Source organism: Novosphingopyxis sp. YJ-S2-01, from assembly GCF_016093175.1.
Taxonomy (GTDB): Bacteria; Pseudomonadota; Alphaproteobacteria; order Sphingomonadales; family Sphingomonadaceae; genus Novosphingopyxis; species Novosphingopyxis iocasae.
The window spans coordinates 281,235-338,905 of sequence record NZ_JAEDAI010000001.1; the positions used below are offsets into that span (position 1 = coordinate 281,235).

Here is a 57,671-nt window from a genome sequence, read left to right on the forward strand (position 1 = left end):
TCTCTATCTGCCCGTCATCGGCGACACGGTGCGCTACGATTTTCTTGGTTATGACCCCGCCTGTGCTTCGCTTTCCCCAGGCACCGTCTTGCAGATGCATGCGCTGGAGGAACTGATGGCGGAAGAGCGCTTCCGCTGGTTCGATTTCACCAGTGGAGACGGCGCACATAAGCAGTTGTTTGCGACCGGATCGGTAGACTGCAGCACGCTAGTGATGCTGCGCGGCGAATGGCGCAACCGCCTGACGCTTACGGCTGGCGACGCGATCGATAGGGCGGTGGACCGCGCTGGCCATCTGGCCGATCGATGGGGCATCAAGGCAAGACTGAAGGGCGTTTTGCGCCGCTGACGATTTAGCCGAGCGGCGGGTAATCAATGCGCTCCTCGATCAGCAAGCGCGCGCCCACCTGCTCGGCTAGCCGCAGCGCGCGGCGCGGAGGGCTTGCCGGCAGCGGCGGCGCCCCCCGATGGCGGCCGCGCCGCGCGAGCCGTTCGAACCCACCGGACACCAGGCGATCGTCCCGGGCAATGGTACGGCAGAGAGAGCGATAGCGGCGTGCGACGAGCGGATGGCCGCGTGATGCGCCGCGGACGAACATTTCGAAGCTGTGGTTCACCACCGTATAAAAATGCGCGCCGCGGTCGGCCGCATGTAGCAGCGCCCGCTTCATCTCCAGAGAAGACAAGGCGCATAGCTGCGCATGCCGCAGGATGCCTGGGCGGTCCTCGATCACGCTGATGGGGAGCAGCTGCACGCCCTCATATTGTGTGACATGGTGGACGTGCGGATCGAGCCCGATGTTGCAATCGCCGTCCAGATGCGCGGCATTGAAGCTGCTGTCCCAGTCAATCCCGATGGCGGCGAGCGCGCGCAGCGTATCGTCGTTCGCACCGTAATTGCCCGCGCGGAAGGCGGTTGGAGGCGGCGCGCCTGCCGCGACCAGCAGATCGCGCGCCAGACCCAGCAAAATGATCTGATCCGACAGAGAGAAATCGCCGATATTACGTCCGCTACGCCCGCCGACCGGGCTATCCGCAACATGGTCCAGCCATTCGGTATGGATGTGAAGCTGCACCTCATGCCCGCGCTCCAGGATCGGGCCGACCATGTCCGCCACAATCTGCGGGCCGTAAACCAGAGCGGGCATCGGATCGACGAAGAACACCGTCTTCAGCCCCCACCTGTCGAGCTCGTCCAGTTGATAGCCGATGCCCCAGCGCCGCCCGCGCCAGCAGCGCCCCTCGATCGAGCGCAGATAATTCTGCCGCGCGCTCAATCCCTCCGCATGCAGCGAAGACGACAGTTCGGTATCCGTCGTAAGCAAGACTTGGGTCGGCATGGAACGGGCATAGCAAAGCACCGTTAAGCTACCGTAACCGCTTGGATCACCGCATTATTGCAATTGGTTCGCAGTATCTTATTTACTTTTCAGCCCCGGCATTTCGGTGGTTGATCCGGATTGTCCACAGGCGTAAGCCGCCCGACAACCTTTTCTCCCCGCCGCCCGTCCGGGCGCATGACATCCTCAAAGGAGACACCCATGGCCCGCAAGAAAATCGCGATGATCGGTTCCGGCATGATCGGCGGTACGCTCGCCCATCTCGCCGCAATGAAGGAGCTGGGCGACGTCGTCCTGTTCGACATCGCCGAGGGTATGCCGTCGGGCAAGGCGCTCGATCTCGCTCAGGCGGCGCCGGTCGAAGGCTATGATTCGAACCTGAAGGGCACCAGCGATTATGCCGATATCGCGGGCGCCGATGTCTGCATCGTCACCGCCGGCATCCCGCGCAAGCCGGGGATGAGCCGCGACGATCTGCTGGAAACCAATCTCAAGGTCATGAAGGCCGTTGGTGAGGGCATCAAGACCCACGCGCCGGACGCCTTTGTCATTTGCATCACCAACCCGCTCGACGCGATGGTCTGGGCGCTGCGCGAATTTTCGGGACTGGACCAGAAGAAGGTCGTCGGCATGGCCGGTGTCCTCGATTCGGCCCGCTTCCGCCATTTCCTCGCTGAGGAGTTCGACGTGAGCGTGGAAGACGTCACCGCCTTCGTGCTCGGCGGCCATGGCGACACCATGGTTCCGGTGGCGCAGTACAGCACCGTCGCCGGCATTCCGGTGCCCGACCTTATCAAGATGGGCTGGTCCACGCAGGAAAAGATCGACGCGATCATCGCCCGCACCCGTTCGGGTGGCGGCGAGATCGTGAAACTGCTCGGCAATGGCAGCGCATTCTATGCGCCCGCCACCAGCGCGATCATGATGGCCGAGAGCTATCTGAAGGACAAGAAGCGCGTCCTGCCCGCCGCGGCCCACCTTACCGGCCAATATGGCGTCGACGATCTCTATGTCGGCGTGCCGGTGGTGATCGGTGCCAACGGCGTCGAGCGCATCGTCGAGATCGAGTTGGACGAGGAAGCCAAGAAGGGTTTCCAGGTCAGCGTCGACGCGGTCAAGGAACTGAAGGACGTCTGCAAGGGCATGGATGGCGCCCTTGCTTAAGCGTTTCGCCCTCCCCGCGGTGGCAGCGACGGCTGCACTCGCAGTGCCAGCTTCTGCACAGCTGAAGCCGGCCAGCGAGGCACATATTGCCGCTGCGACCGCGCAGTGTCTCGCGGCGACCACGGCGGAGGGCATCGATACCGATATTATCGAAAGTGCTGGCTGGGAAGCCGCAACCGCCAGCAAAGATGGCAAGGCTATCGCGATGCCGCTCAGCATTTACGGCGCAAGCGGAAATGACGCGATGATCATGACGGGCCGTAAAGGCGAAGCTGCCAACAAGGTCTGCATAGTAATGGCGCGCATGGGCAAGCTGAAGGAATATGATGCCCTGGCCTCGGCCATGTCCGCTCGATACGGCAAGCCGCTTAAGGTCGAGGGCGGTAAACGGATCTGGTCCGCTGACGGCAAAATAATTCAAATGGATGCAACCGGGTCGCGCGAGAAGCCGTCCGTCCGCATCGCCACTATGGCAGTTTCGGGAGCTAAATAATGTCCATCCTCGTAGACAAGAATACCAAGGTCCTTACGCAGGGCATGACCGGATCGACCGGCACCTTTCACACCGAACAGGCGCTGGCTTACGGCACGCAGATGGTTGCCGGTGTCACGCCCGGTAAGGGCGGAACAGAGCATATCGGCCTGCCCGTTTTCGACAGCGTTGCCGAAGCGCGCGACAAGACCGGTGCGGACGCGAGCGTTATCTACGTGCCGCCGAAGTTCGCCGCCGCCTCCATCATCGAAGCGATCGAGGCGGAAATCCCGCTGATCGTGGCGATTACCGAAGGCATTCCGGTGCTCGACATGGTGAAGGTGAAGGGCAAGCTGGAAGGCTCCAAATCGCGCCTCATCGGCCCGAACTGCCCCGGCGTTCTGACGCCGAACGAATGCAAGATCGGCATCATGCCCGGCTCCATCTTCAAAAAGGGTTCGGTCGGCGTCGTTTCGCGTTCGGGCACGCTCACCTATGAAGCGGTGGCGCAGACCACCGCGGCTGGCCTCGGCCAGTCGACCGCGGTCGGCATCGGCGGCGATCCGGTGAACGGCACCAACTTCATCGACATGCTCGAGATGTTCCTGGCCGACGATGAAACCAAGTCGATCATCATGATCGGCGAAATCGGCGGCAGCGCGGAAGAAGAAGCCGCGCAGTTCCTCGCCGACGAGAAGAAAAAGGGCCGGTGGAAGCCGACTGTCGGCTTCATCGCAGGCCGCACGGCGCCTCCGGGCCGCCGCATGGGCCATGCCGGTGCGATCGTCTCCGGCGGCCAGGGCGGCGCGGAAGACAAGATCGCCGCGATGCAGGAAGCAGGCATCACCGTCTCCCCCTCGCCCAGCGAGCTGGGCACCACGCTGGCAGGACTGCTTGCCGACGCCTGAAACCAGGCGCGGCTTTAAGAGCGGGGGCAACCGTCTCTAATCCGGATGCGATTTTATCCGGGAACGAAGAAAGAGTGATCATGGGCGTAGAAGGCCAGACGTTCGAAACCGGACAGGAACCGCGCGAGGGGCCGAGCTGGCAGCGGTCGAACTGGCCGCTCGATGTTGCCGATGATCTGAACGCGGCGCTTGACCCCACCCGTATGGCGGTGGAGGTCAAGGCTGCTGCCGAAGCCAAGGGCAAAACCCTGTCCGGCGCCGAGATTGAGAAGGCAGCCGGCGATTCGATTCGCGCGATGATGTTGATCCGCACATACCGTGTGCGCGGTCACCTCGCCTCCAATCTCGATCCGCTGGGCCTGTCGCACCGCGATCTGCCGGGCGATCTCGATCCCGAATATCACGGCTTCTCGAAGGACGATCTGGACCGCGAGATTTATCTCGGCGGCAATCTCGGCTTCGAATATGGCACGATCCGTGAGCTCGTGGAGGTCCTTCGCGCCAACTACTGCGGGCCGGTGGGCCTTGAATATATGCACATCTCCGACATCGAGGAGCGCCGCTTTCTGCAGGAGCGCCTTGAAGGCAAGGAGAACGCGATCAGCTTCACCGCCGAGGGCAAGCGCGCGATCCTGAACAAGGTGATTCAGGGCGAGCAGTTCGAAAATTTTCTCGGCAAGAAATATGTCGGTACCAAGCGCTTCGGGCTGGACGGCGGCGAGGCGATGTTGCCGGCGCTGGAAGCGGTCATCAAATATGGCGGCCAGTACGGCATTCGCGAAATTGTGTACGGCATGGCCCATCGTGGCCGCCTCAACATCCTCGCCAATGTGATGGCCAAGCCCTACCGGGTCATCTTCCACGAATTCCATGGCGGCACGGCCAACCCGCAGGATGTGGGCGGCTCGGGCGATGTGAAATATCACCTCGGCACCAGCACGGACCGTGAATTTGACGGCATTACCGTGCACATGTCGCTGGTTCCCAACCCATCGCACCTGGAAGCGGTGGACCCTGTCGTGCTCGGCAAGGTACGCGCACAGCAGGTGATGCGGCAGGACGATGCGAAGCATGAGCAGGTGCTGCCCGTGCTCATTCACGGCGATGCGGCCTTTGCCGGTCAGGGCATTGTCTGGGAGACGCTCAGCTTCTCCGGCATCCGCGGTTACAACACCGGCGGCTGCATCCATTTCGTGATCAACAACCAGATCGGCTTCACCACCAGCCCGCAATTTGCGCGCTCCTCGCCCTATCCGAGCGATGTTGCCAAGGGCGTGCAGGCGCCGATCTTCCATGTGAACGGCGACGATCCGGAAGCGGTCACCTATGCCTGCAAGATGGCAATCGAGTTCCGCCAGCATTTCGGCCGCGATATCGTGATCGACATGTGGTGCTATCGCCGCTTCGGCCACAATGAAGGCGATGAGCCGAGCTTCACCCAGCCGCTGATGTACAAGGCGATCAAGTCCCACCCCAAGGTAAGCAAGATCTACGCCGAACGCCTGGCCGAAGAAGGCGTGATCGACGCCAATTGGGTGGATGAGACCACGCGCTCTTACACCGATCATCTGCAAGCCGAATTCGACGCCGCCGAGAGCTATAAGCCCAATCGGGCGGACTGGTTCGGTGGGCGCTGGTCCGGTCTTCATGTTCCGCCGGATAACGAGACCGCCCGCCGCGGTGTCGAGAGCGGGATCGAGCGCAAGCTGTTCGATTCGCTCGGCCGAAAACTGACTGAGGTTCCCGGCGATCTGAATATCCACAAGACGCTCGGCCGCATCCTCGATGCCAAAAAGGCGATGTTCGAGAGCGGCGAGAATTTCGACTGGGCGACCGGTGAAGCGCTGGCATTCGGTTCGCTGCTTTCGGAAGGCTATGGCGTGCGTCTGTCCGGTCAGGACTCCGGTCGCGGCACTTTCAGCCAGCGCCATGCCGTCTGGATCGACCAGGAAAATGAGAGCAAGTACACGCCGCTCAGCCAGGTTCCGCATGGACGGTTCGACGTGCTCGACAGCCCGCTGTCCGAATATGGCGTGCTCGGCTTCGAATATGGCTACGCCCTGGCGGACCCCAAGGCGCTGGTGATGTGGGAAGCGCAGTTCGGCGATTTCGCCAATGGCGCGCAGATCACGATCGATCAGTTCATCGCCAGCGGAGAGGCCAAATGGCTGCGTGCCAATGGCCTCGTGATGCTGCTGCCGCATGGATATGAGGGGCAGGGCCCCGAGCACAGCTCGGCACGGCCCGAACGCTTCCTGCAGCTGTGCGCGGAAGACAATATGCAGGTGTGCAACATCACCACGCCGGCCAATTACTTCCATGTGCTGCGCCGCCAGATGCTGCGCAATTTCCGCAAGCCGCTCATTATCATGACGCCGAAGTCGCTGCTGCGGCACAAGATGGCGGTGTCCAACCGCGAGGAGTTCCTGGGCGATCAGCACTTCATGCGGATCAAGTCCGACACCAGCCCGCCTGCCGATGAGAAGATCAAGCGCCTCGTGCTGTGCACCGGTAAGGTAGCCTTTGATCTGATCGAGGCGCGCGATGCAGCGGGTGACGATACCACCTCCATCGTGCGGATCGAGCAGCTTTATCCCTTCCCCGGCGAGCCGCTGACGGTGCGTCTCAAGCGCATGACCAATCTGGAAACGGTGGTCTGGGCTCAGGAAGAGCCGAAGAACCAGGGCTATTGGAAGTTCGTAGAGCCCTATCTGGAGCAGTGCCTGCAGGACAGCGACGTAGCGCCGCAGCGTGCGACTTATGCCGGCCGCGATGCCTCTGCTTCCCCCGCCACCGGCCTCGCCTCCCGCCACAAGGAACAGCAGCAGCGGCTGATTGCCGCAGCGCTGGGCCATGACGGCAAGGAAGATCTGGAACTGAACCCCAAGGACAAGCTGCGAAACTGATCCGCAGCCGATCCTCCCACTATCCGGCCAGCTTCGCGCTCGGCCAGCGCAAGGACGAAGAGAGACCATGTCCCAAGACGTCAAAGTACCCACCCTCGGCGAATCGATCACCGAAGCCACCATCGGCGAATGGCTGAAGCAGCCCGGCGACCGCGTGGAGATGGACGAGCCCATCGCCAGCCTGGAAACCGACAAGGTTGCCGTGGAAGTGCCCTCGCCCGTGGCTGGCACGATCGGCGAATTGCTGGCCGAGGTGGGTGACACGGTAGAAGTCGATGCGGTGATCGCGCGGATCGAGGACGGCGATGCGCCGGCCACCTCGCCCGCCCCGCAGAAGGACAGCGCTCCCAAGGCCAAGAAGGCCGATGATGAGGCCGTCGAAAAGTCCGAAGAACCCGATCCCGATTTCGCCGCGAAGGAAGAGGGCGCAGGCAATGGCGATTCGCCGCCGCTCTCTCCCTCCGTGCGAAAGCTGGTGCTGGAACACGGTGTTGATCCCACCAAGATTAAGGGCAGCGGCAAGGACGGTCGCCTGACGCGCGAAGACGTGTTGGAAGCCGCCAAGTCGGGTAAGGCCAAAAAGGCCGACGATGCGCCTGCCAGCGAAACGCCCGCCCCCTCCGGCAGCGGCGGACCGTCGCGCAAGGAAGAGCGCCAGCGCATGACGCGCCTGCGCCAGACCATCGCCAAGCGCCTGAAGTCCGCGCAGAACGAGAACGCGCTGCTCACCACGTTCAACGACGTGGACATGACCGCGGTCATGGAAACGCGCGCGAAGTACAAGGACCTGTTCGCCAAGAAACACGACGTGCGCCTCGGCTTCATGGGCTTCTTCATCAAGGCCGCCTGCCTTGCCGCGCGCGACGTTCCCTCGGTCAACGCCCGGATCGACGGCGATGAGATCGTCTATCACGATTATGTCGACGTCTCGGTCGCGGTGTCGGCGCCCAACGGCCTCGTGGTGCCGGTGATCCGCAATGCGGAAAGCCTGAGCTTTGCCGAGATCGAAAAGACCATCGGCGATTTCGGCCAGCGCGCCAAGGCGGGCAAGCTGACCATGGACGAGATGCAGGGCGGAACCTTCACCATCTCGAACGGCGGCGTCTTCGGTTCGCTGATGTCGACCCCGATCGTGAATCCGCCACAGGCCGCCGTGCTTGGCCTGCACCGGATCGAGGAACGCCCGGTCGTGATCAACGGCGAGATCGTCGCCCGTCCGATGATGTATCTGGCGCTCACCTATGACCACCGTCTGATCGACGGACGCGAGGCGGTGACCTATCTGGTGCGCATCAAGGAAGCGATTGAGGATCCGGCCCGGATGCTCATCGACCTGTAAGAACATATTCCCGTCCGGGGCGAGCTTGTCTGCGCCCGGACATAGAGCGGATGATATTGTGTAAATGCAGCCCTTCGACAGGCTCGGGGCGAACGGAGTGCTGAAATGAGCGATTCCAATTACGACTATGATGTCCTCGTGATCGGCGCGGGCCCAGGTGGTTATGTCGCGGCCATCCGCGCGGCGCAGCTGGGCCTGAAAACCGCCTGTGCGGAGAGCCGCGAGACGCTGGGCGGCACCTGTCTCAATGTCGGCTGCATTCCATCGAAGGCGATGCTGCACGCCTCCGAATATTTTGACGCGGCGGCCAACGGCACGTTCGCAAAGCTCGGCATCAAGGTGAAGCCGGAGCTGGACCTCGACACCATGCACGGCCAGCGCCGCGACGCGGTGAAGCAGCTGACCGGCGGCATCGAATATCTGTTCAAGAAGAACAAGGTGGACTGGAAGAAGGGCCGCGCCAGCTTCCAGGACGCGCACACCGTCAAGGTGGGCGAGGAAACCGTGACGGCAAAGAACGTCATCATCGCCACCGGTTCGTCCGTCACGCCGCTGCCCGGCGTCGAAGTCGATAATGATGGCGCCATCGTGGTGGATTCCACTGGCGCGCTGGAATTGCCCAAGGTGCCCGAGCACATGGTCGTCATCGGCGGCGGCGTGATCGGTCTGGAGCTCGGCAGCGTTTGGCGCCGGCTTGGCGCGAAGGTGACGGTCGTCGAATATCTGGACCAGATCCTGCCCGGTTTCGACGGCGACATCCGCAAGGAAGCCAACAAGATTTTCAAGAAGCAGGGTTTCGAATACAAGCTTTCTACCAAGGTGACCGGCGTCGAGGTCAATGGCGACAAGGCCACCGTCACCGTGGAACCGGCCAAGGGCGGCGACGCGGAAACGATCGAGGCCGATGCGGTGCTCGTATCGATCGGACGCCGACCCAACACCGACGGCCTGAACCTCGATGCCATTGGCCTCAAGACCAACGAGCGTGGCCAGATCGAGGTGAACGAAGAATTCCAGACCGCCGTCGACGGCGTCTGGGCGATCGGCGACTGTGTGCCGGGCCTGATGCTCGCCCACAAGGCCGAGGATGAGGGCATCGCCTGCGCCGATAATATCGCAGGGAACACCGGCATCGTGAACCACGCGATCATCCCGTCGGTCGTCTATACTTGGCCGGAAATCGCCGGCGTCGGCCTGACGGAAGAAGCGGCCAAGGAAGCCGGCCACGAAGTGAAGGTCGGCAAATTCCCGATGATGGCCAATTCGCGCGCCAAGACCAATCACGAGCCGGACGGTTCGGTAAAGGTGATCGCCGATGCCGAGACGGACCGCGTGCTCGGCATATGGTGCATCGCCTCGGTTGCCGGCACGATGATCGCGCAAGCTGCACAGGCGATGGAATTTGGTGCGACAAGCGAGGATATCGCGCTCACCTGCCACGCCCATCCGACGCATTCGGAGGCGATGAAGGAAGCCGCCATGGCCGTGCGAGAGAAGCCGATCCACATCTGAGCGCATTCTCCCCGGCCATCTTCGGCCTGACGAAGAAATTGACGGTTGAGCCCGGCCGCGCTGCCGCCTAGGCGGCGCGGATGGACGCAGGCGGCATATTACCCAATTTCGAGATCGGCCCGATGCTGTCGGCGCTGGACCTGCTCGGCATCGCGGTTTTCGCGGCGTCCGGTGCGTTGGCCGCAGCGCAGAAGGGCCAGACGCTCGTCACCTTCAGCTTCTTCGCGCTCGTCACCGGCGTTGGCGGAGGCACCGTGCGCGATCTTCTGATTGGCGCGCCAGTGTTCTGGATCGTCGACAATAATGTCCTTTATGCCATCGCCGTAGTGGTCGCGCTGATCTGGATTACGCCGCAGACATGGTGGCGGGCGAGTACGCTAGACTGGTTCGATGCGATCGGTCTGGCCGTCTATTCGGTCTACGGCGCCGCCAAGGCGATCGAATATGGCATAAATCCCATCCCCGCCGCGCTGATGGGTATCATTACTGCCTGCGTGGGCGGCGTTATCCGCGACGTTCTGGCGGGCGAACCGTCGATCATCCTTCGCCCCGAAATCTACGTTACAGCCGCCGCGCTCGCGTCCAGCCTGTTTGTCATACTCAAACTGCTCGGCATGGACACGCCGATCGCCGCGATCGTAGCGGCGCTGGCCGGCTTCATGCTGCGCGGCGCAGCGATCCATTTCGGATGGTCGCTCCCCGCCTATCGCGGCAACACCCCCGAAGTATAAGATCAACGCTGGCATGCCCGCCCGCGCGCCGTTAGGGAACAAAGCATGATCGCGAAACTCAGTGGACGGATCGACGCGGCGGGGGCCGACCATCTGGTGATCGACGTGGGCGGCGTGGGCTATCTCGTCCACGCCTCCGCACGCACCATCACCGCCATCGGCGCGGTAGGAGAGGCCGCCTCCGTCCACACCGAGATGCAGGTGAGCGAGAACGACATGCGCCTCATCGGCTTCACCAGCGCGGCGGAGCGAGACTGGTTTCGCCTGCTCGTGGGCGTACAGGGCGTAGGCTCCAAGGTGGCGCTCGCCATCCTGTCCGCGCTGGAACTGGACGAACTGAAGCGCGCCATCGGTTCGGACGATGCCGCGATGGTGGCGCGCGCCAACGGTGTTGGGCCAAAGCTTGCCAAGCGCATCGTCAACGAACTGCGCGATAAGGCCGGTGCCATTCCCGGCGGCCCAGCCGGCAGCGCCCCCATCCCCGCTGGATCACACAGCGCCGATGCGGTCAGCGCGCTGCAGAATCTGGGTTTCAAACCTGCCGAAGCATCTCGCGCCGTCGCTGCGGCTGCGGACGATCTGGGCGACGACGCAAGCCTCGACGCGCTGGTGCGTCTCGCCCTAAAGAAGGCTGCAAAGTGAATGAGACGGACGAACGTGCGATGAGCTATTCGGTGATCTGGGAATATTTCGTGCCAGAAGATCGGCGCGCGGACTTTGAGGCGGCCTATGGCGGCACCGGCCCCTGGGTCGATCTGTTCGAGGAGGCCGAAGGCTTTCTCGGCACCTGGCTGCTGCGCGACAAGGAGCATCAGGGCCGCTATCTCAGCCACGACCGCTGGGCCAACCGAGCGGCCTATGACAGCTTCAAGCGCGCCTTCGCCGAGCGATACGAAGAGCTGGACCGCCAGCTGGACGGCCTTTCCACGCGCGAAAACTATATTGGTGCCTATGATGAGGTCGCCGGTTGAGCGAACCCGCCCCCCTCCTTTCCGCCGAGCGTCAGCCGGACGATCCGGATGCGGCGCTGCGGCCCAAGTCGCTCGATGATTTTGTCGGGCAGCGGCAGGCGCGCGAGAATTTGCGGGTGTTCATCGAGGCGGCGAAATCGCGCTCCGAGGCGATGGACCATGTGTTGTTCTTCGGTCCGCCAGGCCTCGGCAAGACCACGCTGGCGCAGATCGTGGCGCGCGAACTGGGCGTGGGGTTCCGCGCCACCAGCGGACCCGTGATCGCGAAATCCGGCGACCTCGCAGCGCTGCTCACCAATCTGGAAGAGGGCGATGTCCTCTTCATCGACGAGATTCATCGGCTCAACCCCGTGGTGGAGGAAGTGTTGTACCCCGCGATGGAGGATCGCTGCCTCGATCTGATTATCGGCGAGGGCCCCTCGGCGCGCAGCGTGAGGATCGATCTGCCCGCCTTCACTCTGGTGGGCGCAACAACACGGCAGGGGCTTCTGACCACGCCGCTGCGCGATCGCTTCGGCATTCCGGTGCGGCTCAACTTCTACACGGTGGAAGAGTTGCAACGCGTGGTTACGCGCGCCGCCTCGCTTCTGAACCTGCCGATTGCCCCGGATGGTGCGGCGGAAATCGCCAAGCGCGCCCGCGGCACGCCGCGCGTTGCCGGACGGTTGCTGCGACGCGTGCGCGATTTCGCCAATGTGCTTGGCGAGCACGAAGTTACCGCCAAGGTGGCTGACGAGGCTTTGACCCGGTTGGAGGTGGACTCGCTCGGTCTCGATGCGATGGACCGGCGTTATCTCCACATGATCGCAGACATCTATCGCGGCGGGCCGGTGGGCGTGGAGACGCTGGCGGCAGGGCTTTCCGAACCGCGCGACACGATTGAGGACGTGATCGAGCCCTATCTCATCCAGCTCGGCCTGATCGCACGCACCGCGCGGGGCCGCTGCCTCAACGGGCGCGGCTGGACGCATCTGGGACTCGCCCCGCCGCAGGGCAGTGCGACGCAGGACGGGCTGTTCGACTAAGGTCGGTCCCATGCAGGATGCACCCTATCACGGCCATTTCATAGGCCCCGAACATCGCTTCGCGATCCGCGTCTATTTCGAGGACACGGACTTTTCCGGCGTTGTCTACCACGCCAATTATCTGCGCTTCTTCGAGCGGGCACGGTCCGACATGCTGCGCGTTGCCGGCATTGATCAGGCCGCCGCGCACGAGGCTGGCACCGGCGTTTATGCCGTTGCGGCGATGGACCTGAAATTCCGCGCGCCCGCCCATTTCGACGATGCGCTATTGATCCGCAGCCATGTCACCGCTGTGCGCGGGGCAAGCTGCGTGATCGCACAGCGTCTGTTCAGGGACGATCTGTTGCTGTGCGAGGCGAGCGTGACCGCCGCATTCGTTTCGCCTTCGGGCCGTCCCACCCGGCAACCGAAGGATTGGCTTGCCATATACGAGGCGCTAATGGCCGACACCGATCCACTGGAAGAGCGCTGATTTGACCTCCCTTTCTCTCCTCACCTCCACCGCGATGGCCACCGCCGGTTTTTCGCCGATCGGGCTGTTTCTGCAGGCCGATATCGTCGTCAAAGCCGTGATTATCGGCCTGATCCTGGCCAGCATCTGGACCTGGGCGATCATCATCTCCTTCGTCGTGCGTATGGGCAGCATCCGCCGCAAGACGAAGGAATTCGAACGCGAGTTCTGGAAGACCGAGGACATCGACGGCTTCGTCAAGGCGCGCACCAAGAACAAGCTGCCGATCGCGCAGGTTCTGGCGAGCGCGGTGACGGAATGGCGCCATTCGACCAGCGGCAAGCGGATCGACCGGGAGGGCACGCGCGAGCGCTTGGGCGCCGTCATGAACACCACCATCGCGCATGAAATCGACAAGCTGTCCGAGCGTCTGAACTTCCTTGCCACCACCGGGTCTGTCGCCCCTTTTGTCGGGCTGTTCGGCACAGTCTGGGGCATCATGCGCAGCTTCACCGCCATCGCGGCCGAGCAGAACAGCACGCTCGCCGTGGTCGCGCCGGGCATTGCGGAGGCCCTGTTCGCCACCGCCATCGGCCTGTTTGCCGCGATCCCCGCCGTCATTGCCTATAATCGCTTCGCGCACCGGCTGAACCAGCATGAGGCGCGGCTCGGGCGTTTCGCCGACGGGTTCCACGCAACGCTCAGCCGTGAGCTGGAGAAAGACGCCTGATGGCGATGCAACTGGGCAATGGGCGGGGCGGATCGCGGCGGCGGGGCCGCGGCGGACAGCGTGCGCCGCTGGCCGAGATCAACGTCACGCCGCTGGTCGACGTCATGCTGGTGCTGCTGATCATCTTCATGGTGACGGCACCGCTATTGGTGACGGGCGTGCCGGTCGAACTGCCCGAAAGCCGCGCGAACGCGATCGAACAGCCCGAAGAACCGATCGAGATCTCGATCGATTCCTCCGGCATCGTCTATATCGGCGAGGATGCGGTCAGCACCACCGAGCTGCCCGGACGGCTCGAAGCCCTGGCCGCCGCGCCCGGTGCGGACGAGCGTGCCGTCATCCTGCGCGGTGACAAGAATATCGATTATGGCGCGATGATGAGCGTGATGGGCGAACTGAACCGCGCCGGGCTGAATTCGATCAGCCTGGTCACCACGGGTTCAGGCGCGCAGCCATAGCCCGATCAGCGGGATGCAGAGGGCAGAAAAAATCGGGCTGGGAATCGCGGTTGCAGGGCATGTCGCCCTGTTCGCCGCGCTGTCGCTTGGCTTGTTTTCCGCCGATGAGCCACCCGTCCCGAAGCCTGATCCCGTCCAGGTCTCGCTGATCGGCGAAGTGGCGCCCCTCGCCGCCGCGCCCGAGATCAACAGCGAGGCCCCTGCCCCCGCTCCCGCCGACGAGATCGGCGATCCGCTGGAGGCGGCGGCGGAGCCTTTGCCGCAGATGGACGCGCCCGCGCCGGTGACGCAGACCGAACCCGCACCGCCGCGCGCCGAGCCGAAGCCGGTGCCGAAACCCGATCCCAAGCCGGCCCCGAAGCCGAAACCTGCGCCCAAGGCGAAGGAAAAGCAGAAGCCCGAGCCCAAGAAGGCGGAGCCGAAGCAAGCGGAAACCAAGAAGGCCGAACCCAAGAAAGCCGAAGCCAAGCCCGCAGCGAAATCGGCTTCCAAGAAGGAGGCCAAACCCGCCCCCGCGAAGGCGAGTAACGGCAGCCAGGCCAGCGCCAGCCGTTCGCGCAGCTTTGCCGACAGCCTGCGCGGGTCGATCGGCACCGACGGCAAGTCCGACAAGCCGGTCGCCGCCGCCTATAGCGAGACCACCCGCCGCCAGATCGACGTCAGCATCAAGGGCGAGATCGCGCCCTATTGGAAACGGAATGTACCGACGGGCGTCGATATCGATCAGCTGCGCACGGTCCTTCGGATCACGCTCAACAAGGACGGTAGCCTTGCAGGCACGCCCAAAGTGATCAGCCAGACCGGCAAGACCGCGAGCAACGAGCCGCAGCAGAAGCTGCATATCGAACGGGCAATCAAATCGGTGCGGCAGGCTGCGCCGTTCAAGCTTCCGGCAGAATATTATGATAACTGGAAATCATGGGACCTGACGTTCAGAACGGATATATGAAGACATTAGCCCGCCACATCATCCGCGCCGCGCTGCTCTCAGCCGCCACGCTCTTCCCCGCCGCCGCCATGGCGCAGCAGAGCGAGGACATTGTCGCCGACGCGCAGCAGAACGACACCATCATCGCGATTCCCGCCTTCGCCACCGATGCGGATCGGCCGACCGATGCCTATTCCACCGCTGATCTTGGCCGCAGGATTGCCGCGGTCATCACGGCGGATCTGCGCAACAACGGGCTATTTACGCCGCGCGGGCCGGATCAGGTGCGCTCGATCGGCTACAATGAAGTCACCGCGCCGCAATTTCCGGGCTGGCGGAACATCAACGCGGAGGTGTTGGTGCAGGGCTTCGTGCGCGCCGCCAATCCCAACGAAATCACCGTCGGCTGCTATCTCTACGACGTTGGCTTGGGCAGCGAACTTTCGCGTCAGGGCTATGTCGTGCCGGCCCGCGACTGGCGGCGCGCCGCGCACAAATGCTCGGACATCATTTATTCGCGGCTGACCGGCGAACAGCCCTTTTTCGATAGCCGCATTGCTTATATTGCCGAGAGCGGACCGAAGAATAACCGGCGCAAGCAGCTTGCCGTGATGGATTCGGACGGTGCGAACCACCGTATCCTTACCAGTGGCGGCGCAACGGCGCTGACGCCGCGCTTTTCGCCCAATTATCAGTCGATCCTCTATCTCAGTTATGTCGACGGCAATCCGCGCATCTACATCTATGATATCGGCAGCGGAAAGCAGCGGCTGGTGACGCAGAGCTCGAACGCCACTTTCGCGCCCCGCTGGTCCCCCGACGGTCGCACCATCCTTTATTCGATGGCGGTGAACGGCAATACGGACGTCTACAAGATCTCCGCGGATGGCGGCACGCCGGTGCGGTTGACCACGGCACCCGGCATCGATGTCGGCGGCAGCTTTTCGCCCGATGGCAGACAGATCGTGTTCGAAAGCGATCGTTCGGGCAGTCAGCAGATCTATGTGATGAACGCGGACGGATCGAACCAGCGCCGCATCAGCTTCGGCAGCGGCCGCTACGCCACGCCTGAATGGAGCCCGCGCGGAGACCTGATCGCGTTCACCAAGATCGCCGGGAACCTGCGCATCGGCGTGATCCGCCCGGACGGTAGCGGCGAGCGACTGCTGACCGACAGCTGGCAGGACGAGGCACCCACCTGGGCCCCCAATGGCCGCGTGATCCAGTTCTTCCGCACTGCGCAAGGTTCGGGCGACGCATCGATCTGGCAGGTGGATGTCGCCGGCGCGAACGAGCGCAAGCTGCCCACCCCCGGCAGTGGATCGGACCCGGCATGGGGCCCGATCCGTCCTTGAACACCGACTTGTTCCTACAACGCCCCGTTGCCAGTGGCGGCGCGGAGGCCCAGCACCAGCCACAGGAGAACAGAGGGATGATGACCAACCGTAACCGGATAATCCTGCTCGCCGCGGCGGGGACCTTGGCGCTTGGCGCGTGCGCGAAGAAGGCACCGCCGGAGCTACCGCCGGCCCCGCTCAACGAAGGCAATGGCTACGATCAGAACGCCGGCGCTTACGATCCCAATGCGAACAACGGCAATGCAGGCGCTTACACGCCGGGCGGACCGGGCAGCCAGGAAGACTTCGTCCGCTCCGTGGCCGGGGACCGCGTGTTCTTCGACACCGACGAATATAATATCGATGCGCAGGATGCGGCAACGCTGCGGAGCCAAGCCGAATGGCTGCAGCAGTACCCCAATGTCACGGTGGTCGTCGAAGGCCATGCCGACGAGCGCGGCACGCGCGATTACAACCTGGCTCTGGGCGAGCGCCGCGCTACCGCGGCTGCGAACTATCTCGCCTCGCTCGGCGTTGCGCGTAATCGCATTCGCACGATCAGCTACGGCAAGGAGCGCCCGCAGGAACTCGGCTCCAACCCGCAGGCCTGGGCGCAAAATCGCCGCGCCGTGACGGTAACGGTGCGCTGAAGTAGATAGACCCGCACCTCAAAACCGTAAGTCCTGAGCTTGTCGAAGGACGTCTCTCGCCGGGGCTAAACGCCCTTCGACAGGCTCAGGGCTCCGGATTTTTTGAGAACCGCGACAAAAAAGGGCCGCCCCATCGGGACGGCCCTTTTTTTGTTCGAAGGCGAAAAGGCCTCAGGCCTTGCGCTCGCCCGACAGCGGCATTTCGCCGAACGCGCCAGCCTTGACCGTACCGGTCATGCTGTCGCCATCGACGGTTGCCTTGTTGTCGAGCGTCATTGGCATGGGGCTGGTGATGTCCATCGACCAGATCAGCGTATCGCCTTCCACCTTGCCGCTGACATCGTCCGAACCGAGCGTGCCGGACATTGCACCGGTAAAGGTATCGCCGCTGCTGTTCACGACCAGATCGGATTTCTGATCGCCCATCGGGGTCTTCACGGTGATCGCCCAGGTGCCGTCCACATTCGCCATTAAAAAATCTCCTGATATTAAGTTCGTTGCGTTGATAGAACGAATTACTCGCCAGAGGTTTCCATCGGTGCGCCGGCTTCTTCCACGGCTTCCGGATCGAACCCGCGATACTCGACAGGCAGGCCGATGTCAGCCAACTGCGGCTGAATTTTGGCGGCATCGCCGACGATCAGCCAGGTTAGCTTGGGCACATTCAATGCCTTGCGCATCGCAGCGTCCAGCTCCGGTGCGGTCAGCGCCTGATAACGCTGCGCCAGCGTATCGGCATAATCGAGCGGCCGATCGTAGAGCACGTCGGACTGCATCTGGTTGAGGACCGCATTGGACTGTTCGAAATTGCCGGCCAGCTCCAGCGTGTTTCCGGTGATGGTGCGCTGCAGCTCTTCCGGCGTTACGCCGTTCGCGCCGTTGAACGCATTCATCTGCATGATCAGCTGCTTGACCGACGGGCCGGTTTGGTTGGTCTGCACGGGAGCATAGACCATCATCGGCACCTGTTCTTCGGGGCGCTGCAGGAACGTGAAAGCGCCATAGGCCCAGCCCTTGTCTTCACGCAGATCCATGTTGATACGGCTGAGGAAGTCCCCGCCCAGCACTTCATTCGCGGCCGTCAGCGGCAGCAGATCGTCGGTGCCTTTGGCGTCGAGAACCTCACCCGCCAGGATCAGCGACTGCGGCGAATTGGGGCGGTTGATGACGATGATCTTGCCCTGATCGGACGCCATCGGCGCACCGAAGACCTTGGCCGGAGCGGCGGCGCCTGTAGCCTTCCAGTCACCGAACCGCTCTTCAAGCATCGGCTTGATCTCGGCGAGAGTGGTATCGCCGACCACGAAGATTTCCGCCTTGTCCGGGCGCATCCAGCGCTGATGGAAGTTGGCGAGATCCTGGCTGGTAAGCCGCTTCACGACATCGATGTCACCGGTGCCGGTGAAGGGCACGCCATAAGGGTGCTGCGCGCCGTAGAGCATCGGCGGCAGAACGCGGAAAGCCAGGCTCTGCGGCTGGGTGCTCTCCGCCTCGATCCGGGTGACCTGCTGCACGCGCACGCGCTCCAGCTCGTCCGGGTTGAACGCCGGGTTCTTGATGACGTCCGCCATCAGATCGAGCGTGGGGGCGAGATTCGCCTTCATCGCCCGCGCGTTCACCTCGGTGCGATCGAGGCTGGAACCGACGCCGATATTGGCACCCAGCGCTTCCTGTGCTTCCGCAAGGGCGTTCGCATCGAGCGAGGTGGTGCCTTCATCGAGCATCGCCGTCATCAGACCAACGGTACCGAGCGCATCCTTGGGATCGCTGGCATAGCCCGCATCGAAGCTCACCGACACGCGCACCACCGGCAGGGAGCCGCGGCGTGCGAAATAGACCGGAATACCGTTGGAAAGTTTGGTGGTTTCTACCTTGGGGTAATCGAGATCCGGCACGGGGCCAGGCTCGGGGAACTGGCTGCGATCCTGGAAGCTCAGCGGAAGATCGCTCGCCGGCGCGTCCATCCAATCGCCTTCAGGCGCCCGGTAATAGTTCGGGGCAGGCGTCGAACCGTCGCCCACCTTGCCGCCGGCACCGGCAGCGACCTCATCATAAGCCTCGCGCTCGCCCGGCTCCACGACGATCTCGGCATAAGGCCGCGTCATCCATTTGCGGGCCGCAGCCTGCACCTTGGCAGGCGTCATGTTGGCAAGCTGCTCCAGCTGCTTCTTGTAATATTCCGGATCGTCGGAATAGAGCTGCCCCTGTGCCAGCGCAGCGGCCTTGCCGCCGAAGCCGCCGACCTGTTCCAGCCCGGCAATGCGGTTCGCTGCCTCGCTGGTGGCAACGCGCTTCACCTCTTCGGCGGTCGGCCCGTTCTTGATGAAGTCCGCGATGATGGCATCGAGCTGCGCGTTCACGGCTGCCGGATCCTCGCCCGGCTTCACATCCACCTGCACATTCATCATCGAGCCGTGGGTGAAGGGCAGCAGATAGGCAGAGGCCGCAACCGCGCTCTGCTCCCCGCGCACCATCTGGTTGTCGAGCCGCGAGCTGGCGAGACCGCCAAGAACCGAGGCCGCGACATCAAGCGCGGTGAAATCGGGATCGTTGAGGCCGGGCATGGCCCAGTCGCGATAGATCCGCGTGGTCGGCACCTTGTCTTTCAGGACAACCCGCTTGATCGAATCGAAGGTCGGGACCGGAGCGTTGAGCGGCTTCACCGCAGGCCCGCGCGGAATGTTGCCGAACCATTTCTGGACGAGTTGCTTGGCTTCCGCCGTCGTCACGTCGCCCGAAAGCACCAGCACGGAGTTATTAGGTGCGTAGTGATCCTTGAACCAGTTCTGGATGTCTTCCATCGATGCGTTGGAAAGATCTTCCAGCGATCCGATAGTGGAGTGACCATAAGGATGGTCCTCCGGATACAGCAGCTCGGTCTGCTTGTAGGAGACGAGGCCGTAAGGCTGGTTGTCGCCCTGACGCTTCTCGTTCGAGACCACACCAATCTGGTTGTCGAGATTTTCCTTGGTCACCGCGCCGAGCAGATGGCCCATCCGGTCGCTTTCCAGGAACAGTGCGGATTCCAGCGCGGACTTCGGCACCGTCTCGAAATAATTGGTGCGATCGAGCCAGGTGGTGCCGTTGAGATCGGTCGCGCCGATCTTCTTGGTATAACCGAAATAGTCGCCCGGCGCGTTTTCCGAACCGTTGAACATGATATGTTCGAACAGATGGGCATAGCCCGTCTTGCCTTTTGGCTCATTGGCCGAACCGACATCGTACCACACCGAAACGGCAACGATCGGCGCCTTGTGATCTTCGTTCACAATCACGGTGAGGCCGTTGTCGAGCGTGAACTTGGTATAGGGAATGTCGACCTGATCGACCAACTCCTGCACCGGCGCGGCCTGTGCAGCGTAGTTTTCCGGTTTCGCGGTTTGCGCTGCGGCGCTTCCGGCCGCCAGTGCGGCAGTGCAGCTCGCGAGCGCGAGTTTCGTGATCAGACGCATGGATTGTTTCCTTCCCCTTGAACAGCGCGGCGAACGCCGTGCTGGCAACCCGGCCCGACTCGATGACGGCGCCGGGCGGGCCTATCGCCGCGAACGCTATCGCGCTTCGCCGCGGCCTGCCAGTCGGGCAGACGTGAAATAGACCGGCTCCGTATGTTTTTCGACGAACAACGGCGGCTTCCCCCTGTCGCCGGGCCTTACAGGAAAAGACTGTCAAAGTGACAGGTGGGGGATTAAGGCGCCGCCATGTCCTGGGCTCGCCCTACAATCCAGATCATATCCCAAAGCGTTCGCTTCGCGCCATGCTGAGAAACCTGTTTTCGCGCATGCGCACACTGGCCGATTGGATAGGGTCGCCCGAGCGAGCGCGGTTCAGGAATGTCCTGAACTGGATTTTTCTGGCCGGCGTTATCGCCTATCTGTTTTTCCAGTTGAAGCAGATCGGCTGGGCGGAGATCTGGGAAACGCGGCCCACCTCGCCGCTATTCTATCTGTTCGTGCTGCTCGGATATCTCATGCTGCCGTTAGCTGATACGGCGATCTACCGCCACATCTGGAAATCCCCGATTGGCGAGACCTTTGTGGCCTGCTTGCGCAAGCGGATCTACAACAGCGCCTTCGTCGGTTATTCGGGCGAGGTTTTTCTGCTCGTGTGGTCGCGGCAGCGGGTCGATCGCAGCGATGCCCAGCGCGCTCATGAAATCAAGGACACCAATATCCTCTCGGCGCTGGTCTCGAACTACGTGACCGCCGGGCTGCTTCTCTTCCTGTTGATCCGCGGCGGCTTTCGCCATCCGGAGATGCCCTGGTTCGATCTGTGGTCGCTTGCGACGCTTGCGCTGGCCGTGCTCACGCCGATCGCTTTTCTTTTCCGCAACCGGTTCATGGTCCTCTCCAGACATGACAGCTGGACGGTGCTTGCCATTCACGCATTCCGCTTTGCCATGGTGCAGGTGTTCGTGCTGGCGCAGTGGAAGGTAGAACTTACAGCAATCGCCTTTGGCGGGCTGATCTCGCTCCTCGCCGTGCAGATGCTTGTGTCGCGCATTCCGTTCGTGCCGAACCGTGATCTGCTGTTCGTCTCGATCGGCATCGCGCTTTCCAGCTCGATGGCCTTGCCGCAGACGAAGATCGCCAGCCTGCTGGTGACCACCGCAGCGCTTCAGCAGATTCTACATCTTGTCGTCGCGGTCGTAACGTCGTTCGGGATAACCGGCCGCGGGAAGGCGGCCTCCTCCGGCGCCGAGATAGCGACGAAATGATGCGCGTCCTGCTGTGGGCCACCCATTTGCAGACGGATATCCTCGCGCTGGCGCTGCATCTGGATGCCTGTCCGGATGTCGAAATGCTGGTGGTGACGCCCAATCTGTCGACGTTCGCCAAGGAACCCATCGCTGCCGCGTGCCCGATCGCGGCGGCGATGGTTGACCGCGGCGACCCGGACATGCCGGCGCGTGCACGCGCGTTCGCCGCCGATGTGGTGGTGGCGGACAACCATCTGCCACCTCCCGGTCTGGCACCGCGGCTGTTCTACATGTGGCACGGCTTGGGCTGGAAGGCGCGCGGCCGTCTCGATCTCGGGACATTCTATCGCGGCGTAAAGCGCCTGACGGGGATTGATCCGAGACGGCCCAATTCGGCGTTCATGGCGCAATGCTATGGTCCCAACGATCTGCATTGGCGCATCGCCAATTGGGGGCTCGCCGCCGAAAACTGCGTCGAGATCGGCATGCCGTTCTCGGATATCTTGCTGAACCCGCCCTATGATCGACAGTTTCTGGCATCTCGCTACTCCATCGATATTCTGGGACGCCCCACCGTCCTCATGTCGATTACTTGGCATTACGGTGGAATTTTCTCCAACGCCGGCTCGGTCGGACGAACTGTGGGGGGCGTGCTGGGCCGGAACCGGGTCAAAGCCGCCGACATGTCTTTTCTGGACGCCGTCGTCGATACGGTACGTCGAAAAGGCGCCAATCTGTTGCTGTGTCTGCACGATCGCAAACGATACGATCGCAATTTCATCGCCGCGATCGAGACTATTGCGAGCGAGAATTCTTTCATCGAACTGCGCTTCAAGGACGAACACCCCGACAACCTGTCGGACCTTCTGGTGGCGGACGTCATGATTTCCAATCTGTCCTCGTTCCTTTCCTATTATTATGTCCTGGGAAAACCGGCGGTCCATATTCTTCCGGCGCGAGACGGCGATGCGCGGATCGAGCGGCGGATCATGATCCTTTCGCGGTTCAACGTGCGTCTATGGTCGAAAAGCGAGGAAGCGTGGATGCTCGATCCGACCGATGTCGGTGGCGCGATTGCCCGCAACCAGGGCGAAGCGGTTAGCGCCATACGCGAAGCGATCGACGATCGAACCATGGGGGCCGCGCAGACATCGCGGTGGTTGGAGCGCCATACCTGCGCCATCGACGGCTCCGCCTGCGCCCGCTTCAAATATCATCTCGAACAGCTTGCATCGACGCCGCTGCCTTCCTGAATCGTTCGACAAAGCGGTTGCCCGCTTCCGCAAGCGCCTGGCCCGGCAACTTGTGCAGGCCATTCGAAGAATTATCTTCAGGCCGACGCTAGTGGAAGGTGCCGCTCATGAACCTCGAAAAATTTACCGATCGCGCCAAGGGCTTCCTGCAGTCCGCGCAAACCGTCGCCATCCGCGAAAGCCATCAGCGGATCGGCACCGAGCATCTTCTGAAGGCGCTTCTCGAAGACAGCGAAGGCATGGCCGCCGGGCTGATTGCCCGCGCGGGCGGTGATGCCAAGCGCGCGGTGTTCGAAGTCGACAAGGCGCTTGCCAAGAACCCACAGGTTTCCGGCGGCGGTGCGCAGCAGACGCCGGGGCTCGATAATGATGCGGTGCGCGTGCTGGATCAGGCCGAGCAGGTCGCGAAGAAGGCGGGCGATTCCTATGTGACGGTCGAACGGCTGCTGCTCGCGTTGGCGCTGGCCAAGGACACCGCGGCGGGCAAGGCGCTCGACGCTGCCGGCCTCACTCCGCAAGGGCTGAACAGCGCGATCGATGAACTACGCGGCGGCCGCACCGCCGATACCGCCAGCGCGGAAGACCGCTACGATGCGCTGAAGAAATTTGCGCGCGATCTGACCGAGGCGGCGCGCGCCGGCAAGCTCGATCCTGTAATCGGCCGCGACGAGGAAATCCGCCGCACCATACAGATCCTCTCCCGCCGTACCAAGAACAACCCGGCGCTGATCGGCGAACCCGGGGTCGGCAAAACCGCGATCGCCGAAGGCATGGCGCTGCGCATCGCCAATGGCGACGTGCCCGATACGCTGAAGGACCGCCGCCTCCTCGCGCTCGACATGGGGTCGCTGATCGCGGGCGCGAAATATCGCGGCGAGTTCGAGGAACGGCTGAAGGGCGTGCTCGATGAGGTGAAGCAGGCCGAAGGCGAGATCATCCTGTTCATCGACGAGATGCACACGCTGATCGGCGCGGGCAAATCCGAAGGTGCGATGGACGCGGGCAACCTGTTGAAACCAGCGCTCGCGCGCGGCGAACTGCACTGCATCGGCGCGACGACGCTCGACGAATATCGCAAATATATCGAGAAAGACCCGGCCCTGCAGCGGCGGTTCCAGCCCGTGTTCGTGGGCGAGCCGAGCGTGGAAGATACCGTATCGATCCTGCGCGGGATCAAGGAGAAGTACGAGCTGCACCATGGCGTGCGGATCACCGACGGCGCGCTAGTCTCCGCCGCCACCCTCTCCAACCGCTACATCACCGACCGTTTCTTGCCGGACAAAGCCATCGACCTGATGGACGAGGCGGCGAGCCGCATTCGCATGGAAGTGGAGAGCAAGCCTGAGGAGATCGAGGCGCTCGACCGGCGGATCATTCAGCTCAAGATCGAACGCGAAGCGCTGTCGCGTGAAAACGACCAGGCCTCGCGCGATCGTCTAGAAAATCTGGAAGGCGAGCTGGCGCGGCTGGAGGAGGAAAACGACGCCCTTACACTGCGCTGGCAAGCCGAAAAGGACAAGATCGGTGCCGAGGCGAAGCTGAAGGAACAGCTCGATCAGGCACGCATCGAGCTGGAACAGGCGCAGCGCGGCGGCGATCTCGCCCGCGCGGGCGAGCTCAGCTACGGCACGATTCCCGATCTCGAAAAGAAGCTCGCCCAGGCCGGTGAAGCCACCGAAGGCGCGATGCTGCGCGAGGAGGTTACCAGCGAGGATATTGCCGCTGTCGTCGAAAAGTGGACCGGCATTCCGGTGGACCGCATGCTGGAAGGCGAGCGCGAGAAGCTGCTGGAGATGGAGAAGGCGCTGGGCGCCAAGGTAATCGGGCAGGACAATGCGATCGATGCCGTGTCCAAAGCCGTCCGGCGTTCGCGCGCCGGATTGCAGGACCCGAACCGTCCGCTGGGCAGCTTCCTGTTCCTGGGCCCCACCGGCGTCGGCAAGACGGAGCTGACCAAGTCGCTCGCCGAATTCCTATTCGACGATTCCAGCGCCATGGTTCGCATCGACATGAGCGAATATATGGAAAAGCACGCCGTTGCCCGGCTGATCGGCGCGCCTCCGGGCTATGTCGGCTATGAAGAGGGCGGCGCTTTGACCGAAGCCGTGCGCCGCCGCCCCTATCAGGTGATCCTGTTCGACGAGGTGGAGAAGGCGCATAACGACGTCTTCAACGTGCTGTTGCAGGTGCTCGACGACGGACGCCTCACCGACGGCCAGGGCCGCACGGTCGATTTTTCGAACACGCTGATCATTCTGACCTCGAACCTGGGCAGCCAACATCTGTCCAACATGACCGACGAGCAGTCGGTGGACGATGTCGAGCCGCAGGTGATGGAGGTGGTGCGCGATCACTTCCGGCCCGAATTCCTGAACCGGCTGGACGAGATCATCCTGTTCCAGCGCTTGGGCCAGAAACACATGGCCCCGATCGTCGAAATCCAGATTGCCCGCGTCCAGCGCCTGCTGGCGGACCGCAAGGTGACGATCGAGCTTTCGGAGGCGGCCAAAGCCTGGCTGGGCCGCGTGGGGTACGACCCGGTATACGGCGCCCGCCCGCTGCGCCGCGCCGTCCAACGCTATGTCCAGGACCCGCTGGCCGACATGATCCTGCGCGGCGAAGTGCCTGATGGCTCGACGGTAAAGGTGGATGAGGGGGATGGGACGCTGAGATTCGAAGTGGAGTAAGCTGGAACGCACACCTCCCGCGAGAGTAATTTCACTCTCGCAACCAACCTGTAATCGAATAACGCCTTATAGGCGCAGCTTTGCTCACTTCACTTACGCTGTGAAGTCGCGGTACTGCGAAGACATTGAGGCAGTTTATTAGAGGGGTCAGAGCTAACGCTTCATATTCTCGATCTTGCAGTAGCAAAAGACCACCCCACTCCGGCCGCCAAATCGGGTTCAATCCTAAAACGTAAGCTGCGCGCCGCTTCTTGCCTGCTACTGCGTCATCATGACCAGTCAGAAAATCGCCGGGCGAGTAGGCCGTTGCTTGTGCATCGGCAAAGCGGATCGAAGGAACTGCAGTTATTCTCCGCAGAGCATCTCGAGCAGCACCCATCGAGAGGAAATGAGCAAATTCTGATAGGCAGTCGACGCATGCCCTCCTCTCCTCATCCTTGTCCGGGACGCGTATCGCTTCATAACGAAACTGGAAATCATAGCGGGCACCGGCATAAACGGCCTCATCCAATGCCGCCGATTGTACGTCTGACATCGCACTACGTGTCGCCCGGTCGAGTTCCACCAGCTGCTCGCCGCTATTGATCATCTGCCGCCAGTCTTCCCGGACACGCAATTCACCGAAAATCTTTTCCGCGCCGTCATCCGCCAGAAACGGCGCGATACGAACATGTCCCTGCCGCTTATACTGAGCGGCGAGGCGATCCACATCAATATCATCGTGAAGCTCGAACATCCATCAACCCTCAGTTTCCGTCGCCGCCCAACGCGATAGATGTCTTAACCCTTGCTTCCTAACGAAGCGATGCTCCAAGGTGGCGCTATGGCTTCAACCATCAAGCTGTTCGAAATCAGCCCCGATATCGATCGAGCGCGGCTCAGGCGCGCTTTCTCGGATCGTCAGCATGTACAAATCCGCAACTTTCTTACTGAGGATGCGGCAACGACCATTCAAGACATATTGGCGCGCCAAACGCTTTGGGGGATGGCTTGGCAGGCTGGAGATACCGGGCCACGCTTTATTTCGCACTCGGAACTGAAAAATTTTTCTGAGTGGGATCAAAAGGATGTTTCCCGTCGTCTGGCAAGCGCCATGAATGATGGCAATTATGCGTTCAATTATACCCGTTATCCGATGCTGGATGCATATTTAGGGAAGTGGGATACGGGCGGCCCGCACGATCTCTTGCTGGAGTATCTCAATACAGAGCCGTTTCTGGATTTGGTCCGCGAGATTACCGGTATGCACGAGCTTTGCAAGGCGGACGCTCAAGCCACGCTGTACCAACCAAACCAGTTCCTCGCGCAGCATGACGATAGTCACATCGCCGAGGGTTGGCGAATTGCCTACGTCATGAACTTCTGCCGAGATGACTGGCGACCAGACTGGGGAGGCTATCTGCAAATCTACGATGAAGACGGCGACATCGTTCATGGCTATCGGCCACGCTTTAATGCGCTCAATCTTTTCACCGTGCCCATCAAACATTCCGTGAGCTATGTTCCGCCGTTTGCGCCGCTCGGTCGGTTCGCAATAACTGGCTGGCTGAGAGATCGTTGAAGCTCTGCTGGCATGATGACGATTTCGAGTTCATTGTTATGGTAGGGTACGCCGATCCGAACGCCCTCTTCGCCCGAGCCGAGCAGGCCTATGGGCGCGGAGATCTGAAAAGAGCGCGCGTAGAACTCGATAATCTCTTGCGCTTGATTCCGGCTCATCCTGCCGTGCTCCATCTTGCTGCATTGGTTGCCAAAAGGGAGGGACGGACCAGCGACGCACTGAAAGCATTCCGCAGGGCGCTTGCGTTGGCCCCGGACGATGCGCAAATTCGTGGTAATTTTGCCAACTTGCTAGGCGACATCCAGCGCTTTGACGAGGCGCTGGGAGAATACGAGGCCGCTTTGCAAATCCGGCCGCAGTTTCTCCAGGCTCATATCAACCGCGCGATTCTGCTCAATCAGCTCAATCGTCACGAAGAAGCCAAACTATCGCTGGCGGTCATTGAGCAACTCGGTAGCAGCAGCGCTGCCTACTGGTCGGCGCGCGGTGCGAACGCACAAGACCGTCAAGATTTCGTGGATGCCGAGAATGCATTCGGCCGGGCTGCGGCGATAGATGGGCGGACAAGTCGCTCTGTGCTCGGCTTAGCCCGGGCTCAGTTGGAACGCGGCAGACCGGAAGCTGTCGAAACCTATCAGGAAGCGTTGCTGAAAAGCCCGGACGATGCGCTGGCAACGCTCGGCCTAGCGAATGCCTTGACTGCTAGCGGGGATTTCTCGTCGGCGAAAATGACCCTGCTCGATCGATTAAGCCGTCATAACGACTGGTTTGACGGAAGAACGGCGTTGGCGGAATTGCTGTGGGAAGACGGCCAATCGGAGGCTTTCGATGCACCGTTCCGAGAGGCCATTGCAGAGTCCCCCGATAATGCGATGCTCCACCATGGCTTGATCAATCTTCTGATCGGACTGGATCGTCACGACGAGGCGGCAGAAGCAGCGGAAAGAGCTTTTTCCGCGTTCCCGGACATAAAAGCCTTCCAGCTTGCCGAAGCGGTCAGTGCCGGGGCTTCGGGTGACTGCGCGCGCGCCGATCGACTCTTTACGGTGCTTGAACTCGATACACCCGATCGCTGGGTTCATGAGGCCAGGCACCGGCTGCGGAGAAACGACTTCGCCAAGGCCGGAGATATGCTCCAACAAATACTGCAAACGAATCCCGACGATATCGGTGCTTGGTCGCTGCTGGATCTCGTTTGGCGCATGACGGGAGATGACCGGCATATTTGGCTGCATGGTCAGCCCGGACTGATAGCAACCTCTTCCATTGAGATATCCGATGAGGATTTGGCCGCTGCCAAGGAGTTTCTGCGAACCCTGCATCGGACGCGGGCGCATCCTGTCGGGCAATCGGTGCGAGGCGGCACACAGACGCGCGGGGTCTTGTTTGCCCATCATGACCCGCGGATCAAGCCGTTGGCCAATTCCATTCGAGCAGCGGTCGACGAACACTGGGCGGGCCTGCCCGACCGGGACGAGAGACATCCACTGCTGAAATATCGCAGCCAACCCTGGCGGTTCCGTGGATCTTGGTCTGTACGTTTCATCGACCGCGGATTTCACACGAGCCACGTCCATCCCCACGGCCTGCTATCTTCCGCTTGCTATATCGTTGCTCCAGACGCCGAAGACGGTGCGGGACCGGCATTGGAGATAGGCCGTCCTCCCGCCGATCTGGACCTTGCCCTCGAACCGTTGAAGACTGTCCCCGCAGAGCCGCGAACTTTGACATTGTTCCCAAGCACACTTTTCCATGGTACTCGGCCGGTCAGTGCAGGAGAGCGGATGACCGTAGCGTTCGACATCATAAGCTCCGCAACCTCGTGAGTTCCAATTCTCTCTCGCGAGCAGCTTGGACCGAATTTTGGTCTACGCAGATCTCAGACGATGGGCAGCTTGGTTGTCTTCAGGGCAGCTCGGATAATCTCACTAAGCAGTTGGGTCAATTCTGGAAAGACTGGGCCAAAGCCTTGCCTAGGGGTGGCCGGCTTCTCGATCTGGCAACCGGCAACGGTTTCGTTATTAAGCAGATATTGAGCGTACGTCGCGATCTGAAGGCCACGGGTGTCGACTATTCCGATCGTCTTCCTCCCGCGCCGCGAAATGCAAAGCTGCGTTGCGGAATTGCCATGGAAAACTTGCCCTTCCCTAGCGCGCGCTTCGACGCCGTCACCAGCCAGTTTGGCTTGGAGTACGGTCTGATGGACGAAGCTCTAGCGGAAGTCGCTCGGGTTTTGCGACCAGGCGGGCGCTTGGCCACGATCGTTCACCTCCCCGACGGACCACTCGTCAAGCACAACGCGGAGCGAGCGAAATCGCTTGCTTGGACCATGGACGAGGAAAGGTTGTTGGAGAGAGCGACGGCTGCGGCGGCGATCGGCGAAATAGGCACTGTTGCCCGGTTGATTGAAACTGTAGGAAATGCTGCGTTGAGACAGTTCGGAGATGGATCGGCAGCTGCAGAATTATGCCAAGCCGTTGCCCGATGTCTGCCTCTGCTCAATCAGCCTAATTCAGCATTTTCGCGGGCGGTGCTTGTCATCGAGCGGCAGGCAAAGTTCGAATCGAACAGAATCGCCGCATTGCTGGGAGCAGCAAACAAGGTGGTGAGCGCGGAGGCGATGGAAGAACTTTTTTCAATGCACAATTTCGAGCGCGTGGAGCGTGTTCTGATCGAAGCAGTGCCAGGACATGGCGCATATGCCGCGATGATCAGCGCGAAGCGTCCAATGTAGAGACAAAAAAGGCCGGCTCGTACAAACGAACCGGCCCTTTTTTTGGATCAAATTATCCGACCTTAGAAAACCAGACGAGCCGAAACGAAGTAGTCGCGGCCCAGAACGTCGTAAACGCCCGGATAGGTGTTTGCTTGCTCTTGGTTGTCACCCAGCTGTTGCGGGAACGTGTTGAACAGGTTGTTCACACCGAGGGCCAGTTCGAGATTATCGCTGACCGTCGCCGCGAAGCTTAGATCGATGTAATCCACCGAATCGAGCTTCTCGACGAAGTAGTCGATCTGCGGGTTGTCGTCGGTCGTTGAACCAATATGACGCCAGCGAACGCTGGTGGTGATCGGTCCGTCGATGAACGATGCTCGCGAAGCCCACTTGTATTCGGGAAGCGGAGTGCCGCAAGCCAACTGGCCGAACTTACCGGCGCACTCATTGATCGTATCAGGGAGCTCCGCCACAGGCGTGACGTTATACTTATCCAACCAAGTCCCAAGGAACGAGAGATTCATGCGCTGCTCGCCTGTGTCAGTGAAGAGCGAGAACGGTATTTCCGTCGAGTAGCTGACCTGCACGTCGATACCTGCGGTCTCGAGCTTACCAATATTTGCGTTCAGGATACGTAGTGCGTTGGGTCCACCAGCAAGCGAGCCGTTGGCGGAACGATTGCCGACAACTGCCTGACAGTAGACGCTGTTGATGTCCTGGATCTGATTGTAGCAAAGATCGAGGGTGTTGTTCAGGCCGCCACCAAAGGTGCTGATCGTGTTATCCACCTCGATGTTGAAATAGTCGGCCGAGATGAACAGACCAGGAATGAAACGCGGGCGGAGCACTGCGCCAAAGGTGTAGGAGTCAGACCGCTCTTCCTGCAGGTTCGGATTTCCTCCGAAAACGCCTTCGATCTGCGTGTTCAGCTGGATGTTGCCGAACACGTTGCCCGCCGGCACGCCAGACTGGACGCAAAGTTGACGCACGGTGGCCGTCTGCTGAGCGGTAGGCTGGCGATTCGAGCACGGATCCACCGCGTTCGGGAAGCCGTTAGCTTGGCCGCCGAACAACTCCCCGACATTAGGCGCACGGATTGCGCGCTGATACTGACCACGCAGCGTTACATCGCGGATCGGTGCCAGTTCGGCACCTGCGGCGTAGGTCCAGACGCCACCCACGGCAGGCAGGGAGTAATCGGAATAGCGGGCCGCACCCGTCAACTCCAGCCGACCACCATCGCCCCAGCGAGCCACGGGAACGCGAAGCTCTGCGAACACTTCTTTGACGTCATAACCACCTTGCGTGGGATCACCGCCATTGAAGCCGATCACGTCACCAGAAGACAGTGCAGTATCCGGGATGAATTCGCTCGCAACCTTACGGTACTCAGTACCGACCGCGAAACCTACATCGTCCGCGCCCATGCCAAGATTGAACAGCGAACCGGAAATTGAACCGGACGCAACCTGTAGAACGGAGACATCGCCGTTCTGTGCCAGAATAGAGATCTGATCAACCATTGCAGGGGTAAGCGTATTCGGACCGAAAATGTTGATGGCTGGAGCGCTGCCGTCAAGACCGGCCTGAAAAGCCGAGCGCGAAATGTTACCTGCTTGGATGTTCGCGTTACGAGTACGAGCGTAGCTGTAATACATGTCGTACTGCAGGCGGTTATCAAGGAAGTTCCCGCGAAGACCAGCCATCACACGGAATGCATTGCGTTCGTCAAGGCTGTTACGCGAACCGGTCTCGGTCACACGGCGTTGAACGAACAGGTTTACCACACCCGGATCGTCGGTGTTACCGGCAGCAGCATTGGCGGCCGTTTCGCCGGCGTCCATGGCGACCAAATTTGCGTAGCTAGCAGGGTTCAGGAACGGCTGCACAGCCGCAAGATTGACGTTAAAATCGCCGGTAACCGGGGTAGCAGCGAGTTCGTTTGCAACCCGGTTGTTAACGAATGTGGCCTCCAGATAAGCCTCAACACCGTCACTGATTTGATAATTGGCGTAGCCGCCAAGCAGATACCGCTCCTGAGGAACCATCAAATAGTTCGCAGGAGCGTAATTATAGAGATCGCCATTGCGAGGACGGAAAGTGCCGGGCGTATCAAAGACAACCGCATCGTTTTGTGCGAAGGCACCGGTGCTCGGAAGCGTTCCCTGCGCACCGCCGAAGTTGCGAAGCACGCCAGACGGAAGGGTGGACGAGCCGCCCGGGACGAGACCATTTGCACCATCGCCCAAAGCGAAGAACGAGAAGTCGCGATCACCTTGAAATACAGAACTACGATTATAGTATTCCGCAAAAACGGTGGCATGGCCGCGGCCATCAGCAAGATCTGAGCCGAGCGCGATATATGCGTTGTAGCGCGCGCCATCACCTTCACCGGTCAAGCTATATTGACCGCCCGCTTCCACGCCAACCAAATCTTGCCGAAGATTAAAGTTGACAACACCGGAGATTGCGTCCGAACCGTAAACAGCCGATGCACCACCCGTCACAACATCGACGCTATCGATAAGGAACTGCGGGATCGTGTTGAGATCAACAAGTTGGCTAGTGTCGAAGAACATGTAACGACGACCATTGACCAAGACCAACGTGCGCGTAGCGCCAAGGCCGCGCAAATCTAGTGTAGCGACGCCGCCGCCCGGATTATTCGAGAAGGAGGTGGTTCCCGGAACAACCTGAGGCAAGGTGTTTATAACGTTTTCAACGTTCACCGCGCCGGAAAGCTTAAATTCTTCATCCTGCACAACGGCCGTTGGAGCGGCCGTATCGAACTCGCGCCGGGCGATACGCGAACCGGTAACGACGATCAGGCCTGCATCCGGATTCTCGCTAGGACCGAACGCCGTTTCATTCTGGCCGATCGCGTCACCGCTGGAATCTTCCGGAGTGGTCTGCGCCATCGCCGGAGTAGCAAGGCACATGGCGCCGATCGCGACGGGCGCCGCACCGAGCCTTAAGAGCTTAAGATGCTGTTTCTTCACGAAATGGTCCTTTTCGAGTTGAAACGCCCCCTCTAGGAGCGCTGATAATAGGCATGGCCCGCCGAACGCTTTACGCTTCTTAAAAGGTGGGTCGCATGCGGCCTTGCTGGCCGACCCCCATGGCTTTTGCAAAGATTTTGAAGGCCAATTTCACCGTTTCCCAACATATGTAGCATTCTTGCAACATAGGTTTGCAGTGGCGTCGGCAGTGTCCGGCGCTACATTGGCACATCACCGATCGTGGGAGAATCTATGCGTTTTCGATATCTGCTTGCCGCATCGGCGGCATTGTGTCTGGCGACCAGCGTGAATGCCCAGAGCATTCAGGAACCTCTCTCGCGGCCGGCTGTGTTCGGTGCGCTCGTTCAATGCCGGACCATCGAAAATGACGCGCAGCGCCTCGCTTGTTACGACACGCAAGTTGCGCAACTCGATAGAGCAGCCAACAGCAACGAAATCGTCATCGCGGATCGCGAAACAGTTCGCGAGGCGAAACGTGGCCTGTTCGGTTTCTCGCTTCCGACAATCAAGCTCTTAAACAACGGCTCCGAAGAAATCGACGAGATCGAGGGAATTGTTCGCAGTGCTTCGCTGATCAACGGAAAATGGTTTGTGACATTGGAAGATGGGGGACGCTGGCAACAGGTCGACACCCGGAATCTCAGCCGTTACCCGAAGCGCGGAACGCCCGTCAAAATACGAAAGGCCGCCTTGGGAAGCTTCTTCGCCAATTTCGACGACCAGCGCGGTATCAAAATGAAGCGGGTGGAATAGTCCTCATTCGCTCGGAGGCCCCGCCACCAGTAGCGGGTCGATGCGGGCGTCTTTCCATTTGAGGCCCCAGTGGAGATGGGGGCCGGTGGCGCGTCCGGATCGGCCGACTTTGCCGATCGGCTGGCCCTGCTTCACGCGGTCACCCTTGTTCACCAAAATCTCGGAGGCGTGAAGGAAAGCACTGTTGAGGCCCATGCCGTGATCGATGATAATCAGCTTGCCTTCCAGCGTGAAATCATCCTTCGCGGCCAGCGTCACTACGCCGTCGGCGGGCGCGACGAAGATGGTGCCGGTGGGCACGGCGATGTCGGCGCCGCCATGGTAGCTGCCGGGTTTTCCCTGATAGACGCGCTGCGATCCGAAATAGCCGGATTGGCGCCCGGTGACCGGCCAGATGAAGTCCTGTCGCCAGCCGTCGCTCACTACATTTACGTCGCGCGCTGCAACGATGCGGGCAAGCTCCGGCCCGCGCCGCGCCTTGAACGCCTCGCTGCTGACACCTGCACGATAGGGCGCGTTGATATATTCCAGCTTCCAGTCGCCCGGCGCGACATTCAGCGTTCGCTCGACCGTCCTGCCTTCGTTCAGTGTGGCAACAAGCCGCACCTCGGCCTTGGAATCGCGGTCCAGACCGATGATGAAAAAGCCGTCCTTGCCGATGTCGACCGGCTCGCCCTCGAAAATGAGGCTGCGGGTGCCGCTGGGGACGCGGCCGGTCAGCAAAGCGCCCTGCTGCATCGGGCCTTCGAACCAGAAACCGGTCCGCACCGGCTCGGCAGGGGGCGGTGCCGGCGTCGGACTGGGAGACGGACGCGGGGTGGGGACGACGACCGGCGGCCCCGCATTCGCGCGAGCGCTCTCCATCTCGCGCCGCCCTTCGGGAACGCAGGACGACAGCAGCACGGCCGAGGCGAGGAAAACAGTGGCGGAGCGGATCATTTCGGCGAAAGCGCTCCGACCGAGATTTCCGCGGTGGCATAGGGCTCCTGCCGCTCCACGCTCCAATAACGCAGCTCTTCGAGCAATATCGGCGTGCCGGTGACGGCGCAGAGCACATGATCGCCGGGCGAAAGCAGGCGGAAGCCATTGGCCGTATAGTGAAGGCGGGCAGGACGGCTGGTGGCGGACATCAACATGGTTCGTATCTCTGGTCTGGAATGTGTGAGGCTGCGCTGAACATCAGAACAGCGACTCCTGTTTCAAGTCCGCAGCCGGTTTAGGCGAGCGAGATCTCGGTTTCTTCGGCGGCGGCGCGTCGGTGGCGATCGCTCCGAAGGCATCATCGGCGAATTTTACCGTGAACTGTCCGGCGGCCCGCGCGGCGGCCGCGCTCATCAGCACATCGCCATCGGCGCTCGTCAGCCGCGCGAATCCACGCTCCAGCGGACGGTCCGGGTCGAGCTGGCCGAGCAGGCGCGCAATTCCCTGTAGGCGCTCGTCAGAACGCATGTGAACGCGCTCGATCAACGCCATGTCGGGCGTCGCCCGGGCCAGCCGTTCCCCCGCCGCCGTAAGCCGCTGTTCGAGCAGCGCCGGGCGCAGCGCCCCCGCATGTTCTGCCAGCCGGCTTTCGGCCCGGTGCGCCCGCGCGCCGAGCGCTGCACCCAGCCGCTCACCCAGATCGTCGACCCGCTGGCTGCGCTGATCGATCATCGCGCGCGGATCGGAAAGCAGGCGGCGCTGCGCTTCCAGACGCTCTCCGGCATGTTGCAGGCGCCGATCGATCGCGCCGCGCATACGGGCGCGCTGCTGATCGACGAAAGCGGTCAGTTCATGGCGCACCGGCACGGCGATTTCCGCCGCCGCAGTCGGCGTCGGCGCGCGCCGGTCGGCCGCATAGTCGGCCAGCGTTGTATCGGTTTCGTGTCCCACGGCGGAAATCACCGGGATTTGCGAGGCGGCGATGGCCCGCACCACCACCTCCTCGTTGAACGCCCACAGATCCTCGATCGACCCGCCACCGCGCGCGACGATGAGCAGATCGGGCCGTTCGCGCTCCGGCATCGCGTTGAACTGCGCCAAAGCGTTCGCGACCAGGCCGGCTGCCGCATCGCCCTGCACCTGCACCGGCCACAGCAACACCTCGCTGGGGAAACGATCGGACAGGCGGTGCATGATATCGCGGATCACCGCGCCGGTGGGTGAGGTGATGACACCGATGCGGTGCGGGATGAACGGCAGCGGCTTCTTGCGCTCGCCCGCGAACAGCCCTTCGGCGGCAAGCGATGCTTTCAGCCGCTCGAATAGTTGCATCAGCGCACCCTCGCCCGCCAGCTCCAGCGTATCGGCGACCAGCTGATATTTGGAGCGTCCGGGATAGGTAGTGAGCTTGCCGGTGGCGATCACCTCCACCCCGTCCTGCGGCTGGAAGGCGAGCTTGCCCGCGCTGCCCTTCCACAGCACGGTATCGAGCGTGGCCTTGTCGTCCTTCAACGTCAGATAGCAGTGGCCGGACGCGGCGCGCTTGAACCCGGAGATTTCGCCACGCACACGTACATGGCCGAAGCGATCCTCAACCGTGCGCTTCAAGGAAGCAGAGAGTTCGCTTACCGAGAAAGGCGGGGCGTTGTCGCCCGCCGGTACATCGGCTAGCAGACGTCCGGTTTCATCCATTTGGGGGCTGATCGCCATGAATATCCTGCTGCTGGGCGGAGGCGGGCGCGAACATGCGCTGGCCTGGAAATTGGCACAAAGCCCGTCCTCACGCAAACTCTTCGCCGCACCGGGCAATCCTGGAATCGCGCAATGCGCGGAACTGGTGAGCCTGGATGCAGGCGATCACAGCGCAGTCGCCGCCTTCTGCAAGGCCGAAGATATCGACCTTGTGGTCGTAGGGCCGGAAGCGCCGCTGGTGGACGGACTGGCCGACAGTTTGCGTGCGGGCGGGATTGCCGTGTTCGGCCCGTCGAAGGCCGCCGCGCAGCTGGAGGGATCGAAGGCATTCACCAAAGCGCTGTGCGATCGCGCCCGCATTCCCACCGCCGCTTATGCCCGCTGCACCAGCGAAGCGGAGGCGCTGGACGCGCTCGGCCGCTTCGGCCTGCCGGTGGTGATCAAGGCGGACGGCCTGGCCGCTGGCAAAGGCGTCGTCATCGCCCAGACACGCGACGAGGCACACCAGGCGGTGGCCAACATGTTCGCAGGCGGCTTTGGTGAAGCCGGACAGGAAATCGTCCTGGAAGAATTTCTGGAGGGTGAGGAAGCGAGCTTCTTCGCCATCACGGACGGTAAAACGGTCGTCCCCTTCGGCAGCGCGCAGGACCATAAGCGCGTCGGCGAAGGCGATACCGGCCCCAATACGGGCGGCATGGGAGCCTACAGCCCGGCCCCAGTGCTGACCAAGCAGCTGACCGAACGCGCGATGGCGGACATCGTACGGCCTACGGTAGAGACTATGGCGGCGGAGGGCATGCCCTATTCCGGTGTGCTTTATGCAGGCCTGATGCTGACAAGCGATGGCCCGAAGTTGATCGAGTATAATTGCCGGTTCGGCGATCCGGAATGTCAGGTGCTGATGGCGCGCTATCGCGGCGATCTGGCGCAGCTGATGCTTGCCACGGCGCGCGGCGAACTGGAGCAGGCGCAAGCGCCGCAGTTCGAGGATGCTGCAGCACTTACCGTCGTGATGGCGGCCAATGGCTATCCCGGAACGCCCGAAAAGGGTGGCGTGATCGCCGGGCTGGACGGCGCGGAGGCAGAGGGCGCCACCGTTTTCCACGCCGGCACCGCCGGGGATGCGAACCGTCTTCTGGCCAATGGCGGCCGCGTCCTCAATGTCACCGCGCTGGGCAGCTCGGTGACCGAAGCGCAGGCCAAGGCCTATCGTGCCGTGGCTGCGATCGACTTCCCCTCGGGCTTCTGCCGCCGCGACATCGGCTGGCGCGAAGTGGAACGCGAAGCGCAGCAAAGCTGAGCGCAGCGACTCAGCACGATTGATATTCGGCGCGGGGCTGGACTAAAGACCGGTCCGATTGGAACTCGAACGGGGCACCTCATGCACTTCTTCCTGGAATATGCCGTCTTCTTCGTCATCGTCTTCGCGGTTCTCGCGACCATCCTCCTTTTCGTGCTGTCGCGCCGCGCGCCGCATGAAGGGGGCGAAGTGCTCGTGCACGACTATGATCATAGCGACGCGATCGGCGACGACCCGCAAGACATGGTCGAACCGACGCCCGCAGCGGATCCGGCACCGGTTACCGAAGCCGAGGCCCAGCCTACTCCGGCCCCCGTACCTCCCGCAGCGCCCGAGCCGGAACCGACCCCCGCCGCCACGCCCGCAGTAGAACCGGAAGCCGTGGAACCGGAATCGGTAAAACCGAAGCCAGAGCCTGAAGTGGCCCATGCCGCCGCGGCCGAAGCTGCGCCTGCCAAAAGCGGCGGGTCGGACGATCTGCTGATGATGAAAGGCGTTGGCCCCAAGCTCGTCGCCAAGCTGCACGAACTCGGCATCACCCGCTTCGATCAGATTGCAGGCTGGTCCGATGAAGACGTTGAGCGCGTCGACGGCGAGCTCGGCAACTTCAAGGGTCGCATCCGCCGCGACAACTGGATCGATCAGGCCCAGTTGCTCGCCGCGGGGGACACTGCCGGGTTCGAAGCGAAATACGGTTCGCTCGGCAAATAAGCCGGCGTTACAATGAGTATCTTGCAGGCGGGGCTTTGAAATGTCCCCGCCTGCACATTTCCTTCAGCCAATCATCGTGACGAGCAGCTTGTCGATCTTGCGCCCGTCCATATCGACCACCTCGAAGCGCCAGCCCTGATCCTCGAACGTCTCTCCCTCTTCGGGCAGATGGCGCAGGATGTAGAGCGCATGGCCCGCCGCGGTGGCGTAATCGCGGTCCTCCGGCAGATCGATATCGAGGCGCTCGGCCAAACTGTCCGCCGATAGCGCACCGGAGACGAGCAGGCTGCCATCCTTGCGCTCGATGATCGAAGGCGTGTCGCCTGCTTCCTTGTCGCTTTCGAACTCGCCCGCGATCGAGCTCAGTAGATCGTTTGGCGTCACGATCCCTTCGAAATGCCCATATTCGTCGTGCACCAGCACCATCGGCACCTCGGCCTTGCGCAGAATCTCCAGCGCATCCATCGCGTCGAGCTGATCAGGCACAATCTCGGCACGACGCATCAGATCGCGCAGGTCCATCGGCATACCGCGAAACTGTGCCGACACGATATCGCGCGCCTGCACGACGCCCAGAATGTTGTCGATCGACTCTTCGGCCACCGGAAGGCGGGTGTGGGAGGATTCCAGGAGCTTCGTGCGCACGTCTTCGGCCGTGGCATTGACCGGTAACCAATCGATATCGGTGCGCGGCGTCATCACCTCGCGCACCGGCCGATCGGCCAGGCGCACCACACCGCTGATGACGGCGCGCTCATGCTCCTCGATCACGCCGGACTGGTGCGCCTCGGCAAAGATCATCTGCAGTTCCTCGGCAGACAGCGCCTTGCGGCTATCGCGCCGCAGACCGATCAGGCGAAAGATCAGCGCGCTCGAATTGTCGAGTAGCCAGACGATCGGCGCGGTGAAGCGCGCGAGCCATTCCATCGGCAGCGCGATGATCGCCGCGAACCGTTCCGGTGCCACCAGCGCGATTTGCTTGGGCACCAGCTCGCCCACCACCAGCGAAAGATAGGTGGTCAGGCCGATGACGACGCCGAAGCCCAGCGTTTGTGCCAGCGAGGCCTCCACGCCTAGCAGCGCGATACGCTCGGCCACGGGGCCGCCCAGGCTCGCGCCCGAATAGGCACCGGCGATGATGCCGATGAGGGTGATGCCGATCTGCACGGTGGAGAGGAACTTGCCCGGATCCTTGGCTAGCCGCAGCGCCGCCGTTGCGCCCAGATTGCCGCGATCGGCCATGGCGCTGAGCCGCGCGGTGCGCGCGGAAACGATCGCCAGTTCGGACATCGCGAAGACGCCGTTCAGCACGACGAGCGCTAGAATGATCGCCAGATCGTACCACGGAAAAGGTGTAAGAGAGGTCATTGCGTATCTGGAACCATTATTCCGAGTTTCCGTTTCCCGGCGGCAACATTTGCTAACAAAGCCGTGCTGACCGAACTCAAGCCGTTCGTCTCGACCGACGCAATGGCCCCGGCAAAATGTTTGTCGAAGCAATTTAGGAGATCGAAAATGAAATTTCCCCGTTCCGCAGCACTGATCGCAACCGCATCGGCCGCTGCGCTAACCGTTTCCGCCTGCGTTACCAACCCTAATACGGGCGAGAAAGAGTTTGCTTACCGCTCTGCGATTGGCGCGGGCGTCGGTGCATTGGGCGGCTATCTATTGGGCGATCTCGTCGGCGGTCGCAACGATCGCACCGCCAAGATCGTGGGCGCGGGCATCGGTGCCGTCGCGGGCGGCGGCGTCGGTTACTATATGGACCGTCAGGAACAGAAGCTGAAGGAACAGACCGCCGGCACCGGCGTCGACGTCATTCGTGATGGTGACAATCTGGTGCTCGATCTGCCCAGCTCGATCACTTTTGCGGTCGATAGCTCCAATATCGATGCACAGTTCCGCAACACGTTGAACCAGGTCGCGACCACGCTGAACGAATATCCCAACACCTATATCGACGTGCTGGGCCATACGGATTCGACGGGCAGCGAGCAGTACAACCAGGCACTGTCCGAACGCCGCGCCAATGCGGTGGCCGATTATCTCGCTTCGCAAGGCGTCAACCGCGCACGCATGGCGACGCTCGGCTATGGCGAAAGCCAGCCCAAGGCGAGCAACGCTACCGAAGAAGGCCGCGCCGCCAACCGCCGCGTGGAAATTCGCATCACGCCGGTAACGCAGCAGGACGTTCAGGCCGTCCGCTGATCACTACGGCCCAAGCCGATGACAAAAAGCGCCGTCCGGCTTCTCCGGGCGGCGTTTTTCGTTTCCATGGGCTGACTAGATCGGGATGCCCTGCAACAGCTTGGGCATGGCGCCGCTCGTACCGCGCGCCTCATCCATGAAAAAGCCTTGCAGCGGCTTGGCGCGTGAGACGAGGCCCATGCCAAACCGGCGGACGGCAGAGGCCGACTTGCCCGGAATACCGAACAGGCGGTTGAGACCATCCGTGGCCATCGCCACCATCAAGGTGTCCAGCCCGCGCCAGCGCTCATAGCGTTCCAAGAGCTGCGCATCGCCCGGTTCCAGACCCAGTCGCATGCCGTCCACCAACACTTCGGTGAGCGCTGCGACATCGCGGAACCCCAGGTTCAGCCCCTGCCCGGCAATCGGGTGGATGCCATGGCCGGCATCACCAATCAGCACCGTGCGCGCGCCCGTCACCCGCGCGCTGTGATGGAAGCCCAATGGATAGCTGCTGCGCGGCGCCGCCATTTCGATCTTGCCCAGCACGCCGCCGCTCGCCTTTTCCAATTCCGCTGCAAAACCGCGATCGGAAAGCTTCAGATAAGCCGGGGCCTCGGACCGGGGGATCGACCAGACGATGGCCGAGCGATGCCGACCGTCCTCACTATCCAGCATCGGCAGCAGGGCGAACGGCCCCGTCGAAAAGAATATCTCATAGGCCACATTTTCATGCGGGCGCTCATGATAGACCGCGCCGACAATAGCGCTGTGATCATATTGCCAGCGCGCCGGAGCGATACCCATCTGCTCACGCGTTTCGCTGCCACGCCCTTCCGCGGCGATCAGCAGCGGCGCGGCAAGATCGGTGCCGTCCGCCAGAACCACATGCGCAGCCGCCGGTTCGATCCGCCGCTCGACAACATCCTGTCCCAGATGCAGCGTGATGCGCTCATTGGCCTTTGCGGCATCGAACAGGGTGCGGCGCAGAAAATGGTTTTCGTACATGGTGCCGAGCGCATCGCCCGCCCGTTCAGAGCGGAAATCCAGTCCACCGGGACGCAGATTGTCGATCACCTCGATCGTCTCGATCGCGCAGCCTTTGCCTTCCAACATTTCAGCAAGGCCGATCGTATCGAGCATCGCCATGCTCGAGCTCGAAACCGCGGACGTGCGCCCATCGAACCCCCGCGTTGCCATCGCGTCCGGATCGAAGCGTTCGACCACATGACATGCCACGCCTTGAGAGGCGAGCGCGAGCGCCTGCGTCAAGCCGATGAGCCCACCGCCTAGAATGATCGCCGCCTGCTCCATCGTCCGTCTCCGCTTGCGTTCGCTTCCTTCCATGTAAAGCCTTGGCGCGCGGGCGCAATCGCCCCGGCGCTTGACGCGGAGTCTTGGCCTGGCGCAAAAGGCAGGCGTCAAAAGGGGAACATGGTAAATGGCAAGCCGCGCGGACAAGCCGAAGGAAGCGGAATGGCAGGCGCTGATGCGCGCCAGCATTGCGCGCTCGGCGGGCCTTATCGGTGCTGCGCTGCTCGCTGCTCTGACCGCGATCTATACGATTGCGCTGCTGAGCTATTCGCCCGCCGACAACGCTTTCAACACCGACGCAGCCACCGCGCCGCATAACTGGTTCGGCCAGACCGGTGCCTATCTGGCAGACGCTGTGCTCAGCACTTTCGGGATCGCGGCGATCCTGTTCGCACCGCTCGGCGCGATCTTTACACGGCGGCTCTGGCGGGACGTACCGCAACCCAATTGGCTGCGGCAGATTGCGCTATGCCTTCTGGGAGCGCTGCTCGTCGCTTTCGCGATCGGCTATGCAGGCCGCGATGCAGAGGTTGGGCTGCCGGCCGGCTGGGGCGGCATCCCCTCTCTCCTTTTGAACAACGGAGCCGAGGCGCTGGTCGGCATCGCCGGCGAAGGCTGGCGCGGTTTTCTGCGCTTCCTGCTGATCGCGGCGACGCTGATCGGCGGACTGGCGCTGGTGGTGGTTTCGCTGGAACTGAACAGGCCGCTTCTGCGCATCCCGGCGGTCAAGCTGCCCGCCCTGCGCGTCCGGAAGGGCGGTGAGGCAAGCGAGCTCGTGTTTGCCAGGCCCGATCGGGACGAGGAAGAAACCGAAGCCCCGCCCCCGCCCGCCGCGCCGCGTCCGCAGGTCAAGCCCGATGATCGCCCGCCGCCGGAAATTGCGGACCGCAAGGTTTCACCCGCAAAGGCAACGCTCACCAATGCGCGGCAGGGGGACTTTTTCGGCCCCTATTCGCTGCCGTCCGCCGATCTGCTCGATCCGCCGCCGCCCAACGAAGCACCCAAGCTCGACAAGGCCGCACTGGAACGCAACGCCCGGCTGCTGGAGTCGGTGCTCGAGGATTTTCGCGTGCAGGGGGAAATCAAGGCAGTACGCCCCGGCCCCGTCGTCACGATGTACGAGCTGGAGCCCGCGCCGGGTACCAAGGCGGCCCGCGTCGTTTCGCTGGCCGAGGACATTGCCCGCAACATGTCCGCGCTGTCCGCCCGCGTCTCCACCGTGCCGGGCCGCGCGATCCTGGGCATTGAGCTGCCCAACAAGACCCGCGAGGCGGTGGTGCTGCAGGAGATGATCCAGTCTAGCGCCTTTGCCGAACAGAACGGCAATCTGCCGATCATTCTGGGCAAGAATATCTCCGGCGATCCGGTGGTCGCGGACCTGTCGCCGATGCCGCATCTTCTGGTTGCCGGCACCACCGGCTCGGGCAAGTCGGTGGGCCTCAATTGCATGATCCTGTCGCTGCTCTACCGGCTGACCCCGGACCAGTGCCGCATGATCATGATCGATCCCAAGATGCTGGAACTCAGCACCTATGACGATATCCCGCACCTTCTCGCGCCCGTGGTGACCGAGCCGGCCAAGGCGATTCGGGCGCTGAAATGGGCGGTTGAGCAGATGGAGGATCGCTACCGGATGATGGCGAGCCTATCCGTGCGAAACCTCGCCAATTTCAACGAAAAGGTGCGTGCGGCCAAGGCGAAAGGTGCGCCGCTGGGGCGCAAGGTGCAGATCGGTTACGATCCCGCCACCGGCCAGCCGGAATATGAAGAAGAGCAGCTGGAATATGAGGAGATGCCGCAGATCGTCGTGATCGTCGATGAGCTGGCCGACCTTATGATGACCGCGGGCAAGGAAGTGGAGTTCCTGATCCAGCGGCTGGCGCAGAAGGCGCGCGCGGCGGGCATCCACCTGATCATGGCGACGCAGCGCCCCTCGGTCGACGTCATCACCGGCGTGATCAAGGCGAACCTCCCCACACGCATCAGCTTCCACGTCACCTCTAAAATCGACAGCCGCACGATCCTGGGCGAGCAGGGTGCCGAACAGCTGCTCGGCAAGGGCGACATGCTCTATATGGCCGGCGGCAAGCAGTTGACGCGTATCCACGGGCCCTTTGTCAGCGACGACGAGGTGCGGCGCGTCGCGGACCATTGGCGCCAGCAGGGCCAGCCGGACTATGTCCAGTCGGTCACCGAAGAGCCGGAGGACGGCGGGTTCGCACTGGAAGGCATCGGTCCCGCGGACAGCGCAGAGGATGCGCAGTATCGCAAGGCCTGCCAGCTCGTGTTCGAAAGTCAGAAGGCATCGACCAGCTGGCTGCAGCGTCAGCTGCGCATCGGCTACAACAGCGCCGCCCGCTTGATCGAGCGGATGGAAGAGGAAGGGCTGGTCTCTCCGCCGAACCATGTCGGCCGCCGCGATGTGCTGCGCGATGCCTTCGGGGAATGAGGGGTCGCTTGGCGTCTGAACGGGAACCGGTGCCGGGGTTCAGTCCTTATTCAACGCCTTTCGGCTAATTCTATCCTCCGAAAATATCAGGAGTTATTTCATGGTTCGCAAATCCATAGCCCTTGCGGCTGCCGCCTTGGCAGCAGCGCCGATGGCCGTGAGCCTGGCCCCCGCCGCCATCGCGGCGCCCGCCGCCTCGCCCGATCTTGCCCGCGTTGCTGCGCATTTGAAGGCCGCGAACACCATGACCGCGGATTTCACCCAGAGCGATCGCTCCGGCCAGACGCTGACTGGCAAGCTGATCCTGAAGCGGCCGGGCCGCATTCGCTTCCAGTATCAGAAGGATGTGCCGTTGCTGATCGTCGCCGATGGCAAGGCGCTGACCATGATCGATTATGAAGTGAAGCAGGTACAACGCTGGCCGATCGCCAACAGCCCGCTGTCGGCACTACTCGATCCCGATCACAACCTCGCCAAATATGGACGGGTCGTCAGCACCGGAAACAACAATGTCGTCCGGGTCGATGTGAAGGACCCGAAGCATCCTGAATATGGCGTGCTCAGCATGATCTTCGTGCGCAATCCGAACGCACCGGGCGGGCTGATGCTCGATAGCTGGGTCGCGCTGGATTCGCAGAACAACCGCACCACGGTTCGGCTGAAAAACCAGAAGTTCAACGCAAGCGTCTCGGACAATAGTTTCCGCTGGACCGATCCGCGACCGCGCGGCCGTCGATAGGGCGTTCCGGGCAAGCTACGGACCGCGGACATAGCAGGAATCTGACTGCCATGTTCATGATGTGGACAGGTCGGAAAGCGTAATTGGAGATCACAGGAACGGTCGATCGAGCGAGTTCCCCCCTGTTGCTCGCTCTTATTGTCGGCCGTTTCTGACAAAGCGTGACGAACGCAAGCTTGGCCCCCATCCCTTTTTGCCCCCGGGATGGGGGTTTTGCTTTGTCAGGTGCAAGCGTGACCGCAACGGCCCCGCGCCTCCTGCAAACGGCACTGCACTCTTGGGTTTTGGGCCATGCGCGCCTAAGTCCTGCGGCATGTCCAATACGATCCGCATCGCCTCCTGGAACATCAACTCGGTCCGCGCGCGCATGGAAAGCGTTGAGCGTTTTCTGAAGGAAGAATCGCCCGATATTCTTTGCCTGCAAGAGACGAAGGTGGTCGATGCGCAGTTCCCGGAAGGCCCCTTCCGCATGCTGGGCTACAATCACCAGATGCTCCACGGCCAGCCGATGCACCACGGCGTGTGCATCCTCAGCAAGATCCCGCTGTCGCAGGATGATCGGCTGGATTGGCAGAACAATGGCGAGGCGAGGCATCTCGGCGTGCGCCTGCCCAATGGCTGGCGGCTGGAAAATGTCTATGTGCCCGCAGGCGGCGACGTGCCGGATCGGGAAGAAAACCCCAAATTCGGCCAGAAACTGGACTTTCTGGAGCGTATGATCGCTTGGTCCGGCACGCTGGAACACCCCACCATCCTGACCGGTGATTTCAACGTCGCGCCGCTGGAAAGCGACGTCTGGAGCCACAAGCAACTCCTGAAGGTTGTGAGCCACACACCGATCGAAGTCGAAACGCTCGACCGCCTGAAAGCGGCGGGAGACTGGGTGGACCTCGGCCGCCATTTCCATGCGGCACCCAAGCGACTCTACACTTGGTGGAGCTACCGCGCGCGCGACCACACCAAATCGGATCGCGGACGGCGGCTGGACCATATGTGGGTGACACCCGATCTCACCGACCATGCCGTTTCCCATGTGGTGCATGAGGACTGCCGCAGCTGGCTGCGCCCTTCCGATCACATCCCCATCGTTACGGAATTCCGCCTTTGAGCCAGCCCGACGATGCGCGCCGCGCCGCCCGCGCGATCGATGCGCTGCGCCGCGGCTGGCCGGTACGGATCGAAGGAAAAAACGGCGCGCTTACCGTCCGTTCGGTTGAAACGCTGTTCGAGGATGCAATTCCCGCAGATGCAACCCTGCTGATTTCTGCCGAGCGCGCGGCCACGCTGAAAATCGTCAACCAGCGTGAAGCTGCTCACGGGGCAGCGCCGGTTCTCATTAAAACGCCCGAACCGCTGACGGGACCTGCCATCATTGCGATCGCCGACCCGTCGCGCGACCTTGCGACACCTTTCAAGGGGCCGTTCACGGCGCTTGCGCTGGATGCCGGGGACGCGGCGCGCGGCGGGCTGGAGCTCGCGCGCCATGCCGGGCTCCTTCCGGCACTGCTGGTGCTCAGCGAAGACGATGCCGTCGACCACGCGAGCACGGCCGATATCGCCGCCTACCGCGATCCGGCGCAGCTACGCATAGCGGCGCGGGCTCGCCTGCCCGTGCTGGGGGCCGAGGATAGCCATATCACCGTGTTCCGCGCCGAATCGGACGCGCGCGAACATGTCGCGCTCATGGTGGGATCGCGCCGCGATGGGCAGCCTCTGGTGCGCCTGCATAGCGAATGCCTGACTGGCGATGTTTTCGGGTCGCTCAAATGCGATTGCGGGCCGCAGCTGGCAGAGGCGGTGCGCCGCATAGACGATCATGGTTGGGGTGTGCTGCTCTACCTGCGCCAGGAAGGGCGCGGCATCGGCCTCGTCAACAAGCTGCGCGCTTATGATCTGCAGGATCAGGGCTTCGACACCGTGGACGCCAACCGGCGGCTGGGCTTTGCCGACGACGCGCGCGACTTTGCGGTCGCCGCACGCATGCTTGGTCTGCTCGGTATCGATGCGGTGCGGCTGCTTACCAACAATCCCGCCAAGGTAGCGGGGCTGGAGAAAGCGGGTATCGCGGTGAAAGAACGTGTTCCGATCCAGATTGCGCCCAATCCGCACAACCATGCCTATCTGGACACCAAGCGCGATCGATCAGGGCACCAGCTCTAACGGTCCGCGCGCCGAAATCGGATCCACGAGCACTCAGGCTACCTGCCGTTCCTCGTCGAACTCTCCCTTGGCCGCTTCCATCAGCCGTGCTTCCAGCGTCTTGAGCCGCTGCGAACCCTCGATCTTGGCGCCTAGCAGATCGGTCACGTAGAACGTATCGACCGCGCGTTCTCCGTAGGTCATGATGTGCGCGCTGCGGATCATCGCCTTGGATCGGAACAGCGCCTGGGCCAAGCTATTGAGCAAAGCCGGCCGGTCGCGCGCATTCACCTCGATCACCGTGAAGCGGTTGGACGCGTCGTTATCGCTCACCACGAAGGGGGCTACCTCGAACGCATCCGCACGCGGCAGCGGCAGCGGGCGCTGTTCGAGCCGGTCGACCATGCGCGAGCGGCTGGTGAGCGCCTCGACGATCGAATCTTCCAGCCGCTTCAACTGATCTTCGTCGCGAAACGGGCGGCCTTGCGGATCCTGTACCAGGAAATTGTCCATCGCCATGCCGTCGGTTGTCGTGTGGACGCGCGCGTCGATCACCGACGCACCGGCCAGGTGAATCGCACCGACGATACGATAGAACAGGCCCGGATGGTCGGCCGCATAGACCGAGACCAGGGTGGCACCGCGATCCGCATAATAACAGGCGTCGATCGACAGCGCATCGTCGCCTGCCGCGAGCAAATCTCGCGCATTGCGCAGCACGATATCGTCCGGTTCCGCGATCCAGTAGGCATCGGGAAAGCGTTTGGCGAGCCGCGCGAATTCCTTCTCGGGCAGATCAAGCGCGGCCTTAAGTGCCTCCTTGCTCTGTTCGATCCGTTCTGCGCGGCCATGTTCCTTATGGCCGAGGCGCAGCACCTCTTCCGCCGCGGAATAAAGATCGCCCAGAAGCTGGCGCTTCCAGCTGTTCCACACACCCGGCCCCACCGCGCGGATATCGACGACCGTCAGCAACAACAGAAGCTTCAGCCGCTCGATCGACTGAACCTGATCAGTGAAATCGGCGATGGTCTTGTAATCGGCCAGATCGCGCTTGAAGGCGGTGGCGCTCATCAGGAGATGATAGCGCACGAGCCAGCTGACGAGCTCGGTTTCCGACGCATCCAGCCCCAGCCGCGGGCAAAGCTTGAGCGCCACCTGAGCGCCCAGCACGCTGTGATCGCCGCCGCGCCCCTTGGCGATGTCATGCAGCAAGGTCGCCACATAAAGCACGCGCCGATGCTTCAGCTTGGGCAGCATATCGGTGGCGATCGGATGGTCTTCGGCAAGCTTGCCGCTTTCGATATCACTAAGCAGCCCGATCGCGCGAATCGTGTGCTCGTCCACGGTATAATGGTGATACATGTCGAACTGCATCTGCGCGACGACGCGCCCAAACTCCGGCACGAAGCGGCCGAAGACCGTCGCCTCGTTCATCCAGCGCAGCACCATCGCCGGATCGCGCGGCGAGCTCAGCACGTCGAGAAACAGCTGATTGGCGCGCCCATCACGACGCACTTCGCCGTCGATGCTTTTTGAATCGCGCCGCGCGGCGCGCATGGCGAGCGGGTGAATTTCATAGCCATAGCGATCGGCCAGCCAGAACATCTCGATCAGCCGCACCGGATCCTCACGGAAGAAACCGTCGTCCGGAATGGCGATGCGTCCCTGATCCAGCTGAAAGCCGTTCAGTTTTTTCAGCGATTTTGGCCGGCGCGTAAACCGGTGGTGCATGCGCTTGGCCTGCGCCTCTTCCAGATGGCTGAGGAACAGGCCGGTCAGGTCGCCCACGGTCTTGGCATTGGTGAAATAGAATTTCATGAACCGCTCGACCGATGAGCTGCCGGGCCGATCGGCATAGCCCATGCGCTCGGCCACTTCGCGCTGCAGATCGAAGGTCAGCCGGTCCTCGGCGCGGCCGGTAATCGTGTGCAAATGGCAGCGCACCGCCCAAAGGAAGTTCTCCGCACGGCGGAACTTGCGGTATTCGGCGCGGGTAAACAGCCCTTCGGCCACCAGTTCGGCGGCCTGCGGCACGCGGTACATATATTTGCCGATCCAGTAGAGCGTCTGCAGATCACGCAGGCCGCCCTTGCCCTCCTTCACATTGGGCTCGACGACATAACGGCTATCGCCCATCCGCCGGTGGCGCGCATCGCGCTCCTCGATCTTCTGCTGGATGAAGCGCGGCACGCTGCCTGCCACCACTTCGTTCCAGAAGCGTTCGGCGGCCTCGTCATAAATGCCGCGATCGCCCCAGATGAAGCGTGCTTCCAGTAGCGAGGTACGGATGGTCACATCCTCGCGCGCCAGCTTCACCATCTCATCGAGCGAGCGGCTGGAATGGCCGATTTTCAGGCCGAGATCCCACAGGAAGTAGAGCACGGCCTCCACCACCTGCTCGGTCCAGCCGGTACGTTTATAGGGCGTGAGGAAGGCCAGATCGACGTCGCTATGCGGTGCCATCTCACCGCGACCATAGCCGCCCACCGCGTGAAGCGAGAGGCGCTCCGAACTGGATGGATTGCTTGAAGGGTAGAGCTGCCCGGTGACATAATCGTAGATCAGACGGATGATCTGATCGATCAGATGCGCCTGCTCTGCCGCGCGGGCATGCCCCTCGGTCGGTTCCGCCTCCAGACGGCGCGCGATCTCCGCACGGCCAGCGGCAAGCGCCTCCTGCAGCAGATTGCGAATTGCGGGCCGCGCTTCCTTGCCGCCATGTTCGGCGATCAGGCCATCGATGGTGCCGGCGAGCGCGCGGCGATCGATGATGCCGCGCTGCCCTTCGAATTTGTCGCGCAATGCCTTCATGGGTCCGATATGGACACAAGGCTGCCCAAACTCAAACGCTCTAGGCCGCGTCGCCTGCTACCTTCGCATTATATTCCGCGCGCAGGGTTTTGCGGTCGATCTTCTGCGTACCCAACCGTGGCAGCATCTCTTCCGCCTTCCAGAGATATTGCGGCACCTTGAACTTGGCGAGGCGATTTTCGAGAAAAGAGCGCAATTCGTCTGCGCCCAGATCGGCACCCTCGCGCGGAAGATAGACCATGCCGACCACTTCTCCATAATGATCATCGGCCACGCCGAAGGCACAAAGCTCGGCCATGTCTTCATGCTCATAGGCCGCGGCTTCCACCTCCGTGCAGGCGATATTCTCGCCTCCGCGGATGATGATGTCCTTCTTGCGGTCCACGATGTAGAGATAGCCGTCCTCATCGACATAACCGATGTCGCCGGTGCGGAAGTACAAATCATCTGTAATCGCCGCGCGCGTTGCCTCGGGGTCGTTCCAATAGCCCTCGAAATTGGCGATCGAACGGATACAGACTTCGCCCCGTTCTCCCTGCGGCACCGGCGCGCCGAAATCATCCAGGATGCCAAGATCGACCAGCGGCGGCGATGGCGTACCGGTGCTGTCCGGCTTGTCGATATAATTGTCCGAAAAGTTGGTGCAGCCCACCGCGTTCGTTTCGGTGAGGCCATAGCCGATACCGGGGCCGCCCTCTTTCATGCCCTGCTTGATCTTGGTGACATGTTCGGCAGGACGCGGTGCCCCGCCCGAAGCCATGATGGTGCAGCTTGAAAGGTCGTAATCGCCGCGCTTGGGATGCACTGCGATCTCATAGCTCATCAGCGGTACGCCGGTGAAATAGGTGATCTTTTCCTTTTCGATGAGGCGCATTGCCTCCTCCGCATCCCATTTGCGCATCATGACGAGTTTGCGGCCCATGGCAAAGCCCTGCAGCAGCATCGGCACTTCGCCGGTCACATGAAACAGCGGCACGTTCATCAGCGTCGCGGGCGGGAATTTCGGTGCCTCGCCGCGCGCAGTGGCAAGTTGCAACAGCACCATCGTGCCCCCGACATAGTTCATCGTGCCCTGCACCACCGCGCGGTGGGTGGACCAGGCACCCTTGGAACGGCCGGTCGAGCCGGAGGTGAACAGGATCGTCGCCTTGTCGTCGCCGCTCAGAACCGGGAGCGGGGTTTCTGCCGCAGCGCCCTCCATGATCTGCGCAAAGGATTCGCGGGGGCCCACGAAATTGTCATAGACGAAGACCTCCGCGCCGCCGAGATCCTGTCCTTCCAGCCTTGCGGCGCGCTTGGGATCGGCCAGCACCAGCTTGCAGCCGACCATCTTGATCGCCTCTGCGAATTCGCTGCCGTGCCACCAGCCGTTGAGCAAGGTCGCCACCCCGCCGGCCATCAGCACCGCCATATAGGCAACGACCCAGTTGGCCGAATTGCGCGCACCGATGCCGACGCGGTCCCCTTTTTCGATCCCCTTGTTGGCGATCAACCCGCCGGCCAGCACGCGCGCGGCCTCATAGGCCTCACCAAAGGTCAGGCGCAAATCCCCGTCGATCAGGAATTCGGTGTCCTTATGCTGCATACAGAAGTGCCCGATATAATGGGCGAGCGACGGCGGAGCCTTCACCAGCGCGGGCAGCGCCACACCGTCCTTTTCAAAGCCTTGCGTTTCCAGAAGCTCGCCTGGCTTGGACAGCGCGGCGACGGCGGCTTGGATCTGGCGGTCAAGTTCCGAGGGCATGAAGTAATCTCTCCTGTTGGCCTTACTGGCTTTATCTCTATATGAGGCCCAACTCCGCGGGGGGAAAGAGCCGATGCTATCCATGCTCGCCGAGGCCGGCAGCTTTATCAACTACAGCAATCTCGGACTGGATCCGGTTGCACTCGATCTCGGCTTTTTTCAGCTGCGTTGGTATTCCCTCGCTTATCTGGCCGGGATCCTCATCGGCTATTGGTATCTCACCAAGCTGGTGGATGCGCCCGGCGCGCCGATGGCGCGGCGTCATGCCGACGATATGATCTTCTACGCCACGCTGGGCATCATCCTGGGCGGGCGGATCGGTTATGTATTGTTCTACCAGCCGAGCCTGCTCGATAATCCGGTGAATGTCCTGAAGGTGTGGGAGGGCGGCATGTCGCTGCATGGCGGCGCGCTCGGTACTATCCTTGCCATCTTCATCTTCTCGCGCGTCCACAAGCTGCAATTCCTGCGGATTTGCGACTATGTGGCCTGCTGCATCCCGTTCGGCCTGTTCTTCGGACGGCTCGCCAATTTCGTGAACGGAGAGCTTTGGGGCCGCACGACGGATGTTCCCTGGGCCGTCATCTTCCCCACCGGGGACGGCCTGCCGCGTCATCCCAGCCAGCTTTACGAAGCAGGTCTGGAAGGCGTGCTGCTGTTCACGATCCTGTGGTACTTCTTCTGGAAGACACAGGCGCGCTACAAGCCCGGCTTCCTGATGGGTGTGACCGCGATCGTCTACGGTGCCTCACGCTTTTTCCTGGAATATTTCCGCCAGCCGGACCGCCAATTGCAGTGGCTGGCCGATCAGACCGGCCTGAGCATGGGCCAGTGGCTCACCATTCCGATGATCCTGCTCGGCCTCTTCCTCGTGCTGACCGCCAAAGGCCGGCGCCAGCGGATCGAACCGGTTGCCGGTCAGGACAGCATTGCCTGAAGAGCTGGCGCTCGCCGACCAATTGCGGCGCCGGATCGCGGCCTCCGGCCCGATCAGCGTTGCCGAATATATGCGAGAGGCCAACGCCGCTTATTATGCGGCCGGCGATCCGTTCGGCGCTGGCGGCGATTTCGTCACCGCGCCCGAGATCAGCCAGATGTTCGGCGAAATGGTGGGCCTGTGGCTGGCCGATCTGTGGATTCGCGCAGGCCGCCCCGAGCCGGTCCATTATGTGGAACTGGGGCCGGGCCGCGGCACGCTGGCGCATGATGCGCTGCGTTCCGCCACCGGATTTGGCCTGTCGCCTTCGGTCCAGCTGGTGGAGACCAGTGCGGCGCTACGATCGGCGCAGCGTGAACGGCTGCCCCTGGCCGAATGGCATGACAGCATCGAAAGTCTGCCGCGTGACGGCCCTCTGCTGATCGTTGCCAACGAGTTTTTCGACGCCTTGCCCGTGCGCCAGATGATCGCGACCGAAGACGGCTGGCGCGAGCGGATGGTGGCGCTGGACGGCGATGATGGCTTTGCCGCCGAAACCGGTACGCGCGCGGTCGACGCGCTCGTGCCGGACGCGGTGCGCGGCGCTCCGGTTGGCAGCATCTATGAACACAGCCCCGATGCCGCCACCATCCTGTTCGATCTGCTGCGCCGAATCGCCGCCCAGGGCGGAGCGCTTCTCGCTATCGATTACGGATATGATCGATCCGGCATCGGCGAGACACTTCAGGCGGTGAAGGATCACGCCCGCGCAGAACCCTTTGCCGATCCCGGAGCGGTGGATCTGACGGCCCATGTCAATTTTCAGGAGCTCGCCAATATCGGCCGGGTGGCGGAAATGGGCGTTCACGGCCCAGTGGGTCAGGGCCGGTGGCTTGCGATGCTCGGCATCGTGACGCGGGCGCGAACGCTGGCTAGTGCTGCGCCCGATCAGCGCAGCGCGATCGCCGCTGCACTGAAACGGCTGACCGCGCCTGATGAAATGGGCGAGCTGTTCAAGGTGCTCGGCTTTACGGCGCCGGGCTGGCCGACGCCGGAAGGCTTCGCTTAACCGGCCACCCAGGCGGCGACCGCCTGTGCCACCTCATTCGCTGCGCTGTTGAGCGAGGCACCGGCATTTGCCGGATCGATGCTGGTGAGCGGGCGGGTCGCGGTGAACCGGCGCGTTTCCACCCGGCCCTGCGGCAGCCGTCGCACGGCATCAAAGGTCACCACGGCCCGGCTGGGCGCTTCGTACACGCCGAAATCGACGAGCTCTCCGGTAAGATAATCCTGCGATTTGCCGCCCGATTCCGCCTCATCAAGGACAAGCCGTCCGCGCGCCGCGATAGTTTCCGACAACAGGCTGGTGAACAGGCTTGCAGGCGTATCCGCCCAGCTGCCGTCCTTAAGATAGCTGATGGTGCCCGATGCGCTGGTCACCGGGATGCGCGTGACGCTGAGCTTCTGCGGCGTGGATGGCTCCGTGACCACCAACGCGCTCGCCTGGCTGCCGGCCATTACGGTACCGGCCTGAACCGTCTGGTCCGGCGTCAGCGTAAGGAGGAAGGGCGGCGCATCGGGGCCGAAACTTATGCAGGCCGACAGCATCGCCGCCGGTGCCAGAACGAGCAAGCTCAGGGCTTTCATGGGCAGTCTCATTTCCCTTTGTAATCCGGCAGCGGCTGCGACGAGATCAGCGAACCGGCGCCGCCCCGATTGACCTTCTCGGTAATGCTTTTCAGCGACTTCGTGGTGGCCTGCAGATCGCGCACCAGCTGGTTCACTTCCGGCACGGTCTGTTCGGAGAAGCTGGTGACGCCCGGCTGGGCGGCCTGCACCGTGTTTTCAAGCGCTTTCATGCTGGTCCGCGCCGAAGCCATGGTCTCACGCAGCTCGGCCGCCAGTTGCTGGCCATCGCTGTTCACCAGCTTGTCGGTGCTGTCGGCAAGATTGCCGATCTTCTGCGCCGCATCGCCGGCCTGGCGCACAGCAACGCGCGCATCGCGCAACGCGGCGGTCAGTTCAGGCGCTTGCTCGGCAAAACTTGCCGAAATCGATTCGACGTTGTTCAGCAGTTGCGAGAAGCTTTCCTGATTGTCCTCGGACAATAGCTCGCTCAGGCGCTCGGTCAGCGTCGACAGGCGTTCCACCAGCAGCGGCGCATTGTTCAGAAGCTCGCCCAGAGCACCGGGCTTGGTCGGGATCACCGGCACGCCCTCCGGCCCATCTTCCACGATCGGCGGCGATCCCTTCACCGCGCCGCTCAGCTGGATTTCCGATACGCCGGTAAAACCGATGCCGCTCACCGTTGCCATCGTGCCCTGCAGAATCGGCACGCTATCGTCCACCGCGATACGTACGCGGACGAACTCGGGGTCGTTCTCCCAGAGCTTGATCGCCTTCACCTGACCGATCGGCACGCCCGAATAGGACACGCCGGAGCCCTGTGCGAGGCCGCTTACCGAGCTCTTGAAGAAGATGTCATATTCCTTGCGGTCGCCTTCGCCGAACCGGGCGAGCCAGATGATGAGCACCACCGCAGCGGTGACGAGCATCAGCGTGACCGCGCCGACAAGTACATGATTGGATTTGGTTTCCATTGTCTGTGCCTTATGCCTCGCCGTCGGGCGCGCTGTCCATTGCCTTTGCCGCGCTATCATTCCGCGCTGCCTGACCCGATACGCGATCTTTCGCCCCAAGAGCGGCGCGGCCGCGTGGGCCGGTGAAATATTCGGTGATCCACTCATGATCCAGCTGGATCAGTTCATCGATCGTGCCGGTTGCAATCACATGTTTGTCCGCAAGCACCGCCACCCGGTCGCAAATTGCGTGCAGCGTATCGAGATCGTGCGTGATGAGAAAGACCGTGAAGCCCAGCGTTTCCTGCAGGTTGCGCGTCAGTTCATCGAACTTGGCCGCGCCGATCGGATCGAGGCCCGCGGTCGGCTCGTCCAGGAACAGCAGGTCCGGGTCCATCGCCAGCGCCCGCGCAAGGCCTGCACGTTTCTTCATACCGCCCGAAAGCTCCGACGGGTATTTGCTCGCGGATTCGGGGGGCAGACCGACAAGATTGATCTTGTACCGGGCCAGTTCGTCCAGCAGCCTGGGCGTGAAGTCCGGATAGAATTCGCGCAGGGGAACCTGGACGTTTTCAGCGACCGTGAGGGTGGAAAACAAGGCACCGCCCTGGAACAAGACGCCCCAGCGCTTGCGCACGTCCTGCGCCTCGCTGCCCTCCTCCAGCGCCTCTTCTTCCTCCATCTCGCCGAGCATATTGTGGTTGAAGACGCGAATCTTGCCCGCATCAGGCTGCTGCAGCCCGATGATGGAACGCATCAACACAGACTTGCCCGTGCCAGACCCGCCCACAACGCCGAGGACTTCGCCGCGGCACACGTCGAGATCGAGATTTTCGTGGATGACCTGATCGCCGAAGCTGTTCTTCAGCCCACGGACCTTGATCACCGTATCGGGAATGCGGGATTGCTTGCGCGTCATACCCAACCCAATGCGCTGAAGAATACGGCGAAAAACGCGTCGAGCACAATCACCATGAAGATCGCCTGCACCACTGCGGCGGTAGTCTTGAGACCGACCTGTTCGGCATCATTTTCCACCTGCAGGCCCTGATAGCAGCCCGCGATGGCGACGATGGCACCGAAGACCGGTGCCTTGATCAGCGCGATCCACAGATCGGTAATCGGGGTCACCTCGCGCAGCCGCGAGACGAAGGTCGCAGGCGGGATATCAAGCCCGATCCAGCACAACAGACCGCCGCCGACGATCGCGATAATCGAGGCATAGACGGTGAGGAGCGGCATCATCAGGACGGTGGCGAGAACGCGGGGGAGGACGAGCGCCTCCATCGGCGACACGCCGATCGTGCGCATCGCATCGATTTCCTCGGTCAGCTTCATCGTACCGATCTGCGCAGCAAAGGCACTGCCGGACCGGCCTGCGACCATGATGGCCGTCATCAGCACGCCTAGTTCACGCAAGGTGAGGCGGCCGACGAGATTGATGGTGAAGATTTCCGCGCCGAACGCCCGCAGCTGAACCGCGCCCTGCTGCGCGATGACCACGCCGATCAGGAAGCTCATCAATCCGACGATGGCAAGCGCACGCACACCCACGACGTCGAAACGTTGAATGATCGCGTTCCAGCGAATGCGGCGCGGGTGCATCAAGACGCGGCCGGTGGCCAGCACGGTCGACCCGAAAAAGGCGATCAGTCCGATGAAGCTGGAAAAGCCCGCGATCGTCGCCTCGCCCACCTCGGCCAGCATGGCGCGGAAGGGCGGGCCGTGATCGCGCTCCAGTTCCACCGGCTCGTCCGAGCGGCGGACTTCTTCGATTAGCTGGCGCTGATCATCGTCGCAGCCGATGATCTCTGCATCGCTGTCACGCGCGGTCCGCACGAGCAGCCAGGCGCCGACCGTGTCGAGATGTTCGATGTTCGAAATATCGAGGGCGGCGATATCGTCCGTATCACGCAGGCGGCGCGATAGATTGCCGATCTGCGAGATCGACAGACTGCCGGAGAAGACAAGCGTGCGCCCGCCCTCTCCGTTCTGTTCGTCGAAATCCGCGCGCAAACTCATTACCCGCGCAGATGGACCATTCACAGCGCCCTTACAAGCGCCAAACCGTGGTTATACCGCGTCGAGCGCCTGCTCGAAATCGGCAATCAGATCGTCCGGGTCTTCCACACCGATCGAGATGCGCACCAGATTGTCGGTGATGCCAAGTGCTTTCTTGCGCTCGTCGGAGACAGAAATGTGCGTCATCGCCGCGGGATGACTGGCCAGCGTTTCGGTGCCGCCGAGGCTGACCGCCAGCTTGGCGAGCTTCAGATTGTCGAGGAAGCGGAAGCTCTCTTCCTCACCGCCCTTCACGAACAGCGAGAAGGTCGATCCGGCGCCCAGGCAATGCCGGTCGTAGATGTCCTTCTGCGAAGGATCCTCGATGAAGCCGAGATAGCCGACGCGTTCCACCTTCGGATGGCCTTTCAGGAAGGTGCAGACCTTTTCGGCATTTTCGCCCGCGCGCGCCATCCGCAGTTCCACCGTCTCCAGGCTGCGCAGCAGCATCCACGCGGTGTTGGGGTCACTGATCGTGCCGATCGTGTTGCGCATCGCCC

The 57,671-nt window shown here is 62.1% G+C and carries 50 protein-coding genes (2 of these 50 cut by a window edge); 33 read left to right on the forward strand and 17 right to left on the reverse strand.

Annotation, left to right across the window (positions count from 1 at the left end; translation table 11 throughout):
* Window positions 1-349, forward strand: the 3' end of a protein-coding gene (locus I6A82_RS01330; RefSeq protein ID WP_198093414.1) for a GNAT family N-acetyltransferase. 581 nt of this gene lie to the left of the window's left edge; only the last 349 of its 930 coding nucleotides appear in the window; its start codon lies beyond the left edge, outside the window; its stop codon occupies window positions 347-349.
* Window positions 350-353: 4 nt separating this feature from the next.
* Here the strand turns inward: I6A82_RS01330 and I6A82_RS01335 are convergent, their stop codons facing one another.
* Entirely contained in the window at window positions 354-1,340 is a 987-nt protein-coding gene (locus tag I6A82_RS01335; RefSeq protein ID WP_198093415.1) for a polysaccharide deacetylase family protein, read from the reverse strand.
* Between the two features lie 201 nt (window positions 1,341-1,541).
* Here I6A82_RS01335 and mdh point away from each other — a divergent pair, with 201 nt between their 5' ends.
* The 16 genes from mdh to pal all read left to right on the forward strand — a co-directional run bounded on the left by mdh (window position 1,542) and on the right by pal (window position 16,922).
* On the forward strand, window positions 1,542-2,504 hold the full coding sequence (gene mdh / locus I6A82_RS01340) for a malate dehydrogenase (protein ID WP_198093416.1): 963 nt from the start codon (window positions 1,542-1,544) through the stop codon (window positions 2,502-2,504).
* Window positions 2,497-2,997, forward strand: a complete 501-nt coding sequence (locus I6A82_RS01345; RefSeq protein ID WP_198093417.1) for a hypothetical protein — start codon at window positions 2,497-2,499, stop codon at window positions 2,995-2,997. The genes mdh and I6A82_RS01345 overlap by 8 nt, the downstream gene beginning before the upstream one ends.
* Entirely contained in the window at window positions 2,997-3,884 is an 888-nt protein-coding gene (gene sucD, locus I6A82_RS01350) for a succinate--CoA ligase subunit alpha (RefSeq protein ID WP_187334687.1), read from the forward strand. Before I6A82_RS01345 ends, sucD begins: the two co-directional genes overlap by 1 nt.
* A gap of 80 nt (window positions 3,885-3,964) precedes the next feature.
* The gene (locus tag I6A82_RS01355) at window positions 3,965-6,790 is read left to right on the forward strand and encodes a 2-oxoglutarate dehydrogenase E1 component (protein ID WP_198093418.1); all 2,826 of its coding nucleotides are present in this window, start codon (window positions 3,965-3,967) and stop codon (window positions 6,788-6,790) included.
* A 67-nt stretch (window positions 6,791-6,857) separates the two neighbouring features.
* Window positions 6,858-8,129 (forward strand): 2-oxoglutarate dehydrogenase complex dihydrolipoyllysine-residue succinyltransferase, encoded by a 1,272-nt coding sequence (gene odhB, locus I6A82_RS01360; RefSeq protein ID WP_198093419.1) that lies wholly within the window; start codon window positions 6,858-6,860, stop codon window positions 8,127-8,129.
* 105 nt (window positions 8,130-8,234) lie between these two features.
* Window positions 8,235-9,641 carry a dihydrolipoyl dehydrogenase gene (lpdA, locus tag I6A82_RS01365; protein WP_198093420.1) on the forward strand — a complete coding sequence of 469 codons (1,407 nt, stop codon included), beginning with the start codon at window positions 8,235-8,237 and terminating at the stop codon, window positions 9,639-9,641.
* An 80-nt stretch (window positions 9,642-9,721) separates the two neighbouring features.
* Window positions 9,722-10,372, forward strand: a complete 651-nt coding sequence (locus I6A82_RS01370) for a trimeric intracellular cation channel family protein (protein WP_198093421.1) — start codon at window positions 9,722-9,724, stop codon at window positions 10,370-10,372.
* A gap of 45 nt (window positions 10,373-10,417) precedes the next feature.
* Complete coding sequence (ruvA, locus tag I6A82_RS01375; RefSeq protein WP_198093422.1) at window positions 10,418-11,014, forward strand: Holliday junction branch migration protein RuvA; 597 nt, start codon at window positions 10,418-10,420, stop codon at window positions 11,012-11,014.
* Entirely contained in the window at window positions 11,011-11,343 is a 333-nt protein-coding gene (locus I6A82_RS01380; RefSeq protein ID WP_198093423.1) for an antibiotic biosynthesis monooxygenase family protein, read from the forward strand. Before ruvA ends, I6A82_RS01380 begins: the two co-directional genes overlap by 4 nt.
* Complete coding sequence (gene ruvB, locus I6A82_RS01385) at window positions 11,340-12,368, forward strand: Holliday junction branch migration DNA helicase RuvB (protein WP_198093424.1); 1,029 nt, start codon at window positions 11,340-11,342, stop codon at window positions 12,366-12,368. Before I6A82_RS01380 ends, ruvB begins: the two co-directional genes overlap by 4 nt.
* 10 nt (window positions 12,369-12,378) lie before the next feature.
* Window positions 12,379-12,840, forward strand: coding sequence for a tol-pal system-associated acyl-CoA thioesterase (gene ybgC / locus I6A82_RS01390; RefSeq protein WP_198093425.1), 462 nt, complete (start codon window positions 12,379-12,381; stop codon window positions 12,838-12,840).
* A 34-nt stretch (window positions 12,841-12,874) separates the two neighbouring features.
* Window positions 12,875-13,549 carry a protein TolQ gene (gene tolQ, locus I6A82_RS01395; protein ID WP_198095435.1) on the forward strand — a complete coding sequence of 225 codons (675 nt, stop codon included), beginning with the start codon at window positions 12,875-12,877 and terminating at the stop codon, window positions 13,547-13,549.
* Window positions 13,549-14,007, forward strand: coding sequence for an ExbD/TolR family protein (locus I6A82_RS01400; protein ID WP_187334699.1), 459 nt, complete (start codon window positions 13,549-13,551; stop codon window positions 14,005-14,007). Before tolQ ends, I6A82_RS01400 begins: the two co-directional genes overlap by 1 nt.
* Before the next feature lie 13 nt (window positions 14,008-14,020).
* Window positions 14,021-14,956: a cell envelope biogenesis protein TolA gene (locus tag I6A82_RS01405; RefSeq protein WP_198093426.1), complete on the forward strand. Its 936-nt coding sequence runs from the start codon at window positions 14,021-14,023 to the stop codon at window positions 14,954-14,956.
* Window positions 14,953-16,290, forward strand: a complete 1,338-nt coding sequence (tolB, locus tag I6A82_RS01410) for a Tol-Pal system beta propeller repeat protein TolB (protein WP_198093427.1) — start codon at window positions 14,953-14,955, stop codon at window positions 16,288-16,290. Before I6A82_RS01405 ends, tolB begins: the two co-directional genes overlap by 4 nt.
* Before the next feature lie 77 nt (window positions 16,291-16,367).
* Window positions 16,368-16,922, forward strand: a complete 555-nt coding sequence (pal, locus tag I6A82_RS01415; protein WP_425498166.1) for a peptidoglycan-associated lipoprotein Pal — start codon at window positions 16,368-16,370, stop codon at window positions 16,920-16,922.
* 171 nt (window positions 16,923-17,093) lie between these two features.
* On the opposite strand, the gene I6A82_RS01420 is transcribed toward pal, so the two are convergent.
* Together I6A82_RS01420 and I6A82_RS01425 are read right to left on the reverse strand one after the other, a co-directional pair.
* On the reverse strand, window positions 17,094-17,393 hold the full coding sequence (locus tag I6A82_RS01420; RefSeq protein ID WP_198093428.1) for a hypothetical protein: 300 nt from the start codon (window positions 17,391-17,393) through the stop codon (window positions 17,094-17,096).
* A gap of 44 nt (window positions 17,394-17,437) precedes the next feature.
* Window positions 17,438-20,374 carry a M16 family metallopeptidase gene (locus I6A82_RS01425; RefSeq protein WP_198093429.1) on the reverse strand — a complete coding sequence of 979 codons (2,937 nt, stop codon included), beginning with the start codon at window positions 20,372-20,374 and terminating at the stop codon, window positions 17,438-17,440.
* 302 nt (window positions 20,375-20,676) lie between these two features.
* Here I6A82_RS01425 and I6A82_RS01430 point away from each other — a divergent pair, with 302 nt between their 5' ends.
* From I6A82_RS01430 to clpB, 3 genes are all read left to right on the forward strand, one after another.
* Window positions 20,677-21,636 carry a hypothetical protein gene (locus tag I6A82_RS01430; protein ID WP_198093430.1) on the forward strand — a complete coding sequence of 320 codons (960 nt, stop codon included), beginning with the start codon at window positions 20,677-20,679 and terminating at the stop codon, window positions 21,634-21,636.
* Window positions 21,633-22,871, forward strand: a complete 1,239-nt coding sequence (locus I6A82_RS01435) for a hypothetical protein (RefSeq protein ID WP_198093431.1) — start codon at window positions 21,633-21,635, stop codon at window positions 22,869-22,871. Before I6A82_RS01430 ends, I6A82_RS01435 begins: the two co-directional genes overlap by 4 nt.
* Before the next feature lie 107 nt (window positions 22,872-22,978).
* On the forward strand, window positions 22,979-25,558 hold the full coding sequence (gene clpB, locus I6A82_RS01440) for an ATP-dependent chaperone ClpB (RefSeq protein ID WP_198093432.1): 2,580 nt from the start codon (window positions 22,979-22,981) through the stop codon (window positions 25,556-25,558).
* 31 nt (window positions 25,559-25,589) lie between these two features.
* On the opposite strand, the gene I6A82_RS01445 is transcribed toward clpB, so the two are convergent.
* Entirely contained in the window at window positions 25,590-26,294 is a 705-nt protein-coding gene (locus tag I6A82_RS01445) for a 2OG-Fe(II) oxygenase (protein ID WP_198093433.1), read from the reverse strand.
* Between the two features lie 87 nt (window positions 26,295-26,381).
* Between I6A82_RS01445 and I6A82_RS01450 the strand changes: the two genes are divergently transcribed.
* The 3 genes from I6A82_RS01450 to I6A82_RS01460 are packed head-to-tail and all read left to right on the forward strand — an operon-like array spanning window position 26,382 to window position 29,853.
* Window positions 26,382-27,119, forward strand: coding sequence for a 2OG-Fe(II) oxygenase (locus tag I6A82_RS01450; RefSeq protein WP_198093434.1), 738 nt, complete (start codon window positions 26,382-26,384; stop codon window positions 27,117-27,119).
* Window positions 27,116-28,945, forward strand: a complete 1,830-nt coding sequence (locus I6A82_RS01455; RefSeq protein WP_198093435.1) for a 2OG-Fe(II) oxygenase family protein — start codon at window positions 27,116-27,118, stop codon at window positions 28,943-28,945. The genes I6A82_RS01450 and I6A82_RS01455 overlap by 4 nt, the downstream gene beginning before the upstream one ends.
* A complete protein-coding gene (locus I6A82_RS01460; RefSeq protein ID WP_198093436.1) occupies window positions 28,942-29,853 on the forward strand; it encodes a class I SAM-dependent methyltransferase in 912 nt (303 codons plus the stop codon). Before I6A82_RS01455 ends, I6A82_RS01460 begins: the two co-directional genes overlap by 4 nt.
* Before the next feature lie 62 nt (window positions 29,854-29,915).
* On the opposite strand, the gene I6A82_RS01465 is transcribed toward I6A82_RS01460, so the two are convergent.
* Entirely contained in the window at window positions 29,916-32,834 is a 2,919-nt protein-coding gene (locus tag I6A82_RS01465; protein ID WP_332310921.1) for a TonB-dependent receptor domain-containing protein, read from the reverse strand.
* 252 nt (window positions 32,835-33,086) lie between these two features.
* Here I6A82_RS01465 and I6A82_RS01470 point away from each other — a divergent pair, with 252 nt between their 5' ends.
* A complete protein-coding gene (locus I6A82_RS01470) occupies window positions 33,087-33,608 on the forward strand; it encodes a hypothetical protein (protein WP_198093437.1) in 522 nt (173 codons plus the stop codon).
* Window positions 33,609-33,611: 3 nt separating this feature from the next.
* Here the strand turns inward: I6A82_RS01470 and I6A82_RS01475 are convergent, their stop codons facing one another.
* From I6A82_RS01475 to xseA, 3 genes are read right to left on the reverse strand one after another with little or no spacing between them, the layout of a single operon-like run.
* Window positions 33,612-34,547: a M23 family metallopeptidase gene (locus I6A82_RS01475; protein WP_232343195.1), complete on the reverse strand. Its 936-nt coding sequence runs from the start codon at window positions 34,545-34,547 to the stop codon at window positions 33,612-33,614.
* Window positions 34,544-34,744 carry a DUF2093 domain-containing protein gene (locus I6A82_RS01480; protein WP_198093438.1) on the reverse strand — a complete coding sequence of 67 codons (201 nt, stop codon included), beginning with the start codon at window positions 34,742-34,744 and terminating at the stop codon, window positions 34,544-34,546. The genes I6A82_RS01475 and I6A82_RS01480 overlap by 4 nt, the downstream gene beginning before the upstream one ends.
* Before the next feature lie 43 nt (window positions 34,745-34,787).
* Window positions 34,788-36,239 (reverse strand): exodeoxyribonuclease VII large subunit, encoded by a 1,452-nt coding sequence (gene xseA, locus I6A82_RS01485; RefSeq protein WP_198093439.1) that lies wholly within the window; start codon window positions 36,237-36,239, stop codon window positions 34,788-34,790.
* Between xseA and purD the strand changes: the two genes are divergently transcribed.
* Window positions 36,238-37,521, forward strand: a complete 1,284-nt coding sequence (gene purD / locus I6A82_RS01490; RefSeq protein ID WP_198093440.1) for a phosphoribosylamine--glycine ligase — start codon at window positions 36,238-36,240, stop codon at window positions 37,519-37,521. The genes xseA and purD overlap by 2 nt on opposite strands.
* A gap of 81 nt (window positions 37,522-37,602) precedes the next feature.
* Window positions 37,603-38,232, forward strand: coding sequence for a hypothetical protein (locus I6A82_RS01495; RefSeq protein ID WP_198093441.1), 630 nt, complete (start codon window positions 37,603-37,605; stop codon window positions 38,230-38,232).
* 63 nt (window positions 38,233-38,295) lie between these two features.
* Here I6A82_RS01495 and I6A82_RS01500 read toward each other — a convergent pair whose 3' ends face one another.
* Window positions 38,296-39,600: a hemolysin family protein gene (locus tag I6A82_RS01500; protein ID WP_187334714.1), complete on the reverse strand. Its 1,305-nt coding sequence runs from the start codon at window positions 39,598-39,600 to the stop codon at window positions 38,296-38,298.
* Between the two features lie 147 nt (window positions 39,601-39,747).
* Between I6A82_RS01500 and I6A82_RS01505 the strand changes: the two genes are divergently transcribed.
* Window positions 39,748-40,440: an OmpA family protein gene (locus I6A82_RS01505; protein ID WP_187334715.1), complete on the forward strand. Its 693-nt coding sequence runs from the start codon at window positions 39,748-39,750 to the stop codon at window positions 40,438-40,440.
* Window positions 40,441-40,515: 75 nt separating this feature from the next.
* Here I6A82_RS01505 and I6A82_RS01510 read toward each other — a convergent pair whose 3' ends face one another.
* Window positions 40,516-41,766, reverse strand: a complete 1,251-nt coding sequence (locus tag I6A82_RS01510; RefSeq protein ID WP_232343198.1) for an FAD-dependent monooxygenase — start codon at window positions 41,764-41,766, stop codon at window positions 40,516-40,518.
* Window positions 41,767-41,860: 94 nt separating this feature from the next.
* Between I6A82_RS01510 and I6A82_RS01515 the strand changes: the two genes are divergently transcribed.
* From I6A82_RS01515 to ribA, 4 genes are all read left to right on the forward strand, one after another.
* Window positions 41,861-44,182 (forward strand): DNA translocase FtsK, encoded by a 2,322-nt coding sequence (locus I6A82_RS01515; RefSeq protein WP_198093442.1) that lies wholly within the window; start codon window positions 41,861-41,863, stop codon window positions 44,180-44,182.
* Window positions 44,183-44,282: 100 nt separating this feature from the next.
* A complete protein-coding gene (locus tag I6A82_RS01520) occupies window positions 44,283-44,921 on the forward strand; it encodes a LolA family protein (protein WP_187334717.1) in 639 nt (212 codons plus the stop codon).
* 313 nt (window positions 44,922-45,234) lie between these two features.
* The gene (xth, locus tag I6A82_RS01525; RefSeq protein ID WP_198093443.1) at window positions 45,235-46,029 is read left to right on the forward strand and encodes an exodeoxyribonuclease III; all 795 of its coding nucleotides are present in this window, start codon (window positions 45,235-45,237) and stop codon (window positions 46,027-46,029) included.
* Window positions 46,026-47,081 (forward strand): GTP cyclohydrolase II, encoded by a 1,056-nt coding sequence (gene ribA, locus I6A82_RS01530; RefSeq protein WP_198093444.1) that lies wholly within the window; start codon window positions 46,026-46,028, stop codon window positions 47,079-47,081. The genes xth and ribA overlap by 4 nt, the downstream gene beginning before the upstream one ends.
* 33 nt (window positions 47,082-47,114) lie before the next feature.
* Here ribA and I6A82_RS01535 read toward each other — a convergent pair whose 3' ends face one another.
* Window positions 47,115-49,871, reverse strand: a complete 2,757-nt coding sequence (locus I6A82_RS01535; RefSeq protein ID WP_198093445.1) for a [protein-PII] uridylyltransferase — start codon at window positions 49,869-49,871, stop codon at window positions 47,115-47,117.
* Between the two features lie 40 nt (window positions 49,872-49,911).
* A complete protein-coding gene (locus tag I6A82_RS01540; protein ID WP_198093446.1) occupies window positions 49,912-51,615 on the reverse strand; it encodes a class I adenylate-forming enzyme family protein in 1,704 nt (567 codons plus the stop codon).
* 73 nt (window positions 51,616-51,688) lie between these two features.
* Here I6A82_RS01540 and lgt point away from each other — a divergent pair, with 73 nt between their 5' ends.
* A complete protein-coding gene (gene lgt, locus I6A82_RS01545; RefSeq protein ID WP_198093447.1) occupies window positions 51,689-52,552 on the forward strand; it encodes a prolipoprotein diacylglyceryl transferase in 864 nt (287 codons plus the stop codon).
* Entirely contained in the window at window positions 52,545-53,600 is a 1,056-nt protein-coding gene (locus tag I6A82_RS01550; RefSeq protein WP_232343203.1) for a class I SAM-dependent methyltransferase, read from the forward strand. Before lgt ends, I6A82_RS01550 begins: the two co-directional genes overlap by 8 nt.
* Here the strand turns inward: I6A82_RS01550 and I6A82_RS01555 are convergent.
* The 5 genes in view from I6A82_RS01555 to I6A82_RS01575 are tightly spaced (at most 51 nt apart) and all read right to left on the reverse strand, a layout consistent with a single transcriptional unit that may run on beyond the window.
* Window positions 53,597-54,178, reverse strand: a complete 582-nt coding sequence (locus tag I6A82_RS01555; RefSeq protein WP_187334722.1) for an ABC-type transport auxiliary lipoprotein family protein — start codon at window positions 54,176-54,178, stop codon at window positions 53,597-53,599. The two genes, I6A82_RS01550 and I6A82_RS01555, sit on opposite strands and share 4 nt — an antisense overlap.
* A gap of 8 nt (window positions 54,179-54,186) precedes the next feature.
* Window positions 54,187-55,131, reverse strand: coding sequence for an MlaD family protein (locus I6A82_RS01560; RefSeq protein ID WP_198093448.1), 945 nt, complete (start codon window positions 55,129-55,131; stop codon window positions 54,187-54,189).
* A gap of 10 nt (window positions 55,132-55,141) precedes the next feature.
* A complete protein-coding gene (locus I6A82_RS01565) occupies window positions 55,142-56,029 on the reverse strand; it encodes an ABC transporter ATP-binding protein (RefSeq protein ID WP_198093449.1) in 888 nt (295 codons plus the stop codon).
* Window positions 56,026-57,132: an MlaE family ABC transporter permease gene (locus tag I6A82_RS01570; protein ID WP_187334725.1), complete on the reverse strand. Its 1,107-nt coding sequence runs from the start codon at window positions 57,130-57,132 to the stop codon at window positions 56,026-56,028. Before I6A82_RS01570 ends, I6A82_RS01565 begins: the two co-directional genes overlap by 4 nt.
* Before the next feature lie 51 nt (window positions 57,133-57,183).
* Window positions 57,184-57,671: the 3' portion of a cystathionine gamma-synthase family protein gene (locus I6A82_RS01575; RefSeq protein ID WP_198093450.1), read on the reverse strand. Its footprint extends 844 nt past the window's final position; 488 of the gene's 1,332 nt are visible here — the last part of the coding sequence; its start codon lies beyond the right edge, outside the window; its stop codon occupies window positions 57,184-57,186.

Excerpts from the sequence above, each read along its gene's own strand:
- I6A82_RS01335 (WP_198093415.1), bottom strand. The coding sequence starts at position 1,340 with ATGCCGACCCAAGTCTTGCTTACGACGGATACCGAACTGTCGTCTTCG.
- mdh (WP_198093416.1), top strand. The coding sequence starts at position 1,542 with ATGGCCCGCAAGAAAATCGCGATGATCGGTTCCGGCATGATCGGCGGT.
- sucD (WP_187334687.1), top strand. The coding sequence starts at position 2,997 with ATGTCCATCCTCGTAGACAAGAATACCAAGGTCCTTACGCAGGGCATG.
- I6A82_RS01355 (WP_198093418.1), top strand. The coding sequence starts at position 3,965 with ATGGGCGTAGAAGGCCAGACGTTCGAAACCGGACAGGAACCGCGCGAG.
- odhB (WP_198093419.1), top strand. The coding sequence starts at position 6,858 with ATGTCCCAAGACGTCAAAGTACCCACCCTCGGCGAATCGATCACCGAA.
- lpdA (WP_198093420.1), top strand. The coding sequence starts at position 8,235 with ATGAGCGATTCCAATTACGACTATGATGTCCTCGTGATCGGCGCGGGC.
- I6A82_RS01370 (WP_198093421.1), top strand. The coding sequence starts at position 9,722 with ATGGACGCAGGCGGCATATTACCCAATTTCGAGATCGGCCCGATGCTG.
- ruvA (WP_198093422.1), top strand. The coding sequence starts at position 10,418 with ATGATCGCGAAACTCAGTGGACGGATCGACGCGGCGGGGGCCGACCAT.
- ybgC (WP_198093425.1), top strand. The coding sequence starts at position 12,379 with ATGCAGGATGCACCCTATCACGGCCATTTCATAGGCCCCGAACATCGC.
- tolQ (WP_198095435.1), top strand. The coding sequence starts at position 12,875 with ATGGCCACCGCCGGTTTTTCGCCGATCGGGCTGTTTCTGCAGGCCGAT.
- I6A82_RS01400 (WP_187334699.1), top strand. The coding sequence starts at position 13,549 with ATGGCGATGCAACTGGGCAATGGGCGGGGCGGATCGCGGCGGCGGGGC.
- I6A82_RS01405 (WP_198093426.1), top strand. The coding sequence starts at position 14,021 with ATGCAGAGGGCAGAAAAAATCGGGCTGGGAATCGCGGTTGCAGGGCAT.
- tolB (WP_198093427.1), top strand. The coding sequence starts at position 14,953 with ATGAAGACATTAGCCCGCCACATCATCCGCGCCGCGCTGCTCTCAGCC.
- pal (WP_425498166.1), top strand. The coding sequence starts at position 16,368 with ATGATGACCAACCGTAACCGGATAATCCTGCTCGCCGCGGCGGGGACC.
- I6A82_RS01420 (WP_198093428.1), bottom strand. The coding sequence starts at position 17,393 with ATGGCGAATGTGGACGGCACCTGGGCGATCACCGTGAAGACCCCGATG.
- I6A82_RS01425 (WP_198093429.1), bottom strand. The coding sequence starts at position 20,374 with ATGCGTCTGATCACGAAACTCGCGCTCGCGAGCTGCACTGCCGCACTG.
- I6A82_RS01430 (WP_198093430.1), top strand. The coding sequence starts at position 20,677 with ATGCTGAGAAACCTGTTTTCGCGCATGCGCACACTGGCCGATTGGATA.
- I6A82_RS01435 (WP_198093431.1), top strand. The coding sequence starts at position 21,633 with ATGATGCGCGTCCTGCTGTGGGCCACCCATTTGCAGACGGATATCCTC.
- clpB (WP_198093432.1), top strand. The coding sequence starts at position 22,979 with ATGAACCTCGAAAAATTTACCGATCGCGCCAAGGGCTTCCTGCAGTCC.
- I6A82_RS01445 (WP_198093433.1), bottom strand. The coding sequence starts at position 26,294 with ATGTTCGAGCTTCACGATGATATTGATGTGGATCGCCTCGCCGCTCAG.
- I6A82_RS01450 (WP_198093434.1), top strand. The coding sequence starts at position 26,382 with ATGGCTTCAACCATCAAGCTGTTCGAAATCAGCCCCGATATCGATCGA.
- I6A82_RS01470 (WP_198093437.1), top strand. The coding sequence starts at position 33,087 with ATGCGTTTTCGATATCTGCTTGCCGCATCGGCGGCATTGTGTCTGGCG.
- I6A82_RS01475 (WP_232343195.1), bottom strand. The coding sequence starts at position 34,547 with ATGATCCGCTCCGCCACTGTTTTCCTCGCCTCGGCCGTGCTGCTGTCG.
- I6A82_RS01480 (WP_198093438.1), bottom strand. The coding sequence starts at position 34,744 with ATGTTGATGTCCGCCACCAGCCGTCCTGCCCGCCTTCACTATACGGCC.
- purD (WP_198093440.1), top strand. The coding sequence starts at position 36,238 with ATGAATATCCTGCTGCTGGGCGGAGGCGGGCGCGAACATGCGCTGGCC.
- xseA (WP_198093439.1), bottom strand. The coding sequence starts at position 36,239 with ATGGCGATCAGCCCCCAAATGGATGAAACCGGACGTCTGCTAGCCGAT.
- I6A82_RS01495 (WP_198093441.1), top strand. The coding sequence starts at position 37,603 with ATGCACTTCTTCCTGGAATATGCCGTCTTCTTCGTCATCGTCTTCGCG.
- I6A82_RS01500 (WP_187334714.1), bottom strand. The coding sequence starts at position 39,600 with ATGACCTCTCTTACACCTTTTCCGTGGTACGATCTGGCGATCATTCTA.
- I6A82_RS01505 (WP_187334715.1), top strand. The coding sequence starts at position 39,748 with ATGAAATTTCCCCGTTCCGCAGCACTGATCGCAACCGCATCGGCCGCT.
- I6A82_RS01510 (WP_232343198.1), bottom strand. The coding sequence starts at position 41,766 with ATGGAAGGAAGCGAACGCAAGCGGAGACGGACGATGGAGCAGGCGGCG.
- I6A82_RS01515 (WP_198093442.1), top strand. The coding sequence starts at position 41,861 with ATGGCAAGCCGCGCGGACAAGCCGAAGGAAGCGGAATGGCAGGCGCTG.
- I6A82_RS01520 (WP_187334717.1), top strand. The coding sequence starts at position 44,283 with ATGGTTCGCAAATCCATAGCCCTTGCGGCTGCCGCCTTGGCAGCAGCG.
- xth (WP_198093443.1), top strand. The coding sequence starts at position 45,235 with ATGTCCAATACGATCCGCATCGCCTCCTGGAACATCAACTCGGTCCGC.
- I6A82_RS01535 (WP_198093445.1), bottom strand. The coding sequence starts at position 49,871 with ATGAAGGCATTGCGCGACAAATTCGAAGGGCAGCGCGGCATCATCGAT.
- I6A82_RS01540 (WP_198093446.1), bottom strand. The coding sequence starts at position 51,615 with ATGCCCTCGGAACTTGACCGCCAGATCCAAGCCGCCGTCGCCGCGCTG.
- lgt (WP_198093447.1), top strand. The coding sequence starts at position 51,689 with ATGCTATCCATGCTCGCCGAGGCCGGCAGCTTTATCAACTACAGCAAT.
- I6A82_RS01555 (WP_187334722.1), bottom strand. The coding sequence starts at position 54,178 with ATGAAAGCCCTGAGCTTGCTCGTTCTGGCACCGGCGGCGATGCTGTCG.
- I6A82_RS01560 (WP_198093448.1), bottom strand. The coding sequence starts at position 55,131 with ATGGAAACCAAATCCAATCATGTACTTGTCGGCGCGGTCACGCTGATG.
- I6A82_RS01565 (WP_198093449.1), bottom strand. The coding sequence starts at position 56,029 with ATGACGCGCAAGCAATCCCGCATTCCCGATACGGTGATCAAGGTCCGT.
- I6A82_RS01570 (WP_187334725.1), bottom strand. The coding sequence starts at position 57,132 with ATGAGTTTGCGCGCGGATTTCGACGAACAGAACGGAGAGGGCGGGCGC.